Here is a 46251-nt window from a genome sequence, read left to right as displayed (position 1 = left end):
GGTGCTGCAGCACCCGCCGACTCCTCCCAACACCCGCCCACTCCCCACAACACCCGCCCACCCCGGCCACCGGCACGGAACACGGCGCCCAGAATTCGCCCCGCAGCGGAGAGCTAGCGCGGGCCGGCCAGACGCCTCGCCTCGCGCGCCGCACGCCGAACCGTCTTGCGGCGCCGATCCAGGCGCACGAGCGCGATGTTCGAGACCACGGTCACCACGAGCATCACGACGGCGATGACGATGTACAGCCGCGGCAGGGCGTCGAGCCCCACGCCCGACAGCACAAGGCCGCCGAGCAGGGCGCCGGCGCCGATGCCCGCGTTGAACGACGACGTGTAGAACGAACTCGCGATGTCGCGGATGCGGGCCGGGGCCACCTGCAACAGACGCGTCTGCAAAAGGGGCGGCAGAGCGCCGAACGTCACACCGAGGATCACGAAGACCACGAACGACGGCACCGGCTGACCCTCGAAGATGAGGAGGCCGACGACGGCGACCGCGACGAGGGCCATGACGACCGGGATGCTCAGGTCGGGGCGCCTGCCGAGCACGAGGCCGACGAGAAGGAGGCCGACAGCTCCGGCGATCCCGTAAGCGAAGAGGGTGATGCTCAGGATGTCGGGCGGGAGCTCGCTCGACCGGGTGAGGAACGGCGCGACGTAGGTGTACAGCGAGTAGTGGCCGACCATGAAGAACCCGGTGACGATGCAGGCCATGACCACGCCGAGCACGCTCGGATCGATCTCTTCGCGCGGCGGGCGACCGCCGGCGCGCGAGCCGGGCCGAATGATCGGGATCGACCCGGTCGCCAGGGCACCGGGGCCGATCGGGGTCGCGCCGGTCATCGCGTCGCTGTATTCCTGGCGAAGCGTCGCGGCATCGGACGCCCCCGAGCCGACGTCGGGCAACAGCCGCCAGACCAGAACGGCGCCGATCACCATCAGCACCGCGAGGAGGCCGAACGCCAGACGCCACCCGACCGCCTGCCCGACCGCGGTTCCGAGCGGCACGCCGAGCACGAACGCGAGCGTGCCACCGCTCGACGACACGGCGAGCGCCTTGCCCACCTGGTCGCGCGGAACGAGGTGCGCGGCGTAGGCGCCGGTGATGGCCCAGAACACCCCGTGGGCCAGGCCCCCGACGACGCGGGCGACGACCAACGTCGCGTAGCTCGGGGCGAGGGCGGTGCCGGCGGCACCGATCGCGATCACGAGGATGAGGCCGACGAGAAGGCGGTGGCGAGGGATCCGGGAGGTGAAGTGGGTGAGGATCGGCGACGTCAGCACCACGGTGAAGGCGAACACCGAGACCAGCAGCCCGACCGACGATTCGCTGACTCGGAGCTCGTCGCCCATCTCGGGGAGCAGGCCGGTCGGGAGCATCTCGCCCGAGATCGAGAGGAACGACGCGATCGCCAGCGCGATCAACCCGGCCCAGGGAAAACGGAGTGCGGTTGTCGTCGTCACCGGAAAAGCCTAGCGACCAGGGCCGACGGAGTAGAACGGAATCATGACCCTCGACGAGAAGACCTGCCGCTCCTGCGGTCGGCGTATCGAGCGGCGCGCGAAGTGGGCGAAGAACTGGGATGAAGTGGCGTACTGCAGCGACGCGTGCCGCCGCCACAAGATCAAGCCCGTCGACCGGGCGCTCGAGGCGAGCATCCAGCGCCTACTCGCGAGTCGTGCCGCCACCTCCACCATCTGCCCGTCCGATGCCGCCCGCGACGTGTACGAGGGCGACGACGACGGCTGGCGCGAGCTGATGGAGCCGGCCCGTCGCGCTGCCCGGCGGCTCGTGGCCGCGGGCGAGGTCGACATCACGCAGGGCGGCAGCGTGGTGGATCCCTCGACCGCCAAGGGCCCCATCAGGATCCGGCGCCACCGCTCCTGACTCAGCGTCACCCCGCCGCCCACCCCGACCGAGGCACCGCCGACTAGGTTTGTCGGGTGCCCGCCCTCCTCGCCCGACGCCCGTGGGTCGCGGTGCTGGTGGTCTACCTGCTGTCGCGGGTGCTCTCGACCGGACTCCTCGGATCCTTGTTCGCCCTCGCCACCTCGCAGGGTTGGTCGTTCGCGAGCGACCGGGCCGATCCGACGTTCTTCACCTTCTCCGGGTCGTGGGATGCCAGCTTCTACAAGACGATCGCCGAGCAGGGCTACCCGACGACTCTGCCGAAAGACGACGACGGGTACGTGCAGTCGAACCCGTGGGCTTTCTTGCCGGTGTTTCCGGGCATCGTCAAGGCGATCGTCGCGGTCACGGGCCTGCCGTTCTACACAGCCGGTGTTCTGGTCGCGACCGTGTTCGGATTCGGCGCCGCACTGATGCTCTACCGACTGCTGGCCCTCAGGGTGCCGCGGGAGCGTGCACTCTTCGCGGTCGCGGTGTTCTGCGTCGGGCCGATGGGGTACCTCTTGCAGTGCGCCTATGCCGAGAGCGCCTTCCTGTTCTTCTTCTTCACGGCGCTCTGGTGCCTAATGACGAGGCGCTACCTGCTGCTGATCCCCTTCGCCGTGGTCGCGGCCTTCACACGCCCCGGCATGCTGGCGTTCGCCCTCACCCTCGGCGTCCACCTCGTCGTCCGGTGGCGAGAATCGAGGATCCGAGGCGGTCGCCTCCCGGTGCGCGACACGCTCCAGATCGTCTTCGCCGGCGCAGTCGTGACTGTCGCCGGCTTGGCGTGGCCCTGGGTCGCCACCGGCGTGACCGGCGAGCGCGACGCCTACCTCGACACGGAGCTGTCGTGGTGGGTGGGTTATGTCGGCCACCAGGCCTTCCGTCCGCTGACGCCGTGGTTCACGATGGCGGCGACCTGGCTGTCGTGGCCCGGCGTCCTGCTCGTTCTCCTGGCGCTCGCCGCGGGGGCGTTCTGGCTCACTCGGCGGTCGACGCGTGAGCTCGGGCACGAGATCGTCGGTTTCACGACCTCGTACTGGCTCTATCTCGTCGCGGTCTTTTTGCCGCAGCAGAGCCTGTTCCGGTTGATGATGCCGGTCGCTCCGCTGCTCGGCAGCCGGCTGTTCTCGGAGACGCGGCGGCGGCGCGTGGTCGTGCTCGTCGTGGCGGTGGTGCTGCAGGCGGTGGCGCTGATTCCGCTGTGGTTCATCGGGTACCCCTGACCCAAACCAACATATGCAGGTAGACTGCATAAGTTCCCGATCGACGCCGCCGTCGACCAGCCCGTCGACGACCTGAGTAGGCGACCACCACGACCACCACGAACCCCCGCACCCGCAACACCCGCAGCACCCGCACCGAGACCGGCTTCGGCCCCCGCTTCGTCATCCCGATCCTGTTCGGCCCTCTGCTCAACCCGATCAACACCACGATGATCGCGGTCGCCCTCGCCCCGATCTCCCGCGACCTCGGTATCGGCAGCGACCAGGCCATCTGGCTCGTCTCGTCGCTCTACCTCGCCTCGGCGATCGCGCAGCCCACGATGGGCAAGCTCGCCGATCGGTTCGGTCCGAAGAAGATCTTCCTCTTAGGGCTGGTCGTGGTGATCGTGGCAGGGATCCTGCCCGCGGTCGTCCCCACGTTCGGCGGCGCCCTGGTCTCGCGCGTGCTCATCGGCATCGGCACGTCGTCGGCCTACCCGGCGGCGATGAGCGCGATCCGCAACCAGAGCGACCGCCTCTCGATCGCCACCCCGCCGCTCGTTCTCGGCGGCCTGTCGATCTCGTCGCTCGTCTCGGCCGCAGCCGGCCCACCCCTCGCGGGCGCGCTGATCGGCGCCTTCAGCTGGCACGCGATCTTCCTCGTCAACGTGCCTCTCGCGGGCATCGGGCTCGTGTTGGCGGCACTGTGGCTTCCGTCGGACAGGATCCGGCCGATCCGCTCGGCGCCGCTCCCGATCGTCCAGGCCATCGACCCTCTGGGCCTCGCCCTTTTCGCCGTGACCATCGGCAGCCTGCTGGTGTTCCTCCTCGACCTCGGGGCGGGCCTGTGGTGGCTGCTGATCGTGACGGCTGCGGCCCTCGTCGCACTCATCGTCTGGGAGCGTCGCGCCGTTGCCCCGTTCATCGACGTGCGCATGCTCGCCTCCAACGGTCCGTTGACCCGCACCTACCTCCGACTGTTCCTGGTCTACGGCATCGCATACACGATGACCTACGGGTTCTCGCAGTGGGTGCAGGAGGTCGCCGGCATCTCGTCTCAGACGGCCGGCCTGATCCAGCTGCCCGGCGCGATCCTCGCGGGCGTCGCCTCCTTCTGGTTCGCGCGAAAGGCCGGCGTGCGCCTGCCGCTGATCGCGGCCGCCCTGATTCCGCTGGTCGGCGGATTCGTCGTGGTGTCGCTCACCTCGGGATCCCCGGTCTGGCTGTTCGTCGTCGCCACGATCTTCTTCACGATCCCGCAGGGGCTCGCCTCGGTATCGAACCAGGCCGCGCTCTACCGCCAGGTCGACCCTGCCGGAATCGGAGCGGCCGCCGGGCTGTCGCGCACGAGCATCTACATCGGCGCGATCGCGTCGACGAGCCTCATCGGCGTCGCGTACGGCGACCGGCCGACGACCGGCGCTCTTCACGAGCTCGGCTGGGTGATCGTCGGGATAGCCGTCGTGCTCAGCGCCCTGACGATCTTCGACCGGCGACTGAAGGCCTCGCGGCCGGTGACGTCGAAGCCGGCCGATGACAGCACTGCCACGCGCGCCGACACGGAGCCCATCAGCGTCGTTTGAGCCGCCGCCGCTCCCCTCCCCTCCCCTCCTCCTTCGAATCTCCTTCCAATTCGGGAGGGGACGGGTCACCTAGGATTGACCGCGTGACCGAGACCCACTGGACCCTCACGCTCGTCTGCCAAGACAAGCCCGGCATCGTCCACGCGATCAGTGGCGCCGTCGTCGACGCGGGCGGCAACATCACCGAGTCGCAGCAGTTCTCGAGCATCGACACCGGCACCTTCTTCATGCGCCTGCAGGTCGTCTCCGACACCGGCCGCGACGCCTTCGCCGGGGCACTCGCGCCGGTCGCCGAGCGCTACGACATGGAGTGGAAGCTCGACGTCGTCGGCCGCCCCCTCCGCACGCTCGTGCTCGCGAGCAAGGCCGCGCACTGCCTCAACGACCTCCTCTTCCGCCAGCGGGCCGGGCAGCTGCCGATCGAGATCCCGCTCGTGCTGGCCAACCATGCCGATCTCGCCGAGCTGGCCGAGTTCTACGGCGTGCCGTTCGAACACCGAGCCGTGGTCGGCCCCGAGCTCAAGGCCGACTTCGAGCGCCGCGTGCTCGAGGCCGTCGAAGAGCACGACATCGAGCTGGTCGTCCTGGCCCGCTACATGCAGATTCTCAGCCCCGAGCTCTGCGCTGCTCTCGAGGGCCGTGCCATCAACATCCACCACTCGTTCCTCCCCGGATTCAAGGGCGCAAACCCCTACCGGCAGGCGCACGCCCGCGGCGTGAAGCTGATCGGCGCGACCGCCCACTTCGTCACGAGCGACCTCGACGAGGGCCCGATCATCGAGCAGAACGTGGTCCGAGTCGATCACAGCCGCACTCCGGGCGACCTGGTGGCGATCGGCCAAGACGAAGAGAGCCGCACCCTCACGCAGGCCGTCCGCTGGTTCGCCGAAGACCGCGTGCTCCTCGACGGCGCCCGCACGATCGTCTTCCGCTGACGCCTCACCCCGACACACGACCAGAGCAGACACCAGGATCTATGTTCGACACTCCCAAGAGACGCCCCGGTCGCGGAGGCGGAGACGACGGCACCGGCCACCCGATCTCGCCGAACACCGTCGTGCGCATCGTCCTCCAGGTCTTCGCGCTGTTCAGCCTGGGCTTCTGGGGCTACCTGGCCTGGCCGTTCCCCTTTCCCTCGCTGTTCTTCGTCATCGGGGCTCCGCTCTTCGCCGCCGTGGTGTGGTGGCTGTTCCGGTCGCCTCGCGGCCCGCTGAAGACCGATCCGCTCGGCCGCGCCATCGTCGAGATCGCCGTGATGGGCTCTGCGGCGTATGCGTGGTTCAGCCTCGGCTATCCCCTCGTCGCGGCGGTGTTCGCCGTGGTCGCCCTCGGGTCGGGAATCATTCACTTCCGACGCGAGCTTCGCGCCGCCGAGTGACGACGCCGCTCACCCCTGCGACGGTGCCGGGCGGGCCGCGCGCGCGTCTGACATGATCGACGGATGACAACGACGTCTCTCCTCTTCATCGGCGGCACCGGCCAGATCAGTGCGGCATGCGTCCGCGAGGCGGTCCGCAACGGCCTCGCCGTGACCGTCCTCAACCGCGGCACGACGACGGCACGGAGCATTCCCGACGGCGTCGAAGTGCTCACCGCTGATGCGCATGACGAAGCGGACGTGTCTCGGATCCTCGGCGACCGCCGCTTCGACAGCATCGCCGACTTTCTCACCTTCACTCCCGATCAGGCCGCCGCCGCGGTCCGCCTCTACGGCGATCGCACCGACCAGTATCTCTTTGTTAGCTCCGCCTCGGCGTACCAGAAGCCCCCGGCCCGGCTGCCGATCGACGAGACCGTCCCCCTCTTCAACCCCTTCTGGCAGTACAGCCGCGACAAGATCGCTTGCGAGCGGTTGCTGCGAGACGAGCATGCGGCGGGCAGGATCCGCGTCACCGTCGTTCGCCCCTCCCACACCTACGACCGCACCCAGGTGCCTCTGCTCGGCGGGTGGACCGTCATCGATCGCCTGCGTCGCGGACTGCCGATCGTGCTCCACGGCGACGGCACCTCGCCCTGGGCGATCACCCACTCGGATGACTTCGCCACCGCTTTCCAGTCGTTGCTCGGCGCCCCCGAAGCGATCGGCGAGGCGTTCAACATCATGTCGCCCGAACTGCTGACCTGGAACGCGATCGCCCTCGACCTGGCCGATGCCGCCGGGGTGGAGACGCCGCAGATCGTGCACCGTACGACTCACGACCTCGTCGTCGAGGCCCCGGAGTGGGACGAGTCGCTTCGCGGCGACCGCAGCCACCCGGCCATCTTCGACACGACCAAGATCCGGTCGCTAGCCACCGGATGGGAGACGCGCATCCCCTTCGCCGAGGGTGCCCGGCAGATCATCGCCTGGCACGACGCCGACGCCTCACGTCGTGTCGTGGATCCGGAGGTCGATGCGCTCATCGATCGGCTGACCGGTCGGGTCGCCGTCGCCTGAGGGTGTCCCCTGAAGAGACGACTGCGCGCGGAGGCGGCGCACTCTAGGGTTCGGGTATGAAGTCAGAGCGTCGTCGGATCACAGAGCGCATCGCCATCGTCTCAGGGCTGGTGGGCGGCTTCTTCCTGGTCGTCGCCTTCACGCTGATGCTCACGACCGCACCGATCGTCGCGTCGGCCATCTGCCTGCCCGTCGGCCTCGCCGGCCTCGTGCTCGGGATCGGCTTGGCCCTGCTGCTGCGCCGCGGCGTAGCGGCCGACACCTGGCCCCGGTCGGGTCGCAACGCTCCTCGCTAGGTTCCGGTCGGCGAGACCTCAAAATCGACGATGCCGCGACTCGTTTAGGCGTCGTTTTTGAGGTCTCAAAACCTCCCACCTGCTAGAAGCGAGTTCGAATAACCCCCGACACCGCGGGCAGCGCGCGCGGCTTAATCCGGCCGTCGTCGATCGTCGCGATGTCGGTCCACTTGTCGATGGTCGTGCACGGGTGCGAGATGCCGAGACGGACGAGGTCGCCGATCGCCAGCGATGACTCGGGCGGGAGCTCGACGAACGCGTGCTGGTCGTTGAGGCCCGTCACGCGAGCGGCCTCGACGGCGCCGGGCACACGCCTCACGCCCTGGGCCGAGGTGCGGTACGCCTCGATGAGAATCGGCAGCCCTTCGTCGTCGGCGGTGTCGCGTCGGCCGACGTTGAGCAGCGCCAGCGTCGCCTCCGGTTTCGAGATGACGCTCGCCCACAGGTCGAGCGCCGCCAGGAAGCGGTCGGCGTTCTCGATGCGCTCGAACGGGGTGAGTCGTCGATACAGGTCGTGGTCGTGCGTGACGTAGGCCCCCGATCGGAGGACGACGCGGGTTCGCACCCCGCGCACCCCGTCGGGGTCGTGTCGGAATCCGAGCGCCTCGACCACGCGATCGAAGTAGACGCTGCCGCCGGCCGTGAGCACGACGTCTCCGCCGAGGTCGAGCCACTGGGTGAACGATTCGCCGTCGAGCCGATCGCGGAACTCGATGAGCGTGGCCAGGTAGTCGTCGACGAGCTGGAGCGACTCGGCGTCGATACCGTGGGTCAGAGCCCCCTCGTAGCCGGCGACTCCGGCCAGCACGAGGTGGTCGGCGTCGCGGACGGCCGCGGCCACGGCGAGCGCCGCGTCGAGGGTGCGAGCCCCGGTCCGACCACCGCGCGCGCCGAGCTCGACGAGCACGGGGAGCGGCCGGGTGGCGTTCCCCCGCTCGAGCGCCGCATCGACGAGGTGGACGGTCGCGACTGAGTCGACCCACATGAGCACGTCGCTGCCGGGCTCGACCAGAAGCAGAAGCGCGTCGGTCGAGAACGTGGTGCCGGCGAAGATGATGTGGTGAACACCGGCCTGACGTGCGATCTCGGCCTGGTATGCGGTCGCGACGGTGATCCCCCAGGCCCCGGCGTCGAGTTGGCGCTGCCAGATCTCGGGGGCCATCGTGGTCTTGCCGTGCGGGGCGAGATCGACCCCGGCCTCGGAGCACCACCGGGCCATCGTGTCGATGTTGTGGTCGAGCACGGCCGTGTCAATGGTGAGCACCGGCGTCGGCAGCTCGTCGAGCGGAATCGGCCAGGGCCGCGGGGTGAATGCGACCTTCGACGAGGTCGTATGCGCTGCCGACGGGCCAGTGCGGGGAGTCATCATCGTCCTCTTTCGGGTGGTGGCCGATGCAGAAGCGCCGTCGACAGCTGCTGAGCAATCGGAGACGCGGTGAGACACAGAATGGACCCCGCAACGAGCGACGGCAAGCCCCCGTCACGACGATCGATCCCCGATCAGTGTTGGGCCGGGATCCTCGCGTTCGATTGCAACCACCGCGCGACACCGTCGTCGGCGTTCGAGTCGATGACACCCGTTGCCCGCGCCTTCACCTCGTCGCTCGCGTTGGCCATGGCATAGGCCTCGTCGGCCACGTCGAACATCGGCAGGTCGTTGAGGTTGTCGCCGAAGCAGACCACCCGATCGGCTCCCCAGGCCCTGGCCAGTTCGCGAACGCCAGCACCCTTGTCCGACCCGAGCGCGGCCACCTCGAGCCAGTGGATACCCTCGAGGTACGTCTCGGGCTGCAGCGTGACCGTCAGCCGATCGCCGTAGCGGGAGTCAAGGATCCTTCGCACCGGCTCGAGATCGGCCTCCGGTGCGAGAGCGACGATCGAGAATGTGCCGTCGCGCGTCAGCTCGCTCGGGTGCGCCACGGGCCGGAATCGCGGATCCGCGCCGCGCTCCGCGAGGTACCACTCGATGCCCGGCCCTTCGGCCCCGCGCACCCAGCCGACCGTGTCGGCGTGCGCCTCGGCTTCGGGCGACGAGTCGAGCGAGTAGACGAGCGGGGCGGCGCCGTTCTCGGCGAAGACGCCGAGGACCTCGTCGACGAGCTCAGGGTCGATGACGTGATCCACGAGGGTCTCGCCGGTCGTGAGGTCGACGATGAACGCCCCACCGTAGACGCACGCGGGCCCTTCGAGACGGAGGCCCTCGGTCACCCGTCGCAGCGAGACGACGGAGCGGGCCGTCGCGATGGCGATCGGGAGGCCCTGCGCGACGAGCGAGTTGACCGTATCGACGGTGAAGGCGCTCGGGCTCGCGTCGGGCGAGAGCAGGGTGCCGTCGAGGTCGCAGACGTAGAGGGTGGTCACGCGTTCATTCTCGCGGAGGCTGCTGGGGGCTCTCGACCCCAATGCGGGGTGGACGGCGGGTCAGACGGCCAGCTGCCCGTCGCGGGCGAGCCACTCCAGGCCCTCTTCGACGGCCTGCAGCGTCGTGTAGCGGGGTTCGTAGCCGAGGATCCGGCGCCCCTTCTCGATCGACATCGAGTGGCTGCGCGAGATGTGGGCCTCGCTCGCCTCCGCCGACTCCGCGCTCACGCCCCGCCTCCATTCGGCGAACGGCTCGAACTCGAGCTGCGCCTCCTGCCCGTACCAGCGGGCGATGCCCTCGGCGAGGCCGCGCAGGGTGACGGCCCGGTCAGAAACGACGTGGAAGCTGTTGCCGACCGCCTCGGTCGACCGCTCGATGGCCTTCACGAACGCCTGCGCGACATCGTCGGCGTGCACGTGGTGGAGCGTCTCGAGGCCGAACCCCGGGAGCGTGACGGGCCGCCCGTGCGCCAGGTCTTCCCAGACCGACAGGTCGAGGTTGCCCTGCGGGTTGATCATGGCCCAGCCCGGGCCGGTGATGTGCCCGGGGTGCAGCACGACCGAGCGAAGCCCGCCGGGCCGCTGCGATTCGCGCAGCAGAAGCTCTTCGATCTCGGCCTTGCCGGTGCCGTACTCGCCGAACGGGGTGCGGATCGCACTCTCGGTGATCGGCACCTCGGTCGCCGGGCCGTGCACCCACACCGTGCCGCAGTGCAGGAGAAGAGGCGAAGCGGGCCGGAGTGCGTCGACGAGCTGCTCGGCGGAGGAGCGGGTGAAGCACACCATGTCGATCACGACGTCGGCCTCAAGGGCCGCGATGGCCGGCGCGAAGGTGCGGTCGGCGTCGCCTTGCTCGCGGTCGAGCTGGATCCTGGTGACGTGCTCCCAGGCGCGGTCGTCGCGATAGGGAGCGCTCGTGCCCCGGCTCACCGCCACGACCTCGTGTCCGGCAGCGATGAGGCGAGGAACGAGGTAACCGCCGACGTGCCCGGTTGCTCCGATGATGACGATCTTTGACATGGGGGCGACGCTACGCTCGGGGCGGCATCGGTGGTTGGTCGCGTCTCGTGCGGCGCCGCTCAGCGCACGGCCGGCTCCCGCCCCTACTGCCGGCGAGATGGCCTCATCGACGCCCAGCCCGGCCTGTCGCCGTCGATCAGGCCACCTCGCGAGCCTCGCCTCGCCTCATTGGGGCCACCCCGCCGAGATCGCACTATTGGTCGCCTACACCCGACACCAATTGCGATCTCGGCGCCGCCGATGCCGCCCCGCGGCCCGGCAGCGCGGCAGCCCGGGTACGCGAAACACCGCCTTCCGGGGAAGACACCGCCCATGGGCGGTGCCGCGCCCGAAAGGCGGTGTTGTTACGCCGGGCGCCGCCTAGAGGGCGGCCAGCGCGGCGTTCAGCGTCGCCGACGGGCGCATCACGGCCGAGGCCTTTGCGTCGTCGGGCTGGTAGTAGCCGCCGATGTCGACCGCGTGGCCCTGCGCCCCGTTGAGCTCGCCGGTGATGGTCTCTTCGCCATCGCCGAGGGCCTTCGCGAGCGTCGCGAAGTCAGCGGCGAGAGCTGAGTCGTCGGTCTGCTCGGCGAGCTCGTTCGCCCAGTAGAGCGCCAGGTAGAAGTGGCTGCCGCGGTTGTCGATCGAGCCGATAGCGCGTGCCGGCGACTTGTTCTCGTCGAGGAAGGTGGCCGTGGCCCGGTCGAGGGTGTCGGCGAGGATCTGCGCTCGGGCATTGCCGGTCGTCGCCGCGAGGTGCTCGAAGCTGGCCGCGAGTGCGAGGAACTCGCCGAGGCTGTCCCAGCGGAGGTAGTTCTGCTGCACGAGCTGCGAGACCTGCTTCGGGGCCGAGCCGCCGGCACCGGTCTCGAAAAGACCGCCACCGTTGAGCAGCGGCACGACCGACAGCATCTTGGCCGAGGTGCCGAGCTCCATGATCGGGAACAGGTCGGTCAGGTAGTCGCGCAGCACATTGCCGGTGACCGAGATCGTGTCTTCGCCGCGACGGATACGCGCGAGCGAGAACTTCATGGCGTCGACCGGCGACATGATCTCGATCTGCAGGCCGTCGGTGTCGTGGTCGGCGAGATAGGTCGTGACCAGTGAGGCGAGCTGGGCGTCGTGCGCGCGAGTCCGGTCGAGCCAGAAGATCGCGGGGGCTCCGGTGGCACGGGCACGAGTGACCGCGAGCTTGACCCAGTCGCGGATGACGACGTCTTTGGTCTGGCACATGCGCCAGATGTCGCCCGCCTGGACGGACTGCTCGAGGAGCACCTCGCCCGATGCGGTCGACACCGTGACGGTGCCCGCGGCAGCCAGCTGGAACGTCTTGTCGTGTGAGCCGTACTCTTCGGCGGCCTGGGCCATGAGGCCGACGTTCGGCACGGACCCCATCGTGGTCGGGTCGAAGGCGCCATTGGCACGGCAGTCGTCGATCGTCGCCTGGTAGATGCCGGCGTAGCTCGAATCGGGGATGACCGCGAGGGTGTCGTGCTCGGCCCCGTCGGCGCCCCACATGTGGCCCGACGTGCGGATCATCGCGGGCATCGACGCGTCGACGATCACGTCGCTCGGCACGTGCAGGTTGGTGATGCCCTTGTCGGAGTCGACCATGGCGAGCTCGGGGCCAGCGGTGAGGCCGGCTTCGAAGGCCGCTTTGATCTCGGCGCCGTTCGCGACCGAGTCGAGGCCGTTGAGGATCGCGCCCAGGCCGTCGTTGGGGTTGAGGCCCGCGGCGGCGAGGTCGTCGCCGTACTTCGCGAACACGTCGGCGAAGAAGACGCGGATGACCTGGCCGAAGATGATCGGGTCGGAGACCTTCATCATCGTGGCCTTGAGGTGCACCGAGAACAGAACACCCTCGTCTTCGGCGCGTTGCATCTGCTCGTGGAGGAACGTGCGGAGGGCGGCGACGTGCATGACGGTCGCGTCGAGCACCTCCCCCTCGAGCACGGGCACCGACTGGCGGAGGACGCTCTTCGTTCCGCCGGCGCCAGTGAACTCGATCTTCACCGAGCCGGCGGCTGTGACGACGGTGGTCTTCTCGTTCGAGCGGAAGTCGTCGTGGCCCATGGTGGCGACGTTCGTCTTCGAGTCGGCGCTCCAGGCACCCATGCGGTGCGGGTGCTTGCGGGCGTACTGCTTGACCGAGAGCGGTGCCCGGCGGTCGGAGTTGCCCTCGCGGAGCACCGGGTTGACGGCCGACCCCTTGACCCTGTCGTAGCGCGCCCGGATGTCGCGCTGTTCGGCAGACGCGGCATCGTCGTCGCTCGACGGCTCGTCGGGGTAGTCGGGAAGGTCGTAGCCCTGCGAGCGGAGCTCGGCGATGGCCGCCTTCAGCTGCGGCACCGAGGCCGAGATGTTGGGCAGCTTGATGATGTTGGCCTCGGGCGTCTTCGCCAGGTCGCCGAGCTCGCCGAGGGTGTCGGGAACGCGCTGCGCCTCGGAGAGCCGGTCGGAGAACTGGGCGAGGATTCGGGCCGCGAGCGAGATGTCGCGCGACTCGACCTCGACGCCGGCCTTGGCCGCATAGGCCTCGACGATGGGCAAGAAGGAGAAGGTCGCCAACCGGGGTGACTCGTCGGTCAAGGTGTAGATGATCGTGCTCATGCGAGTGGCGACTCCTTCGTTGGCGGCGATGCCTCGAGCTGCGGCCCAGGTGCATCGGACTGTCTCGATATCAAGATACCTCGCCGACCCATGAGCCCGCTGGCATCTCCCTCCAGACTAGTGAGTGCCTCCGACGCCGCGCGATCAGCCCTCCACAGGCGACGACGCCACAGGCCGCCCGGTCAGTCGAAGAGTCACCGCGTCGCCGAACTCGAAGCGTTCCTCGACCGAGTGCTGCACCGAAACGATGGTGTCGTCGTCGAGGCGAACGGTCGTGCGGCGGAGCGACCCGAGGAAGCTCGTCGAGGCCACCGTCCCCGAGAAGTCGCCGGGGGCAGTCGACGACGCCGGCACGAACACGATGTCCTCCGGCCGCACGAACGCGAGCACCTCGCCGTTCGGCAGGGCCGGGTCGATCGACGGCAGTCGCGAGCCGCGCACGGTGACGACCCCCGACACCAAGGATCCGCGCATCCGGTTGCTCACCCCCACGAAGTCGGCGACGAACGGTGTTGCCGGGGTGAGGTACAGCTCCTCGGGCGTGCCGATCTGCTCGATGCCGCCGGAGCGCATCACGGCGACCCGGTCAGCGACCGCGAGGGCCTCTTCCTGGTCGTGCGTGACGAAGACGGTGGTGATGCCGAGTTCGGTCTGGATCCTTCGGATCTCTTCGCGGAGCGACACCCGCACCTTGGCGTCGAGAGCCGACAGCGGCTCGTCGAGCAGGAGCACGCGCGGCCGGGTCACGAGCGCGCGGGCGAGGGCGACGCGTTGCTGCTGGCCGCCCGACATCTGGTGCGCGTACCGCTCGGAGAGGTGGTCGAGCGAGACCATCTCGAGTGCTTCGCGAGCGCGGGTCGCCCGGTCCGATGCCGACACCCGGCGCATCTGCAGGCCGAATTCGACGTTCTGCTGCACGGTGAGGTGCGGAAACAGGGAGTACTGCTGAAACACCATGCCGATGTCGCGTCGGTTGACGGGCACGCCCGCCACGTCGACCCCGTCGATCCGGATGGCGCCGGCCGTGATCTGCTCGAGGCCCGCGAGCGCGCGGAGGGCCGTCGTCTTGCCACAGCCGGAGGGGCCGAGCAGGGCGACGAACTCGCCGGGGCGGATCGTCAGCGACAGCTCGTCGAGGGCGCGGACTCCCGAGTACTCCTTGACGACGCCGAGGAGCTCGACGGTCGCGCCCTCGCCGAGACGCTCGAGGGTGGGGGCGGGGCTGGTGGACGTCATGAGGCACTCCGGGCGGGTGTCGGTGTCGGGAGGGGGATCCTCGGCTCCGTGCCGCGAGGGCGACGGGTCTTCTTGACGCGACCGCCGGGGCGGACAGCACCGAAGCGGCCGATGATGACGAGCAGGACGAAGGCGAACACGAGGGCGGTGAGCGCGAAGATCGTCGCCACGTACGAGTCGGTCTGGCTGATCAGCAATAGGGCCGTCTGGAACGTGTTCTGGCTGAGGAACGACGCAATCGTGTATTCGCCGAGCACGACGGCCACGGTGAGGAACACCGCCGAGATGACCCCGCGCCGCATGTTCGGCAGGATCACCCGGGCGATCGCCGTCGGCCAGGAGGCTCCCAGCGAGCGCGCCGCCTCGGTCAGCGTGACGAGGTCGAAGGCCTGGATGTTCGTGGCGATCGGCCGGTAGGCGTACGGCAGCACGATGATGCCGACCGCGAACGCGAGAGTCCAGGGTGCACTGCCGAACACGGCCGCCACCCGCTGGTAGACGGGCACGTAGCCGACCACGAGCACGATCGACGGGATCGTGATGGGCAGGATGCAGACGAACTCCAGGATCCGACGGAACCGGGGATACCGCAGCTCCACCAGCAGCATGGTCGGCAGCAGCACCAGCATCACGATCGCGACGGTGATGACGCAGATCACCAGCGAGTTCTGGATGCCCTGCCAGATCGGCGAGTAGTCGGTGCCGAGGGCGGGGTCGGGATGGAAGATCGAGACGTAGTGGATGAACGAGTAGCCGCTCTTGCCCGCCAGGCGCAGCGTGAACTGGAACATCGCCGCCAGCGGCACGATGAAGACCAGCCCGACCACGATCAAGATGACGAGGCGTGCGGTGCGGCTCGGCTCGGCGCCGATGCGGGGCGCGCTCATCGCTGCCACCTCGCTGCCCGACGCTGCAGGAGCGAGTAGAAGAACATGATCACGACCATGATCACCAGCATTCCGAGGGCGAGGACGCCCGCGGAGTTCGCGACCCCGACGATCGTCTCGCTGGTGAGCTGCTGCTTGATGGCGAGCGGCACGATTCCGCCCTGGCTGAGCAGGGCCGCAGCCGTCGCGAACGACGAGAACGAGTTCGCGAAGAGGAGGAGGACGGAGCCGAAGAACGCGGGGGCGAGCACCGGCATGGCGATCTTCGTCCAGTACTGGAATCGGGTCGCGCCGAGAGTGGCCGCGGCCTCGCCCCAGGTGGCTTTGAGCCCCTCCATCGCCGGCATGAAGGTGAGCACCATGAGCGGTACCGAGAAGTAGGTATAGGGGATGATCAGGCCGGACGTCTGGTAGAGCAGCGCACCGTTCGCGTTGACGTCGAGGCCGAAGGTGTCTTTCAGCCAGAGCGTCACGACCCCATGGAAACCGATCGTCGCGATGAACGCGAAGGCGAGCATGACGCCGCCGAACTGGGCGAGCACGCTCGAGGCGGCATCGACGACGGTGCGGAGCATGCCCTCCGCCTTCGTGCCGAGGAGCGCGAAGCAGACGAGCGCGCCGATGACGGCGCCGAGCAGGGCGCTGACGATCGAGACCAGCAGCGACCCCTGGAACGCCTTGACGATCGTGGGGTCGGTGAGAGCGGAGAGGTTCGCCAGGGTGAAGGCGCCGTCGGCGGTGAAGAAGCCGCTCGCGACCGCGATCACCGCGGGGATCGCGAGGAAGAGCACGACGTAGGCAGCGAACGGGGTGAAGCCGAGCCAGGCCGCACTGCGGCGACGAGGCCGCGAGCCCCCGGTGCCGCCGCTGTCACCGGGGGCCGGGGCACGCCCGGCGGGGGTGCGCGGAGCGGGTGAACGCCGAGCACTCCCCGCACGCAGCTCCGACGACACGACCGATCCCACCGTGGGGGATGCCGTTTCGGGGATCGATCGTGTCGTCATGAGGTGTCTTTCTCCGGTGCTAGTTGACTGCCTTGGCCCAGCCGGCGGTCAGGAGCTTGGCTGCGGCCGTGGCCTGGTCGCTGGTGAGCTGGACGAAGTCGCTGGGCGCCTCGCCGACGGTCTTCAGCGTGTCCTTGTCGACGGTGCCGGCCTTCTCCATGGCGGCGAGGGTCGCGGGGTACGCACCGGCGGCCAGGTAGAGGTTCTGTACCTCGGGGCTGTAGAGGTACTCCTCCCAGAGGCGCGCCGCAGCGGGGTGCGGGGCGTCCTTGTTGATGGCCTGGTTGTAGTACGAGCCGAGGGCGGTACCCGGGAGCACGACCGTCTTCCAGTTCGGGTTGCCGGCGGATCCTCCGGCAGGGCCCCACGCGAGGTTGTTGTAGCTCCACTGGATCACGACGGGGGTCTCACCCGAGTTGACCGTGGCCTGGGTGGGCAGCGTCGAGTTGAAGTTGCCGTCGCCCTTCAGCTTCTTGAAGAAGTCGATGCCGGGCTGGATGTCGTCGGCCGAGCCGCCGTTGCCGAGGGCCGCGAGGTAGACGGCCGAGGCGGCCTCGTTGGCCTGCGTCGGGTCGCCCTTGATCGAGACCTTGTTCTTGTAGTCCGACGAGAGCAGGTCGGTGATCGACGTCGGGGCCGTCTTGATCACGCTGGAGTCGTAGCCGACCGACATGAGGCCGGTGTAGTCGTAGTACCAGGTGCCGTCGGCGTCTTTGAAGTCGGCGGGGATGTCCGACCAGTTCGAGACCTTGTACTTCGCGAGCAGGTCGGTGTTCTCGTTGAGCACGGCCGTGCCGAGGTCGAACACGTCGGGGGCGGTCGACTGGCCCTTGAGCGACTTCGCCGCGGCGACCTCGTCAGCCGACGAGCCGTTCGGGTTCGCCGAGGTGATCTTGATGTCGGGGTACTTCTTCTCGAAGCCGGCGATGATCTTGCCGTAGTTGGCCCACGACGGGGGCAGCGTGATGACGTTGAGCGCACCCTCGGCGTTGGCGGCCTTGACGAGGGCGTCCATGCCGCCCAAGTCGGCGGCGCTGGTGGCGGTGGCGGCTTTCGAGTCGCTGGCGTTTCCGCCGGCGCTCGAACCCGTCGAGCAGCCGGTCAGCACGATGGCCACGGCCGCGGAGAACGCAAGTCCGGCGACGATGCGCTTCGCCGGCTTCGAGAACGATGTCTGCACTGTGTTTCCTCCAGGACGCCTGCGGTGGTCCGTGGTGCCGGACGGGGGGAATCCGCAGGTCGATCGGGGGCCATGGTTGCCGTCCCCCGTTACGGGGACACGCTGGCTCGGTGAATGGCTTGCGAACTCTCGGCGACCAACGGCTTGACCGTCGCCCTCGGGTTTTCGGCCCCACCTACGCTCGGAGGATGATCGAATTGGCAGTCTTTGACATGGCGGGAACCACCATCGACGACGGGGGCGCCGTCTACCGTGCGCTCTCGGAGGCCGTCACCGGAGCCGGCGCGACCCTCTCGGACAGCGACCTGCAGGCGTGGATGGGCACCGACAAGGTGCAGGCGATCACCGCCCTCCTCGATCTCGGCGATATCTCCCCCACCGACGAGCTGGTCGCGAGCCGATTCGCCGCATTCAAGGTCGCCCTCGCCGAGGCCTACCGCACCGACCCGCCGACCGCCTTCGACGGCGTGCCCGAGGCTCTCGCTTCGCTGCGCACCCGCGGCATCCGGGTGGCACTCTCGACCGGGTTCGATCGGCCGGTCGTCGAGGGGCTGCTGGCGTCGCTCGGATGGACGGTGGCCGAGGATCCTGCGGCTCCGATCTCGTCCTCCACCACCGTCGACGCGGTTGTGACCACCTCGGACGTCGCCGCCGGGCGCCCGGCGCCGTACCTGATCCACCACGCGATGGAGCTCACCGGAGTGCACGACGTCGCGCGCGTGCTCGCCGCTGGCGACACTCTCGTCGACCTGCAGGCCGCGCGCAATGCCGGGGCGATCTCGGTCGGCGTGCTCACCGGGGCGCTGTCGCGGGAGTCCCTCACGGAGGGGCCGCATGACTACATCGTCGGCGGCGTGGTCGACATCCCGGCGCTGGCGGAGTGCCGGCCCGCCTGATCGGCACAGACCCGCACGACCGGCATAAACACCCCGCCTAGGACAGGTGTGGGCGCCGACCGTGCGGGTCTATGCCGCAAGCGAGGGCCTAGCCGACCTTCACCCGGAGCGTCACCACCTGGAACGGCCGCAGCTCGAGCTCGATGGCGTCGTCGGCACCCCACCTCGCGGCGGCATCGCCGACGAGCTCCCGCTCGATCAGGTCGGTCGTCCACGCCGACGCCACCGGCACGCCGAGCCCGATCGTCGCCCGCGCGCGACCGCCCTGCGCCTCGTACAGACGCACGATCAGGTCGCCCGAGCGGTCTTCGGCGAGTTTGACCGACTCGACGAGCACCGCCGGCGACGAGACAGTGAGGATGGGGGCCACGCCGTCGGATCCTGCGCCCGAAATGGTTCGCGCCGGCAGGTTCAGGCGGTAGCCGTACGCAGCCGCATCGAGAACGGTGTCGGCCACGGCGAGCGCGGTCCGCAGCACGTGTACGCCCTGGTCGGCCTCGGGGTCGGGGAACCGCGGGGCCCGCAGCAGCGACTCGCGCACCAGCGTGGTCGTGCCACCGTCGTCGCGGGTCGAGCGGGTGATGTCGTGGCCGTAGGTCGAGCCGTTCGCCACCGCGATGCCGAAGCCGGGTTCGCCGACGTGTACCCAGCGGTGCGCGATGGTCTCGAAGCGGGCGTAGTCCCACGACGTGTTGACGGCGGTCGGCCGGTTGATGTGGCCGAACTGGATCTCGGACGACGCCTGCTCGGCCCGCACATCGAGCGGGAACGCCAGCTTCAGCAGCTTCTCGGTCTCGTGCCAGTCGATCTCGGTCTCGAGCTGCACGGCCGCCTCGCCCTCGACGAGCCAGTAGCGCTGGGTGAACGTCGACTGTCCGTGCGTGTGCACGACCTCGACGACGTCGCCCGCGATCGAGACCGAGTCGGGGGTGTCGAGTTCGAACCGGTTGTTCTTGTAGTGGCGGTCGATGTCCCACGCATCCCACTGGTTCGGGGTATCGCGGAAGATCTGCAGGCGCGCGGCCACCTCGCCGGGGGCGACGAGCTCGCGGCCGGTGACCAGGTGACGGACCGACACCAAGGATCCGGCGGCGTCCAGTCGCACGCTCACCAGCCCGTTGTCGAGGGTGATCCCGTCGCTCGTCTCGACCGGGCGCACGGTGCGCGCGCGTCCGTCCGCACCGGCGCCGAGCGGCGCCACCTCCCCCGCGGCCACGGGGCTCGCGTTGAAGACGAGCTCGGCGTCGCCCGACCCGGCGAGCGCGCGCTGCGCCGCTCCGATGAGCGTCTCGAGCTCCCCCGCGATGCGGGCGTAGTTCTCTTCGGCCTGCTGGTGCACCCAGGCGATCGACGAGCCGGGCAGGATGTCGTGGAATTGCTGCAGCAGCACGGTCTGCCAGATATCGGTCAGCTCGTCGTAGGGGTAGTCGAGCAGGCCGCGGGCGGCGGCTGTCGCACTCCAGAGCTCGGCTTCGCGGAGCAGGTGCTCGCTGACCCGGTTGCCCTGCTTGGTGTTCGCCTGCGACGTGTAGGTGCCGCGGTGCAGTTCGAGGTACATCTCGCCCGACCAGACCGACGGGTGGGGCAGCGTCGCCTTGGCCTCGTCGAAGAACTGCTGGGGCGAGCCGATCGTCACCTTGGGCGATCCCTCGAGGTCGTGAGTGCGCTTGGCTGCGGCGAGCATCTCGCGGGTCGGCCCGCCGCCGCCGTCGCCCCAGCCGAAGAGGCCCATCGAGATGTTCGACGCGCCCTTCTCGGCGTACTGCCTCTGGGCGCGGGCCAGATCAGAGGCCGCGAGGTCGGAGTTGTAGGTGTCGCTCGGCGGGAAGTGCGTGAACACCTGCGACCCGTCGATTCCCTCCCAGAGGAACGAGTGGTGGGGCATCCTGTTGGTGTCGTTCCAGGAGATCTTCTGCGTGAGGAAGGAGTCGGATCCTGACGCCCTGACGATCTGGGGCAGCGCGGCCGTGTAGCCGAACGAGTCGGGCAGCCAGACCTCTTTCGGCTCGTAGCCGAACTCGCGGAGGAAGAAGCCCTTGCCGTGCACGAACTGACGCACGAGCGCCTCGCCGCCCGGCATGTTGGTGTCGCTCTCGACCCACATGCCGCCGACCGGCACGAAGCGGCCCTCGGCGACTCGCTCGCGGATGCGCTCGAAGAGCTCGGGGTAGAACTGCTTCATCCAGGAGAACTGCTGGGCACTCGAGCAGGCGAAGACGAAGTCGGGGTCGACGTCCATCAGCTGCAGCACGTTCGAGAACGTGCGCGCGCACTTGCGGACGGTTTCGCGGGTCGGCCAGAGCCAGGCCGAGTCGATGTGCGCGTGGCCGACGGCTGTGATGGCGTGCGCGCTGGCGTAGGCCGGCGAGGCGAGAACCGCCTCGAGTTCCGCTCGACCCCGGCCCGCGGTGGAGGCGACGTCATCGGGGTCGACCACATCGCAGACCCGCTCGAGGGCCCGCAGGATCTCGGCGCGCCGCGGCAGGGTGGGCTCGAGCTCGCGCATTAGACCGAGCAGGCTCCACACGTCGCGCTCCAGCTCGTATACGTCGACGTCGCGTTCGACGAGGTCGATCTGCCGCAGCGTGTAGATCGAGTCGGTGCCGGCGGTCGCCTTGTCTCCGAGGGGCGTCGGAATGTAGAAGAAGTTGCCGCCGACATCGGGGTTCGATGCCGCCTCGATGTAGAAGTCGAGACGGTCGCCGGGGGCGACGTCGAGCGGCACGTAGCCGTTGTAGGGCTCGATCGCCTTAACGATGGTTCCGTCCGGGCGGAAGACGAGGCCTTCCGCCTGGAAGCCGGGCTGCCGCGTGCTGAACCCCAGGTCGACGAGGAGCTCGAGAGCCGTTCCGGCGCTGCCCCAACCCGCGGGCACCTCGCCGGTCACGTGGAACCAGGTGGTCCCCCACGGCTTGCTCCACGGGGTTCCGACGACGAAGGGCGTGAACTCCTGCGCCACCGCCTCGGCGAACGGCACGGGTTCGTCGGGGACGTCCCACGCCTCGACGGTGAGGTGATGGGAGCGGCGGTACAGGGCCGGGATGAGCCGCTCCAAGACGAAACGATCGACGCGGACTTCGACGGAGGCAGAGTTGTCGTGCATGGGGTGGTGCTCCTTGCAGAATTCGCGGCCGCCGAGGGGCGACGCGAGGGCGAGAGGTGGAACGGGATCGAGGGGTTCTGCCTACCGGCCTACCCCTTCACGGCACCGGCCAGTGCGTTCGAGCCGCCGAGCACGCGCGAGATGAAGACGTACAGGGCGATCACCGGCACCGAGTAGACGAGCGAGAAGGCGGCGAGCTGCCCGTAGGCGACGGAGCCGTACTGCCCGAAGAAGTTGAAGATGCTCACGGCGGCCGGCTGGTTGCCCGGGCTCAGCAGCAGGATGAAGGGAACGAAGAAGTTTCCCCAGGCCTGGATGAACACGAAGATGAAGACGACCGCGATGCCGGGTCGCATCAGCGGCACGACCACCCGGGTCAGGGTGGTGAACATCGAGGCGCCGTCGGTCCAGGCGGCCTCCTCGAGTGAGATCGGCACGGAGTCCATGAAGTTCTTCGACATCCAGATCGCCATCGGCAGGCTGGAGGCGGCGAGGAAGAACACGGTGCCGGCCACGGAGTCGATCAGGTTGAGCGACACGAACAGGCTGTAGACGGGCACCATGATCGCGGTGATCGGCAGGCAGGTGCCGAACAGGATCCCGTACAGGAACGGCTTGTTGATCCGCATCCGGTAGCGCGACAGCGGGTACGCCGCGAGGATCGCCACGACGACCGTCACGATCGCGCAGCCGCCCGACAGGATGAGGCTGTTCATCAGCGGAATGAACGAGATGTCGGGCGTCAGCACCTTCTGGAAGTTCTCCAGGGTGAACTCGGTCGGGATCTTCACCGACAGCGTCGCCGAGGAGTCGAACGAGGCCAGCACGAGCCAGACGAGTGGCACGGCGAAGCAGACGGCGATGATGACGAGCACGCCGTTCGAGACGAACCGCAGGTTGCGGCCGCTGGGAGAGGTCATGGCCATGGTCAGTCGACCTCCGGCTTAAGGGCCCGGATGTAGACGATCGAGAAGATCGCGCCGATGAGCAGCATGATCGTCGCGATCGCGGTTCCGAAGCCGAGTTGGGAGAACTTGAACGCCTCCTGGTAGGCCAGGATCGGCAGGGTCGAGCTGTTGGTGCCGGGCCCGCCTCCCGTCATCACGAAGATGAGCGTGAAGACCGACAGGGTCTGCAGCGTCGTCAGCATCAGGTTGGTCGAGATGCTGCGTCGGATCACGGGCAGCGTGATGTAGATGAGGCGCTTGAACCCGCCCGCTCCGTCGACCTCGGCCGACTCGGTGATCTCGGGCGGCACCTCTTGCACGGCCGCCGCGTAGACCAGCATCGAGAAGGCCGTGCCGCGCCAGATGTTCGCCAGGATCACGGCGATCATCGGGAACGTGTAGAGCCAGTTCGCGCCCTCGATGCCGAACCACGCGAGCACCGTGTTGAGCGTGCCCGTCTGGTTGAAGAACGCGTACGCGGCGAACGCGGCGACGATCTCGGGCAGCACCCAGGCCGCGACGACGAACGTGCCGACGAGCGAGCGGACGCCGGGGTTCGCCGAACGCATCAGGAGGGCGAGGCCGAGCCCCAGGACGTTCTGGCCGATGACCGCCGATGCAAAGAGAAACACCAGGGTCAGCACGATCGACTTGGGGAAGTCGGGTGAGTTGAAGAGCTTGACGTAGTTGTCGAGCCCGATGAACGACGATTTCTGCGCCGCGGCCCCGGTGAGCGAGGCGTTGGTCAGCGAACCGTAGAACGACGAGACGATAGGCCCGAGCAGGAACAGCGCCAGGAGCACCATCGACGGCACGAGAGGAATCGTGCGACCGACGGTGCGGATGTTCCGCGCTCGCGCCGACCCCGGCCGGGGCCCCTGCGACGGTGTGCCGCTGGACCCCCGACCTCCGGCCGGATCAGTGTCTTTGCCGAGAGGGGTCGGCGCGATCGTTGCCATCAGCCCTACTTCGAGACCGTCTTGTCGGCGCCGACGATGCCGGTGAGGGCTGTGTCGTAGGCCTTCGCGGCTTCCTCGGGCGTCTGCTGGCCCGTCATGACCGCCTCCATCGCCACGGTGATCTGGTTCGAGATCTGGCTGTAGTCGGTGGTCGCGGGTCGGAAGTGCGTGTCTTTCACGAGCGACGAGAAGAACTTGAAGCTCGGGTTCGAGTCGGCGTAGTCGGGGTCGGTCGCGACGTCGCTGCGCACCGCGATCTGGCTGGCGGCGATGTCGTACGACATCGAACCGTCTTTATCGAGTGCGTCGGCGATGAAGTCGAACGCCTTGTCGGAGTTTTTGCTGGTCGCACCGACCGCAAGGGTCCAGCCGCCCGACATGCTGTTCACGCCGGGAGCCTCGCCGTTCTGGGTCGGCATTCCGACCTGGCCCATGACCTTGCTCCACTCGGGCCACGGGTTCGTGCCCGTCGAGAGCCAGGTGCCACTGAGCCACGAGCCGTCGAGGTCGATGGCGAGCTTGCCCTTGGGCAGCCACTCGCCGCCGACGACGGTCGAAATGTTGGTGTCGAGGGCCTGCTCGGGTGTCGGGCCCACTCCGCCCTGGTAGACGTCTTTGATGAAGCCGAGCGAGTCGGTGAAGTTCGACGACCCGGTGATCCACTTCTTCGACGCGTCGTCGTAGAGGGTGCCGTTCGGGGTGCCGTACAGGAGCATCTCGAAGCCCTGCATGGTCGAGCCCTCGCCCTGCGGCTTGCCCGAGTAGACGTTCAGCGGCACGACGTCGGGCAGCTTCGACTTGATCGTCTTGGCCGCACTCAGCACGTCGTCCCAGGTCTTGGGCTCCCACGGCACGGTCAGACCGGCCTTCTTGAAGAGGTCTTTGTTGTACCAGAGGGCCCTGGTGTCGGTGCCCATCGGAATCCCGTAGGTCTTGCCGTCGGTGCCGACGCCCGCCTCTTTGGCGTTGTCGTAGAACTTGCTCCAGTCGGCCCACTTCGCGGTGTACTTGTCGAGGGGCAGCAGGTAGCCGGCCTCGGCGTCCGCCTTCACCTTGAACGTGTCTTCGTAGATGACGTCGGGGGCCGTCGAGGGCGCGCGCTCCATCAGGGCGAGCTTCGTGTAGTAGTCGTCGTTCTGGGCGGCGATCGGCTCGAGCTGCACCGTCATGCCGGGGTTGGCCTTTTCGAACGACTTCTTCACCTCTTTGAGGTGGGCGTCGAGCTGCGTGAACGTGCCGAACTTTTGGTACGCGATCTTGATCGTGTTCGAATCGCCACCGCCGCCGGCGCTGCACCCGGTCGCGACCAAAGCTGTAGTCATGACGGTGGCCGCGATGGCGAGGATACGGGCGGCTCGCCGCCCCCTGCGAGAAGTGGTGGTGCCGGTGCTGCTCATCATGGTGCTCCCTTGCTCCATAAGACGCCGTCTCGGCAACTCCGCCGATCCGCTCGGCATTACTCAATCGTCTTTACTAACCTCTGTCAAGACTCATTTTTGTAACGCTCCGGTTTGGATCCTGCATTCGCTTGTGCCGTCGCCGCTCCTGCAAATTCGAAGGAAAAACCGGCGCCGGGCGACGAGAAATCAAGGATCCGACGGGGTCACCCACGCGGATCTCCTTCGAATTCGACGTCGTACCGCAAACCGCGAGCGGGTCAGACCGAGATCAGCATCCCCGACGGCCGCGGCGAGAACGCGTGGTCGAGCACCAGGCACGCAGCACCGACCGCGGCGACATCTTCGCCGATCGCCGAGCCGACGAACCCGAGCCCGCGCCGTGGGATGAGCGCGGCCGACTGCTCCACCGCCTCGGGAAGCACCTCGAGCACGACATCGCCGATCTCGTCCCAGAACGGGCCGCCGAAGACGAGCTCGTCGAGGTCCAGCAGGTTGACCAGCACGACGATGGCCCGGGCGAGGTGCAACCCGGCCCCGTGAAGGATGCGCCGAGCGGAGTCACGCTGATCGGAGGACGGCGTGGCCTGGGCATCGGCCGGGCCGGATCCTTCGATTTCGGTCACGTCGACGGGAGCACCGCCCGCGATGGCCGCGAGCCGGTGGAAGGCCCCGCTGACCGTCTCCATGTCGGCGCCGTCGTCGAGCGCGGGAAGCAGTCCCGCGTCGACCGCCTGGCACACCAGCGCGCGCGGCGTGATGAGGTCGCCCACGCAGCCGGCCCGCCCGCACACGCAGATCGCCCCCGCGGGATCGACCGTGATGTGCCCCGCGTCGCCGGCATTCGAGCTCGAGCCCCGGACGACGTCGCGCCCGACGACCAGCCCGGTGCCGAATCCGGTCCCGTAGTAGACGAACGCGAAATTGGCGCGCTCGGAGGCGGTCGAGAACCAGAGCTCGGCGACCGCGGCGGCCGTGACGTCTTTCTCGAGCAGCACCGGCAACCCCGTCGCCTCGCTGAGTGCTGCCCGAAGCGGCACATGACGCCAGAGCGGCAGCATCGGCGGGTCGAGGACGATGCCCTGCTCCGCGTCGATGGGGCCGGGCGAGGCGATTCCGACACCGATCACGAGCCGAGGATCCACGCCCGAGTCGCCGATCAACCGGTCGATCGAGCGCGCCATCAGGTCGATCAGCTGAACGGGCTCCGACGCGGAGGGCGTGCGGGTGCGGGAGTGCGACACGACGACCCCGCGCAGATCGAGGACGACGTAGGTGATGACGGCCGGGTCGATATGGACGCCGACCGCGTAGCTGCCGTGAGCTTCGAGCTGCAGGATGGTGCGCGGCTTGCCCGGGCCGTTGACGATCTTGCCCGTCTCGCGCACGAGGCCCGCCTCGAGGAGGCGCCTCGACACGTTCCCGATCGTCTGGGCGCTGAGCCCCGTCTGCACGGCCAGCTCGACCCGGCTCAGCCCCTCGGATGCGCGCCGGATCGCGTCGAGCACGACGGCCTGGTTGTAGCCGCCGATCGCCGGAAGGTTCGTGCCGGTTCGCATGGCGTCGAGAGTAGCGGTCATCCGGCTGACAGGGGGTTCTCCACAAGGGCCGAAGGGATCCTGTTGCACCCCGGAGCCGCACGCTAGCCTGGGCACATGAGTGACCTCCGCCTCGAAGAGCTGTCGGCCAAGACCATCGTCGCGGCCAATACCCTGACCCTCAAGCCGGGCCAAGAGCAGTACGTGGCGCCCGTGTCGCACTCCATCGCCGAGGCCTACGTCAACCCGACGTCGGCGTGGCCACGAGTCGTGCTCGACGGCGACGAGGTGGTCGGCTTCATCATGGGGCAGTTCGACCCCGACAACGATCACGAAGAGCTCCGCAGCTGCATCTGGCGCATCAACGTGTCGGCCGACGCGCAGGGCCAGGGGGTGGGCCGCTTCGCCGTGCACTCGCTGGCCACCGAGGCGCGCAACCGGGGCTTCGAGCGACTCACCGTCATCTACGAGCCCGGCGACGACGGCCCCGAGAGCTTCTTCACGCACGTCGGCTTCGAAGTGATTGGCGAGACCCCCTACGGCGAGCACCTGGCCGCACTGACCATCGCCCCGTCGCCGCACGACGACGAGGCCTGAGCCGCGACGACGCCTGAGCCGCAGCGTTCGATGCGCTCTTCCGAGCCCGGCGCCGACCTCGCGAGTCCGGCAGACGCCGACGACTGGGTCTCGCGCGTTGTCGCAGTCGTCGAGTCCATTCCCGCTGGGTGCGCGCTCAGCTACGGCGGGGTCGCTGCCCTGCTCGGCTCCCGCTCCTCACGCGGCGTCGGCAAGGTGATGGCGCAGGCCGGCCACGATCTGCCGTGGTGGCGGGTGATCCGCGCGTCGGGCCATCCACCCGAAGGCCACGAGCAGCGCGCCCTCGAGATGTACCGCGTCGAGGGCACGCCGCTCCGCTGGAGCCGCACGGGCACCTGGCGCGTCGATCTCGACGCTGCCGAGTGGCGCCCCTGAGCCGCGAGCGCTCGTGGCACCATGTTTCGGGCCAAGCACCGCCGAAAGACGGTGCCCTGCCCGAAACGTGGTGTCGGCGCTCAGACCAGCGACTCCCGCCACGCCGCGTGCAACTGCGCGAACCGGCCCGTCCCAGCGATGAGGTCATCGGGCGTGCCGTCTTCGACGATGCGTCCGTACTCCATCACGAGCACCCGGTCGGCGATCGCGACCGTCGAGAGCCGGTGCGCGATGATCAGCGCTGTTCGGTCGCTCAGCAGCGTCTGCAGCGCCTCTTGCACGAGCCGCTCCGACGGGATGTCGAGCGACGCCGTCGCCTCGTCGAGAATCAGCACCGCCGGGTCGGCGATGAACGCCCGCGCGAACGAGAGCAGCTGACGCTGACCCGCTGAGACACGACCGCCGCGCTTGTTCACGTCGGTGTCGTAGCCGTCCGGCAGCGCCATGATGAACTCGTGCGCGCCGACCGCCCGCGCCGACCGCTCGATCTCCTCGCGCGTCGCGTCGGGCTTGCCGAGCGCGATGTTGTCGGCGACGGATCCCGAGAAGAGATACGCCTCCTGGGTGACCATGACGATCGCCCGGCGCAGGTCTTTCGGGTGCAGGTTGCGCAGGTCGACGCCGTCGAGTCGAATGCTGCCGCGCGACGGGTCGTAGAAGCGCGCGATCAGCTTCGCGAGTGTCGACTTGCCGGCGCCGGTCGATCCGACGAGGGCGATGGTCTGGCCGGCCGGCACGTGCAGGTCGAACTCGGGAAGCACGACCGCGTCGCTGTTGTACGCGAACTCGACATCGTCGAAGTCGACGGCGCCCTTCGCGTCGTAGAGGTCGGTCGGGCGCACCGGATCGGGCACACTCGGCTCCTCCTCGAGCACGCCCGAGATCTTCTCGAGCGCGGCCGACGCCGACTGGTAGCCGTTGTAGAACATCGCCAGCTCCTCGGCCGGATCGAAGAAGCGTTTCGCGTAGAGGGCGACGGCCAGCAGCGCGCCGATCTCGAGCGAACCGTCGATGACGCGGAACCCGCCGAACAGCACGACCGCGGCGAGGGTCGCGTTGCCGATCATCACGAGGCCGGGGTCGAACGTTCCGAACAGGCGGAAGACCTTCGCGTTGGCCTGCCGGTAGCTCTCGACGTACTCGCCGTAGGTGTCTTCGTTGCGCTTCTCCTTGCGGAACGCCTGCACGGCGCGAATGCCCGTCATCGTCTCGACGAAGTGCACGATCACGCGCGCACTGGTCGTGCGGGTGGCACGGAACAGTCGCTGCGACCGCACCTGGAACCACCGGGTGAGGGCGAACAGCGGAATCAGCGCCACCCCGAGGATCAACCCCGACGGAGCATCGAGACTGACGAGCGCGATGGCCGTGAAGACCATGTACAGCAGACCCTGCACCAGCTGGTTGATACCCGAGTCGAACAGCTCGCGGATCGAGTCGAGGTCGCTCGTCTGGCGCGAGATGATCCGACCCGACGTGTAGCTCTCGTGGAACTCCAGGCTGAGTCGCTGCGTGTGCAAGAAGAGCCGCTTGCGCAGGTCGAACAGCACGCTCTGGCTGATCCGGGCGAAGAGCACCGTGTACTGCGCCATCATGACGGCGCCGATGATGCCGGTCACCAGATACAGGCCGACCACGACGAAGGTCGGAGCCCAGTTCTGATCGTCGAGCAGCGCCGGCAGCGCGTTGTCGATGCCGTATGCGATGAGGGTGGGCCCGGCGACCTGGGCAGCGGTCGAGAGCACCACGATGATCGCGGTGACGAGGATCCTGCGCTTTAAAGGGGACAACAAGGATCCGAGGAGACGCCGCGAACGCAACTGCAGTCGCCTGCTCTCGTCGCGCGTGAAGTCGTTGCGCTCTTCGCCCTTGACGCCCTGGGTGCTTGCAGTGGTGCTCACGCCAGCACGTCCTCTCGGGTGGTCCGATCGTCGTCGTCGAGCGACGAGATCACATAGCGGTAGTGGTCGTTGGTGGCGATCAGGTCGGAGTGCCGGCCGACCGCGGTGACGCGTCCGTTTTCGAGGAGCGCCACGCGATCCGCGAGGTTCACGGTCGACGGGCGGTGCGCCACGATCAGCGAGGTCGTCTCGGAGAGAACCCTCCGGAGCCCCGCCTCGACGCGGGCCTCGGTGTCGACGTCGAGCGCCGACAACGGGTCGTCGAGCACCAGCACCGACGGCCGCGCCGCGATGGCCCGGGCCAGGGCGAGCCGCTGGCGCTGGCCTCCCGAAAGGCTGAGCCCCTCTTCGCCGACAGTCGTGTCGACGCCCTCCGGCAGATCGTGCACGAACCCGGCCTGAGCGATGTCGAGGGCCTCGCGCATCACCCGATCGGCCTCGTCGCCCGACAGGTCGGGTCGTCCGAGCAGCACGTTGTCGCGCACCGTGGTGCTGAACAGCGTCGCGTCTTCGAAGGCCATGCCGATGTGGCGGCGGAGCTCTTCGCGCGTCAGATCGCGCACGTCGACACCGTCGAGCAGCACTTCGCCGCCGGTGACGTCGTACAGGCGCGGCACGAGAGCCAGGAGCGTGGTCTTGCCGGATCCTGTGAGCCCGACCAGGGCCATCGTCTCACCCGGCTGGAGCTCGAGATCGACGCCGTCGACGAGGTCGGCGAACTGCGCCGGGCTGTCTTGGTAGCGGAAGTGCGTCGCCCGGAACTCGAGGTGACCGCGGGGGTTCGTTATCGTCTTCGGCTCGACCGGGTCGGTCACCGTGTTGACGCTGTCGAGCACCTCGAAGAAGCGGTCGACCGCTGTGCGGGTATCGAACGTCATCGACAGGAGGAACCCGATCGACTCGACCGGAAAGCGCAGCACGGTCGCCGTAGCGAAGAACGCGAAGAGCTCGCCGACCGTCAACTGACCTTCGGAGGCCAGCCAGATGCCCGCCAGCAGACACAGCGCGAACGCCACGTCGGGCACGAGCAGCAGCCACAGCCACAGTTGTGCGATCGCCTTCGACTTCTCGATCTCGGTTCCGCGCAGCTCTTCGGCACGCTTCGCGAAGTCGCGCAGCGAATGCTTGCCGCGACCGAACGCCTTGAGCACCCGGATGCCGTGCACCGACTCTTCGACGCTCGTCGCGAGGTCGCCGACCTGGTCTTGGCTCCGTCGCGCGATGACCGAGTAGCGGTTCTCGAACCGCAGGCCGACGACCCAAATCGGAATCGACGCGACCACGAAGATCAGGCCGAGCAGCCAGCTGTAGAAGAACAGCACCACGAAGCCGACGACGATCGTCAAGAAGTTGACGATCAGCAGAACGATTCCGAACGCGAGCCACCGGCGGATGAGGCTGAGGTCGCTGACCGAACGGCTGAGCAACTGGCCGCTCTGCCACCGGTCGTGGAAGGCCACGGGCAGGTCTTGGAGCTTCTTGTAGAGGCCGTTGCGCATGCTCGTCTCGACGTGCGTGCTCGGCGTGAGCACCAGCCAGCGACGGCCCATGATCATGACCGCCTCGACGACGCCGAGCCCGAGGACGATCCAGAACGCCGGCCACACCTGCCGTGAATCACCGCTCGACAGCGGTCCGTCGACGAGCTGCTGGAGCACGAACGGGATCAGCAGGGCGACGACGGAGGCCAGAAGCGCGGCCACCATGCCGAGGACGATGCGGGGGAAGGCGGGCTTGACGAAGGGATAGAGGCGCTTGAGCGTGCCGAACGTCGAGAGGCGGTCGGCCGTGTCGGTGCTCGTGGTGTTGCCGGTGCTCTTGTTCGTGTTCGTTTTCGTGTTCGTGTTCGTGTTCGTGTTCGTGTTCGTGTTCGTGGGAGGGGGATGCTGAGACATGAAGGATCCAAGTCGTGGGGCAGGGTCGACGCGGCGATCCTGAAAGTTGCGATGTGATGGGCGTGACCGTGAAGGAGGTCACGTGAACGGCGCCACGCGGGCGCGGATGGTGCTGCGGAGGCGATCGCTGGTCAGGCGGCCGAGGCAGAGTGTCGGCGAGCGCGCGGGGAAGAGGCGGCGCTGATAGCCACCGTCCGGAACGAGGTGTGGGCTGTCTTCGTCATTGTGTCCTCCCGAGGCATTCGCTTCTGCATATAGTCACGTGGCTTCATGCCGCCACTTCGAAGGTGACTGCAAGCAGCCTTACAGGATAAACCGACGCCGACGTAAACCGCAATGAAAAGTTCGGTTCTCGCGCTGCCGCCGAATTCGAAGGAGAAACGCCCGGCCGACCCCGCCCGATCGGCATGAAGTCGTCGGCGCGCTCGTGTTTCTCCTTCGAATTCGGGCCCGACGCCGCGCTCCGGCAGGAGAGCCCAAAATCGGCGGAGAGGACTCGCCTAGAAGACGCCCTGCTTAGTGGAAGAAGTGACGCTCTGCGGTAAAGTACATCGAAACACCGGCGGCCTGCGCGGCGGCGATGACCTCGTTGTCGCGGATAGACCCGCCCGGCTGCACCACGGCGCGAACGCCCGCGGCGAGAAGCACCTCGAGCCCGTCGGCGAACGGGAAGAACGCGTCGGAAGCAGCTACGGAGCCCTGAGCGCGATCGCCAGCCCGCTTTACGGCGAGGTGGCACGAGTCGACCCGGTTGACCTGCCCCATGCCGACGCCGACCGAGGCGCCGCCGGACGCCAGCAGGATCGCATTCGATTTGACCGACCGCGACGCGATCCAGGCGAACTCGAGGTCGGCACGCGTGGCCTCGTCGACCTCCTCGCCCGCCACCAAGCTCCAGCCCGACGACGAGAAGCCCGTGAAACGGTCACTGTCTTGCACGAGCACGCCGCCCGAGATCTGCTTGTACTCGCGGTCGGCGAGGGCGAACCCGTCGGGCAGCTGCAGCAGGCGGATGTTCTTCTTCGCCGTCAGGATCGCCAGCGCCTCCGGCTCGAAGCCCGGTGCGACGATGACCTCGGTGAAGATGTCTTTGACCGTCTCGGCCATGGCGACGGTGACGGTGCGGTTCGCCGCGATCACTCCCCCGAAGGCCGACAGGGGGTCGCAGGCGTGCGCGCGGGCGTGCGCGTCGGCGATGGGGTCAGCCTCATCGAGACCTCCGACGGCGATCCCGCACGGGTTGGCGTGCTTGATGATGGCGACGGCCGGACGGTCGAAGTCGTATGCCGCCCGCACCGCCGCGTCGGCGTCGACGAAGTTGTTGTACGACATCTCTTTGCCGTGCAGCTGGGTCGCTTGGGCGATGCCGGTTCCGTCCGTCTCGGCGTACAGCGCGGCTGCCTGGTGCGAGTTCTCGCCGTAGCGGAGGGTGTGCTCCAGTTCGGCCGAGACGGCGAAGGTCGTTTCGAACGTGGCCGAGGATCCTGCCGCCGCCGCTGGGGCATCCGTGCCGGCATCGTGCTCGGCCCGCACCCCGACACTCGCCGCGAAATACGCCGCGACCGCGGTATCGTAGGAGGCGGTGTGGGCGAAGGCCTCGCCCGCGAGACGCTGCCTCTGGGCGAGAGTCGTGCCGCCGAGGGTGAGCGCCTTCGTGATCTGGGGGTACGACGCCGGTGAGACGGCGATCGCTACGTTGGCATGGTTCTTCGCCGCCGCCCGAACGAGCGCCGGGCCGCCGATGTCGATGTTCTCGATCACGGTCGGGGCATCAGCGCCCGACGCCACCGTCTCGACGAACGGGTAAAGGTTGACCACGACAAGCTGGAACGGCTTGATGTCGAGGTCGCGGAGCTGGTCTTCGTGCGTCTCGAGTCGCAGGTCGGCGAGCACGCCGGCGTGGATGGCCGGGTGCAGCGTCTTGACGCGGCCATCGAGGGACTCAGGGAAGTCGGTCACGGCACTCACGTCGGTGACCGCGAACCCGGCGTCGCGGATTGTCTGCGCGGTCGAACCCGTCGACACGATCTCGACGCCCGCCTTCGCGAGGGCCGTCGCGAGTTCGACCAGCCCGGTCTTGTCGCTCACGGAGATCAGCGCGCGCGCGATCTCGATGGCGTCGCGGTCGCGGTAAAGGCTGGGGTCGATTGCGTGGCCGCTCATGCGGGAGTCTTCTCCGTCAGGTCGATTGTTCCGTTGGCGATGTCGAGGATGCTCTGAACGAGCAACCGGCGCTCGACGACCTTGATGCGGTCGTGGAGCGTGTCTTCGGTGTCGCCGGGGTGCACGGGAATGCGCTCCTGCGACAGGATGGGGCCCGAGTCGACGCCGTTGTCGACGACGATGACGCTCGCCCCGGTCTGGCTCACTCCGGCCGCGATCGCATCACGGACCCCATGCGCGCCGGGAAACTCGGGCAGGTAGGCGGGGTGCGTGTTGATCAACCTCGGGCTGAACGCCTCGACGACTCGGGGCGGCACGAGCCGCATAAAACCGCTGAGCACCACGAGGTCGGGCTGCCACTGCCGAATCTGGTCGAGCAGCTCGTCGCCCCAGGCCTCACGGTCGGGAAAACTCGTGAACGGCACCGAGAACGTGGCGATGCCGAATGCCTCGGCGTGGTCGAAACCGTCGGCCGCACGGTCGGCCCCGACGGCGACGACCCGGGCCGGATATTCGACGTCGCTCGCGGCTTCGAGGAGGGCCCGGAGATTGGAGCCCCCGCCGGAGATGAGCACGACGAGCCTTAGCACCCGGCAAGCCTAGCGTGCGGTCTAGAGCTGCCCGGGCCGTTGTCCACAGGGCTATCCGGCCCGGGAAAGCTGCTCGGAAGCGGGCCCACCAGTCGGCCCGATATGCGGTCAGCACACCAAGGCCCACCATGGTGTCGAGTCTGCATCGTGGGCGTCAGCGGGTGAACCCGTCGAGGCGCTCGGTCGGAACGTCGTCGGGCGAGCGCGTGTCGGACGAGCGGCTGTCGGACGAGCGCTTGTCGCGCGGCAGCACCGTGTCGAGGCTCGGCAGCCCGTCGGCTGTCTCGGGCGCGCGAGGCCCACCAGTGTCACCGGCGTCACGGTCACCGGCACTACGCGAGCGATCAGGATCCGACACAGCTGACTCCGACTTCGGCTTGTCGCGAGCAGCGGACGCACGCTCCGGCAGCCTCTCGCCCACCACCTGCGCGAGGTCGCCGATCGCCTCGGCCCCCGACTTCACCACGAGGGCGAGAACGGCCGGGATGCCGACCTCCAGTGCAGCGAACAGCCCCACGACCCAGGCGTCGGGCCCCACCGACGCAAGCCGCCCCGGGCCGGCGGAGCCGGCCGAGACGCCGGCCACCCCGCCGATGATCAGACCGGCGACGACGCCCGTCGAGACGCCGACGACGGCGCGGAAGAGCAGGGAGTCGCGGGCGCCCAGGGCCCGCTCGATGCGGCCGCGCATCAACGTGACGACAACGAACGAGGCAACGACGGGAACGAGGAGGCCGACGAACGCGAAAGCCGGGGTCGACGTCGGCAGGGCGCCGAGGAACGGCACGGCCGGCATCGGGCCGAGGGTGGTGCCGAGCGGCGAGACCGAGGATCCTTCGCCGAGTGCGAAGCCCGGGCCGATCAGCCACGACGCGACCCAGGCGACGGCGTTGGGCACCAGGGCAATCTGGCCGATCGTGAGAGCGAGTCCGCCGAGCACCCCGGCGTGTGCGCCCTCGTACAGCGAGATGATCGACGCGTAGTTCGTGAGTAGGAGGAGTGCGAGGATCGCTCCGGCGACGGCGAAGACGATGACCGCGACGGCGGCGCCCGCGCGAAGCGACACCAGGCCGATTGATCGACCGAGTGACGGGATGGCTTCTACCCCGCGCAGAAGGAGGGCCGTGAGCGGGTCGGGTGTCGCGTCGCGGCGACGCCGGTTGACCTCGGCCGCCGCGAGCAGGGGAATGGCGAAGACGAGCGTGGGCAGGACGATGCCCTGCGCGAGGGAGACTGTCGCGCCGGGACGGCTGGCCGTGGCTGTCACGATGGCCGAGGCGAGGGCGAACGCGAGAACGGCGACGCCGGAGCCGATCGCGCGATGGCTCGTCTCGGCGATTCGCCGGCCCGCACGCGCACCGAGCAGCACGGTGGTGAGCGCAAAACCCAGAGCCGCTATCGAGATGACGATCGGAGCACCCGCGCCGCTGATGCCGGTCGCCGCCGCAGCCGATTTCGACAGCGTCAGGGTGAGATCGGCCCCGTGGCCCACCAGCCAGACGTCGACGCCGGCCTGCCAGAAGACGACCCAGTCGATCTGGAGCCCGTACTGGAAGGCCCAGAGGAAGGTGAGCGACACCACGGGGATGCCCACGCCGATGCCCACGACGAGCAGAGACTCGAGCGCGGCGAAGACGGCGGTGAGAGGGCGATTCATACGGCCATGACTGTACCGGGGGCCACCGACGCCGAAGGGCCGCCCCGCCGAAAGCGGAGCGGCCCTTCAGTAAGCAAGCAGCAGCCCGGGACACCGGAATTCGGCACCGACACCGCCGATGGGCGGTCGTGCCACCGAAATGCAGTGCCAACACCGAAATGCAGTGCCAGGCCCGAAACGCAGTGCCGGGCCCGAACAACGGCGCCAGGCCCGAAACGCGGCACCAGACCCGAAAGCGGCGTCAGAGCGAGCTGTAGACCTCGCGCAGCAGCGCAGCAGTCTCGCTGGGCGTCTTGCCGACCTTGACGCCGGCGGCCTCGAGGGCCTCCTTCTTGGCCTGCGCCGTGCCGGCCGACCCGGAGACGATGGCACCGGCGTGGCCCATGGTCTTTCCCTCGGGAGCGGTGAATCCGGCCACGTAGCCGACGACCGGCTTCGTGACGTTCGCCTTGATGTAGTCGGCAGCGCGCTCTTCGGCGTCGCCGCCGATCTCGCCGATCATCACGATCGCCTTCGTCTCGGGGTCGGCCTCGAACGCGGCGAGCGCGTCGATGTGCGTCGTGCCGATGACGGGGTCGCCGCCGATGCCGATCGCAGTCGAGAAGCCGAGATCGCGGAGCTCGAACATCATCTGGTAGGTGAGCGTGCCCGACTTCGACACGAGGCCGATCGGACCCTTGCCGGTGATGTTGTTGGGGGTGATGCCGACGAGCGACTCGCCGGGCGTGATGATGCCGGGGCAGTTCGGGCCGATGATGCGGGTCGCGCCGCCCTTCGACTTGGCGAGCGCCCAGAACTCGGCGGCGTCTTGCGCCGGGATGCCCTCGGTGATGACGACGACGAGCGGGATGCCCGCTTCGATGGCCTCGATGACGGCGTCTTTCGCGAACGCCGGCGGAACGAAGACGATCGACACGTCGGCGCCGGTCGTCTCGATTGCCTCGGTAACGGTGCCGAACACGGGCAGCGTGACGTCGCCGTGCGAGACGGTGGTGCCGGCCTTGCGGGCGTTGACGCCGCCCACGACCTGCGTGCCGGCCTTCAGCATGAGAGCGGTGTGCTTGGTGCCCTCGCCGCCGGTGATGCCCTGGACGATGACCTTGGAGTCTTTTGTGAGGAAGATCGACATTGTTCTGATCCTTTACTTCTCGTCGGCAGCGGCGAAGGCCAGCTCGGCGGCTTTGTCGGCAGCTTCGTCCATGGTCGCAACGACGGTGACGAGGGGGTGAGCGGCTTCGGCCAAGATCTTTCGGCCCTCGTCGACGTTGTTGCCGTCGAGACGCACGACCAGGGGCTTCGTCGCGGCGTCGCCCAGAATGCCGAGCGCGGCGACGATTCCGTTGGCGACGGCGTCGCACGCCGTGATGCCGCCGAAGACGTTGACGAAGACGCTCTTGACCTGCTCGTCGCCCAGGATGACGTCGAGGCCGTTCGCCATGACCTCGGCGCTCGCTCCGCCGCCGATGTCGAGGAAGTTGGCCGGCTTGACCCCGCCATGCTTCTCTCCGGCGTAGGCGACGACGTCGAGGGTCGACATGACGAGACCCGCGCCGTTGCCGATGATCCCGACCTGGCCGTCGAGTTTGACGTAGTTGAGACCAGCAGCCTTGGCCTTGGCCTCGAGCGGGTCGGCGGCCTCCGCGTCTTCGAGGGACGCGTGGCCGGGGTGACGGAAGTCGGCATTCTCGTCGATCGAGACCTTGCCGTCGAGTGCCACGATGTCGCCCTGCTCGGTGAGTACGAGCGGGTTGACCTCGACCAGAGAGGCGTCTTCGCCCTTGTAGACGTCGTAGAGCTTCACGAGCACCGGCGCGACCTTCTCGATCAGGTCGTCGGGGAATCCCCCCGCCTTGGCGATTTCGGTGGCCTTCGCCAGGTCGATGCCCGTCAGCGGGTCGACCTCGACTCGCGCGAGAGCTTCGGGACGCTCGACGGCGAGCTCCTCGATCTCCATGCCGCCCTCGACGCTGCAGAGCGAGAGGTACGAACGGTTGGCCCGGTCGAGGAGCACGGAGAAGTAGAACTCCTGCTTGATCTGGGCCCCGCCCGCGACCATGACGCGCTTGACCGTGTGGCCCTTGATGTCGAGCCCTAGAATCGCTTCAGCAGCGGCCTCGGCATCAACCGCTGTCTTCGCGACCTTGACGCCGCCGGCCTTGCCTCGGCCGCCTACCTTGACCTGGGCCTTCACCACGGTCACGCCGCCGATCTTCTCCGCCGCAGCCCGCACCTCGGCGGGAGTATCGGCGATGATGCCGGGGAGGACGGGCACGCCGTAGGCCTCGAAGAGGTCTCTGGCCTGGTACTCGAAAAGATCCACGCTGTTCTTCCAATCCGCATCACTGCGTCTCACCACACGGTGTCGTTCCTCATTCCAGCCTGGATAACCGGCGGGAAGGGCGTCTCGAACTCTCTCGACATCGAGACTATGGGCCGTCCATCAGCCTAGCGCGCACCCCCAACACGCTTCTGGCTCTGTCCACAGGTCCGTTCCCCTGGGAGCGCCCGCAGAGCGGCCCGTACCCCGCGGCGTAGACCGGAGTCATGGCTAAAGACACGAACGTCAAGACGCAAGAGAAGCTCGGCGAGATCCTCACCGCCCGTGAGGTGTCACGCCTCGGCGAGGGATTCCATGCCGACGTCGTCGACCACGACCCGGTTCCCGGTGCGCCCGCGGGCCTTGCCGGCATCCAGGAGTTCTGGTCCTCGTTCTTCGAGGCTTTTCCGGACGTCGACCTCAAGGTAGAGACGCTGGTCGCCGACGACGAGTACGTCACCGCGGTCTTCACGATCTCGGGCACCCACACCGGTCCGTTCGAGGGCAACGAGCCGACCGGCAAGAGCTTCCAGGTGCGAGGCATCCAGGTCGGTAAGTTCAACGACGAAGGCCTGATCGTCGAGCGCTGGGGCGCCACCGACCAGGCGACCCTGATGCAGCAACTCGGATTGGACTCCTGACATGAGCGACGCACCATTCACCGACGCGAGCGACCCCGACGAATCGTTCGCCGAGTCGGAGCAGATCGTCACGAACGATGCCGTGGCGGGCGAAACCGTCGAGCCCGGCATCGGTGAAGGCAACGACGGGCCGACGGGCGGCGCACCCTCCGAGGGCGAGCCGGAGTACGCCGAGAACGACCTCGCCGGCGACGACATCGACCTCAGCGACGACGCCGACAACTGATCGTCCACACCTGAAGACCCCCTCTCCACAGAGGGGGTCTTCGTGGTTTCTGGAGCACCCCTGTGGAAAGCGGCGGCGAAGCCGGCCGAGGATCCGAGAGGGTCATCGGCATGAATCGACGAACGTCTCCCCCTCTCCCACCGCCGCGCGCGGGCTCGACCCGGCCACGGCGGATCCTGCTCGCCCTCCTGGCTCTGTTGGCCACCTGTCTGCTGTTCGCTCCGCCGCCTCCCGCCTCCGCCCTCCAGTCGACCGGGCACGGTCGCGGATTCCTGTGGGACGGCGACGGGGTCTCCTGGCTCGGCACGTACCGCCTCGCCGACGGGCGGTCGGCGTTCTGCCTCGAGGTCGGCAGATCGTCGCCGGTGGGCAACGACTACGACCTGAGTTCCTCGGCGACAGGGCTGGGCCTGACCTCGACCGAGATAGCCCGCCTCGCGTACATCGCGCGCACCTGGTCGGGCACCACCGATCCGGTGACGGCGGCGGCGGCCCAGCTCTCGGTCTGGTCGATCACCGGTCTCGACGGGCACACCCTCGAGTACTACGCCGGCCGGGCCAACGAGAAGCGCGATGCGGTGCTGAAGAAGGCGGCTACGTTCAGCGCCAGGGCTGCTGCGCAGGCGACGAACGGGGTCACGGCCGATGTGAGCCTGACCCTGGATGGCACGGGGGCGGGGCGAGTGCGCGCCGATCTCAGCGCCCGGCTCGAATCGGGCGGAGGCACGACGGTGGCAGCGGGTGCATTCGCCGGCTCGATCACCCTCCGTGGAGGTGCCTTCGCCGACGGTTCGTCGACCAAGGCCCTGCGTAACGGTCGCAATCAGTCGTTCCGCGCGACCGGTACGACGCCGATCAACCACGTCAGCGCCACCGCGTCGTTCTCCGACCTTCCCTACCGCGCCGTGATCACGGTCGGCTCGAGCGCCGCCGGATCCCAGCGATTGCTCTTCGACACCGCACCCACCGGCACTGCGACCACGACCGAGACGGTCGAGGCCGTGTCGCCCCGTCCGTTCCAGCCGCGCGTCACAACGTCGACGAGCATGGCCCGGGCTGCGGCCGGCGCAGCCATCACCGACGAGCTGAAGCTGTCGGTCCGACCGGGCGCCGGTCTGCTGTCGAAGTGGGGCGTCTACCGGGTCTCCGGCACCTCGCATCCCGTCCCTGTGACGATCCGCAGCAGACTCCTCGGGCCGTTCGCGAAAAAACCGGCGACGTCGTCTGCGTGGCCGGCGAAGGCCCCCGAGGTCTGCCGCATTGCGACGGTCGTGAAAACGGGGCCGGGTACCTACCGGACGAAACCCTGCACGCTCCCGTCGGAGGGCTACTTCGTCTGGGTCGAGACCATCGACCCGAAAGACACCCCCGTCGCTCAGGGTCGCTCCCGAGTGAAGGCCTGGAAGTCGCCGTTCGCGTCCGCGACCGAGGTGACGTTCTCGCCACCGAAACCCCCGTCCCCGCTCCCGTCGATCACCACGTCGGTGGAGCACGACGAGGTCGTTCCCGGCGAATGCACGCCCGATCGTCTCGTTGCAACCGGGTTCCCCTCCGACGCGGGCGATGTCGTCGTCGAATCCGTCCTTCTCGGCCCCTTCGCCGATGCGCCAGCCGACGGCCACGACTTCGGGCCCGACAAGACCCTCGACGATTTTCCCGTCGCAGGCCGAGTCGAGACCGTCGTGATGGGGGACGGCGAGTACGAATCACCCTGCGTCGAGACCCGAAAGCCGGGGCACTACGTCTGGGTCTTCCTCTCCGAGGGGTCGAAGCCGATCGGCTCCGCGCAGGCGGTCGCCCCCTTCGCCGATCTCACCGCTCACGCGAGCGAGCGGTTCGTCGTGTCGAAACCCGACGTGCCGACCCCGACGCCGACCCCATCCGTCCCGCCCACAACCCCGCCGACGCCCCAGCAAACGACGCCACCGACCCCCTCGGCGAGCACTCCTCCGACGACTACGCCCGTGCCTCCCGCACCTGACGAGCCCCGGCCTCCGCGCCTGCTCGCCTTCACCGGGTCCGGGCCTCTCAGGCCCATCGCGATCGCCGCCGGGAGCAGCCTCGGACTCGGCCTGCTGGCAGTTCTCGCCGGTGTGGTCTCCCGCCGCCTCCGAGCTCGGCGCGAACCTGCATCGACTCCAGGATCCGCCGCGCCCCCGCTCGACGACACCGTCTAGCCGGCCCCCAACGAGAGTGCCCAAAACGGTGCTTGCCAGCTCGGTGAGTGCCGTTTTGGTCACTCTCGTGCCGCGCCTACGATCCGGCCGGACCACCCGGCAGCGCCGCTGCCTGGCAGCCGCACCCACCCGGCAGCGCTGCTACCCGGCAGCCGGACCCACCCGGCAGCCCCGCTACCCGGCAGCCGGACCCACCCGGCAGCCGGCAGCCCGGCAGCCCGCCTAGATCTTTTCGATCGGCGCGACCTTGATCAGCAGCTTCTTTCGGCCCGCGGTGTCGAACTGCACCTCGGCGATGCGTCGCGGACCGATGCCGGTGACGGCGACGACCCGGCCCTCGCCGAAGTCGACGTGGGAGATGCGGTCGTCGGCCGCGAGCTCGAGGTCGCCGTTGTCGCGCACGGTGCCGGTGACCCGGTTGGCCCATTCGGTCTTGGGCTTCGTCTTGGCCGCGGCTGCCGCCCGGTCGTAGCTGCCGCCGCCCATACCGCCGCCGCCGCGTAGTCCACCGGCTCGAGGAGCACCACCGAAACCGCGATCGGTGAAGCCGCTATCGCGGCGGGCATTGAGCGCGCGCGGTTCGGTGCCCCCGCGGCTGTTGGCCATGCCGGGCGATTGCTTCCAGTCGATCAGCTCGACGGGGATCTCCTGCAGGTAGCGCGAGGGCATCGCGACGTTGACTTCACCGAACTGCGCCCGCGTCATCGCGAGCGACAGGAACAGCTTCTGACGCGCCCGCGTGATGCCGACGTAGAACAACCGTCGTTCTTCGGCGGGCCCGCCCGGCTCCGACGCCGACATGCGGTGCGGCAGTAGGTCTTCTTCGACGCCGGTGAGGAACACCGCCTCGTATTCCAGCCCCTTCGCCGTGTGGAGCGTCATCAGCGACACCGTGCCGCTGGTGTCGTCGAGGTCGTCGGCCGCTGCGACGAGCGTGACCTCGGTGAGGAAGTCGAGGAGGACCCCGTCGGGGTTGTTCTTCTGGAACTCGCGGGTGACGGCGACGAGCTCATCGATGTTCTCGGCGCGGGCCTCGTCTTGAGGATCGCGCGACGCGCGGAGAGCGGCCACGAGCCCGCTGCCCTCGATCAGCGCCGTGAGGATCTCTGAGACCAGAGCGGTCGCCGCGGTGGCTGTCACGTCGTCGAGCAGCTGAGCCAGGCCGGTGATCGCACCGGTCACCTTTGGCCCCAGGCCGAGAGCCGCGGCGTTGCGCATTGCGCCGCGCAGGCCCACCTCGTTGGTGTCGGCATACCGCTGCAACGCCGTCTCGGTCGCCGGACCGATGCCGCGCTTCGGCGTGTTCATGATCCGCCGGAGTGCCATAGGGTCTGCCGGGTTCGCCACGGCGATCAGGTATGCCATCGCGTCTTTGATCTCGGCGCGCTCGTAGAACTTCGTGCCGCCGAGCACGCGGTACGGGATGGCGGAGCGGATGAAGATCTCTTCGAGGGCTCGCGTCTGCGAGTTGGTGCGGTAGAAGACGGCCACGTCTTTGTACGCCATGCCGGCCTCGTGCAGGGACGCGATCTCGTCGGCGACGAACTGCGCCTCGTCGTGCCCGGTGTAGCCCGTGAACCCGACGATCTTGTCGCCCGACCCCACTGTCGTGAAGAGGCTCTTCGCCTGGCGGTCGAAGTTGTTCGAGATGACGGCGTTCGCCGCGTCGAGGATGTTCTGCGTCGAGCGGTAATTCTGCTCGAGCAGAATCACCTTCGAGTTCGGGAAGTCGTGCTCGAACTCGGTGATGTTGCGGATATCGGCGCCACGGAACGCGTAGATCGACTGGTCGGAGTCGCCGACGACCGTGAGCGATGCGCCCGGGATCCGCCCGCTGCCGTCTTTCAGCGAGGCGACGTATTGGCCGCCGCGCTCGAGCTCTTCGACGAGGGGTGTCTCGACCGGGCGCGTGAGCTCTCGGATCAGGGCATACTGCGCGTGGTTGGTGTCTTGGTACTCGTCGACCAGGATGTGCCGGAACCGTCGCTGATAGACCGCCGCCACGTGCGGGAACGCGCGGAACAGGTAGACCGTCTGGGCAATGAGGTCGTCGAAGTCGAAGGCGTTGGCGCGCTGGAGCTCGCGGGTGTACTGCCGGAAGATCTCGAGGAACATGACCTCCTGCGGGTCGCCCATGTTGATCTGGCGGGAGTAGGTCTCGACGTCGCTGAGCTCGTTCTTGAGCTTGGAGATCTTGCCGGAGGCCTGGCTCACCGTGAACCCGAGTGAGTCGGCGTCGAGCTCTTTCAGGATTCGCTTGAGCAGCGCCCTCGAATCGGCGCTGTCGTAGATCGTGAAGCTCTTGGTGAAGCCGAACTGTTCGGCCTCGCGCCGCAGAATGCGCACGCACGCCGAGTGGAACGTCGAGATCCACATCCCCTCGGCCGACTGCCCGACGAGCTGAGCGACGCGCTCACGCATCTCGGCGGCTGCCTTGTTGGTGAAGGTGATGGCGAGGATCTGGCTGGGCCAGGCCTCACGTGAGTCGAGGAACCCCGCGATGCGTCGGGTGAGCACGCTCGTCTTGCCGGAGCCGGCGCCCGCCACGATCAGCAGCGACTGGCCGCGGTATTCAACCGCTTCTTTCTGCTGCGGATTCAGGCCGGCGGTCAGCCGATCGTTCGGCATGCCGCCGGTGCTGTCGAAGGGCTCGAGGACGATCGTCATGATCCCCCAAGCCTACGGCCGCCCACCGACACCGCCACCCGCGGCGTGCGTCTCAGCTGTTGGCCGACACCCTCGGAAGAACCTCCAGCAGCAGCTCGGGAAAGTCGGTGAAGACCCCGTCGACGCCGGTCGCGGCGATCTCGTGGAATTCGGTGCGCCAATCGCCGTGATCGGCCTTTGTCGACCCAATGCGGTTCGGCTTCGCGAGGAACGCGTTCTCGGGTCGCAGGGTCCAGGTGAAAGCCTCAAGCCCGAGCCCGTGCGCTCGCTCGACCAGGGTCGCGTCGCCACGACCGCCCTCACCGAGCAGCAGGCCCTTGGGCACGCTGACCCCGTCGAGACCTTCGTCGCGGTTCAGGGCGGCCATGCCCTCCGCAGTCAGCTGTTCGGCGTACGTCGTCGCCGCCGCTCCATCGCGCGCCACCAGGTCGAACGCCGCGCCCGCCGCCTCGAGCAGGTAGACGAAGCGCCCTCCGACACCGCGCCCGCGCAAGTCGTCGAGGACGCCCCGCTCGAAGCTCTCCACCGTCAGCCGGGGGTCGTCGATCCAGCCGGTCTCGGCCAGTTCCGTCGCAACCAGCTCGCCGAGTGGAAGCCCGATCGAGGTGAAGTAGGTGGCGTGCTTCACCTCGGCGACGAGCGAGACGGCGGCCTCGACGGCCTCGTCTGCGTCGAGGAGGTCGAGCAGATCGCGGAACCGCAGGATCCTGCCCTCGCCGTCGTGGCCCGCACTCTCGGGTCGCAGCAGCGGCAATCGCTCCCGGATGCGCAGGCGCTGCAGCTCGGGCCAGGTGAAGTCTTCAGTGAACCAGCCGGTGACCTGCTGGCCGTCGACCTCTTTGGTCGTGCGGCGATCTTCGAAGTCGGGGTGCTCGGCGACGTCGGTCGTTCCCGAGATCTCGTTCTCGTGCCGCAGCACCAGCACGCCGTCTTTCGACGCGACGATATCGGGCTCGATGGCGTCGGCTCCGAGCTCGATGGCCAGCTGATACGCGTCGGCGCCGTGCTCGGGGCGGTGGCCGCTGGCTCCGCGATGGGCGATGACGAGGGGTTCGAGGGTCACGAGAACACGGTAACCGCAGGATCCGACAGCCTGGCTCACGACCCTCTCCCCACCCCGCTCTCAGTCGGGTGCAAACGTGCACGCCCTGCACGTTCTCCCGTGGCGAAACCGCCTCTCATCAGGTGAATTCTCAGCACGTGCCGTACAGCAGACACGTAGACTCGAGTTCAACAAAAGCAGTGTCGGCCGACCCCACCAACCATCGCCGACGCGGATCCCCTGGAGGACCAATTGGCTCACTCGAATCCCGGCTTCAGTCAGTCGCCGGCCTTTTCGAACAACAGCAACGACCTGGTGAACTGGCAGGCCGCGCAGTCGGCTCAGGGCAAGGCTGGTCAGCAGCCGGTCGTGAACGGCGGCATGACTGCCGAGCAGCTCAACGACCTGTACAGCAAGCCGAGCGCCACGCCGGTCGACACCGACCGGATGACGTACGAAGACGTCGTCGCCAAGACCGTCGGCGCCTTCGCTGTGCTCCTCGTCGGTGCCGCGATCGGCTGGTTCGTTCCCGCTCTCGCCGTCGTCGGCGGAATCGTCGGATTGGTCCTCGCCTTCGTCAACATCTTCAAGAAGCGCCCGTCGGGCGCGCTCGTCCTGGCTTACGCCGGCTTCGAGGGTCTTCTCGTCGGTGGGCTCTCGAGCTATTTCGAAGCCGCTTACGACGGCATCGTCGTCCAGGCCATCCTTGGCACGCTCGGTGTGTTCGCGGTGACGCTGGCCCTCTTCAAGTCGGGCAGGGTCCGTGAGTCGAAGCGCGCTACCCAGATCTTCCTCGTCGCCATGCTCGGCTACCTGGCCTTCTCGTTGATCAGCTTCGTTCTGCAGCTCACCGGCGTGACCTCGGGTCAGTTCGGCCTCCGCAGCATCGAGTTCCTCGGCATTCCGCTCGGCTTCTGGATCGGCATCATCGTCGTGCTCCTCGCCGCCTACTCGCTCGTGATGGACTTCACGCAGATCAAGGTTGGCGTCGAGCGGGGTGTCCCGCGCGTCTTCGGATGGCAGGCCGCTTTCGGCCTCGTCGTCACGATCGTGTGGCTGTACACCGAGATCCTGCGCATGCTCGCGATCCTGCGCGGCAACAACTAGCTTCTGCCTCAGCACACGGGCCGCTCTCCTCACGGAGGGCGGCCCGTTTTGCGTCCGCCCTGGTGCGGGCCGGGCATGAGCTCGGCCCCGGTCGGTGGGCTGCCGAGGCCGCCGAGATCGCACTTGGGGTCGCCCTCACCCGACCATTACTGCGATCTCGGCGCCCGGGCGTCGTCACCCGGCCCGCGAGATGGCCCGATCTCCCGCCAGCCGTCGGTAATCCCGGAGGTCGGGGCATCTCGCGACCGCTGCCTTGGCGCCCCGGCCGGCACCACCGCAGTGCGGCACTCCCACCGCGCGACGCTTCACGCCCGCGCCGAGATCGCACTAGTTGTCGCCACCACCCGACCGCTACTGCGATCTCG

The 46251-nt window shown here is 68.3% G+C and carries 37 protein-coding genes; 14 read left to right on the top strand and 23 right to left on the bottom strand.

Going from position 1 to position 46251, the window contains the following annotated elements:
- Positions 1-113: 113 nt before the first annotated feature.
- Positions 114-1466: an MFS transporter gene (locus ASF54_RS15660; protein ID WP_084816349.1), complete on the bottom strand. Its 1353-nt coding sequence runs from the start codon at positions 1464-1466 to the stop codon at positions 114-116.
- Between the two features lie 43 nt (positions 1467-1509).
- On the opposite strand from ASF54_RS15660, the gene ASF54_RS15655 reads away from it, so the two are divergent.
- The 7 genes from ASF54_RS15655 (at position 1510) to ASF54_RS15625 (ending at position 7414) form a co-directional block, all read left to right on the top strand.
- The gene (locus tag ASF54_RS15655) at positions 1510-1890 is read left to right on the top strand and encodes a DUF3253 domain-containing protein (RefSeq protein WP_055965190.1); all 381 of its coding nucleotides are present in this window, start codon (positions 1510-1512) and stop codon (positions 1888-1890) included.
- A gap of 56 nt (positions 1891-1946) precedes the next feature.
- Positions 1947-3119, top strand: coding sequence for a hypothetical protein (locus ASF54_RS15650; protein ID WP_055965187.1), 1173 nt, complete (start codon positions 1947-1949; stop codon positions 3117-3119).
- A gap of 164 nt (positions 3120-3283) precedes the next feature.
- Complete coding sequence (locus ASF54_RS15645; protein ID WP_326934345.1) at positions 3284-4681, top strand: MFS transporter; 1398 nt, start codon at positions 3284-3286, stop codon at positions 4679-4681.
- Positions 4682-4764: 83 nt separating this feature from the next.
- Complete coding sequence (gene purU / locus ASF54_RS15640) at positions 4765-5616, top strand: formyltetrahydrofolate deformylase (RefSeq protein ID WP_055965181.1); 852 nt, start codon at positions 4765-4767, stop codon at positions 5614-5616.
- A gap of 41 nt (positions 5617-5657) precedes the next feature.
- Positions 5658-6059 (top strand): YrdB family protein, encoded by a 402-nt coding sequence (locus tag ASF54_RS15635; protein ID WP_084816348.1) that lies wholly within the window; start codon positions 5658-5660, stop codon positions 6057-6059.
- A gap of 63 nt (positions 6060-6122) precedes the next feature.
- Positions 6123-7118: an NAD-dependent epimerase/dehydratase family protein gene (locus ASF54_RS15630; protein WP_055965178.1), complete on the top strand. Its 996-nt coding sequence runs from the start codon at positions 6123-6125 to the stop codon at positions 7116-7118.
- Positions 7119-7174: 56 nt separating this feature from the next.
- A complete protein-coding gene (locus ASF54_RS15625) occupies positions 7175-7414 on the top strand; it encodes a hypothetical protein (RefSeq protein WP_055965175.1) in 240 nt (79 codons plus the stop codon).
- A gap of 82 nt (positions 7415-7496) precedes the next feature.
- Here ASF54_RS15625 and ASF54_RS15620 read toward each other — a convergent pair whose 3' ends face one another.
- The 8 genes from ASF54_RS15620 to ASF54_RS15585 form a co-directional block, all read right to left on the bottom strand.
- A complete protein-coding gene (locus ASF54_RS15620; protein ID WP_162237150.1) occupies positions 7497-8780 on the bottom strand; it encodes an alanine racemase in 1284 nt (427 codons plus the stop codon).
- Positions 8781-8914: 134 nt separating this feature from the next.
- Positions 8915-9775, bottom strand: coding sequence for an HAD family hydrolase (locus ASF54_RS15615; RefSeq protein ID WP_055965169.1), 861 nt, complete (start codon positions 9773-9775; stop codon positions 8915-8917).
- Positions 9776-9835: 60 nt separating this feature from the next.
- Complete coding sequence (locus ASF54_RS15610) at positions 9836-10795, bottom strand: NAD-dependent epimerase/dehydratase family protein (protein WP_055965167.1); 960 nt, start codon at positions 10793-10795, stop codon at positions 9836-9838.
- Positions 10796-11155: 360 nt separating this feature from the next.
- Positions 11156-13384: an NADP-dependent isocitrate dehydrogenase gene (locus ASF54_RS15605; RefSeq protein ID WP_055965163.1), complete on the bottom strand. Its 2229-nt coding sequence runs from the start codon at positions 13382-13384 to the stop codon at positions 11156-11158.
- Between the two features lie 144 nt (positions 13385-13528).
- Positions 13529-14620, bottom strand: coding sequence for an ABC transporter ATP-binding protein (locus ASF54_RS15600; protein ID WP_055965160.1), 1092 nt, complete (start codon positions 14618-14620; stop codon positions 13529-13531).
- Entirely contained in the window at positions 14617-15507 is an 891-nt protein-coding gene (locus ASF54_RS15595) for an ABC transporter permease (protein ID WP_084816346.1), read from the bottom strand. The genes ASF54_RS15600 and ASF54_RS15595 overlap by 4 nt, the downstream gene beginning before the upstream one ends.
- Positions 15504-16511 carry an ABC transporter permease gene (locus ASF54_RS15590; protein ID WP_055965157.1) on the bottom strand — a complete coding sequence of 336 codons (1008 nt, stop codon included), beginning with the start codon at positions 16509-16511 and terminating at the stop codon, positions 15504-15506. The genes ASF54_RS15595 and ASF54_RS15590 overlap by 4 nt, the downstream gene beginning before the upstream one ends.
- A gap of 19 nt (positions 16512-16530) precedes the next feature.
- Positions 16531-17691: an ABC transporter substrate-binding protein gene (locus ASF54_RS15585; protein ID WP_055965154.1), complete on the bottom strand. Its 1161-nt coding sequence runs from the start codon at positions 17689-17691 to the stop codon at positions 16531-16533.
- A 188-nt stretch (positions 17692-17879) separates the two neighbouring features.
- Here ASF54_RS15585 and ASF54_RS15580 point away from each other — a divergent pair, with 188 nt between their 5' ends.
- Positions 17880-18587: a phosphonatase-like hydrolase gene (locus tag ASF54_RS15580; RefSeq protein WP_055965152.1), complete on the top strand. Its 708-nt coding sequence runs from the start codon at positions 17880-17882 to the stop codon at positions 18585-18587.
- An 88-nt stretch (positions 18588-18675) separates the two neighbouring features.
- Here ASF54_RS15580 and ASF54_RS15575 read toward each other — a convergent pair whose 3' ends face one another.
- The 5 genes from ASF54_RS15575 to ASF54_RS15555 form a co-directional block, all read right to left on the bottom strand.
- A complete protein-coding gene (locus tag ASF54_RS15575; RefSeq protein WP_055965149.1) occupies positions 18676-21690 on the bottom strand; it encodes an alpha-mannosidase in 3015 nt (1004 codons plus the stop codon).
- An 89-nt stretch (positions 21691-21779) separates the two neighbouring features.
- Positions 21780-22616 (bottom strand): carbohydrate ABC transporter permease, encoded by an 837-nt coding sequence (locus ASF54_RS15570; RefSeq protein WP_055965146.1) that lies wholly within the window; start codon positions 22614-22616, stop codon positions 21780-21782.
- Between the two features lie 2 nt (positions 22617-22618).
- A complete protein-coding gene (locus ASF54_RS15565) occupies positions 22619-23596 on the bottom strand; it encodes a carbohydrate ABC transporter permease (protein ID WP_055965144.1) in 978 nt (325 codons plus the stop codon).
- A 5-nt stretch (positions 23597-23601) separates the two neighbouring features.
- Positions 23602-24993, bottom strand: a complete 1392-nt coding sequence (locus ASF54_RS15560; protein ID WP_055965490.1) for an extracellular solute-binding protein — start codon at positions 24991-24993, stop codon at positions 23602-23604.
- A 260-nt stretch (positions 24994-25253) separates the two neighbouring features.
- Positions 25254-26552: an ROK family transcriptional regulator gene (locus tag ASF54_RS15555; protein ID WP_055965487.1), complete on the bottom strand. Its 1299-nt coding sequence runs from the start codon at positions 26550-26552 to the stop codon at positions 25254-25256.
- A 96-nt stretch (positions 26553-26648) separates the two neighbouring features.
- Between ASF54_RS15555 and ASF54_RS15550 the strand changes: the two genes are divergently transcribed.
- Together ASF54_RS15550 and ASF54_RS15545 are read left to right on the top strand one after the other, a co-directional pair.
- Entirely contained in the window at positions 26649-27128 is a 480-nt protein-coding gene (locus ASF54_RS15550) for a GNAT family N-acetyltransferase (protein WP_055965141.1), read from the top strand.
- Between the two features lie 30 nt (positions 27129-27158).
- Entirely contained in the window at positions 27159-27503 is a 345-nt protein-coding gene (locus ASF54_RS15545) for an MGMT family protein (RefSeq protein ID WP_055965136.1), read from the top strand.
- A gap of 80 nt (positions 27504-27583) precedes the next feature.
- Here the strand turns inward: ASF54_RS15545 and ASF54_RS15540 are convergent, their stop codons facing one another.
- From ASF54_RS15540 to sucC, 7 genes are all read right to left on the bottom strand, one after another.
- A complete protein-coding gene (locus ASF54_RS15540) occupies positions 27584-29404 on the bottom strand; it encodes an ABC transporter ATP-binding protein (protein ID WP_055965133.1) in 1821 nt (606 codons plus the stop codon).
- The gene (locus tag ASF54_RS15535) at positions 29401-31299 is read right to left on the bottom strand and encodes an ABC transporter ATP-binding protein (RefSeq protein WP_055965130.1); all 1899 of its coding nucleotides are present in this window, start codon (positions 31297-31299) and stop codon (positions 29401-29403) included. Before ASF54_RS15535 ends, ASF54_RS15540 begins: the two co-directional genes overlap by 4 nt.
- 516 nt (positions 31300-31815) lie before the next feature.
- Positions 31816-33462 carry a bifunctional phosphoribosylaminoimidazolecarboxamide formyltransferase/IMP cyclohydrolase gene (gene purH, locus ASF54_RS15530; protein WP_055965127.1) on the bottom strand — a complete coding sequence of 549 codons (1647 nt, stop codon included), beginning with the start codon at positions 33460-33462 and terminating at the stop codon, positions 31816-31818.
- Positions 33459-34052 carry a phosphoribosylglycinamide formyltransferase gene (purN, locus tag ASF54_RS15525; RefSeq protein WP_055965123.1) on the bottom strand — a complete coding sequence of 198 codons (594 nt, stop codon included), beginning with the start codon at positions 34050-34052 and terminating at the stop codon, positions 33459-33461. Before purN ends, purH begins: the two co-directional genes overlap by 4 nt.
- Positions 34053-34206: 154 nt before the next feature.
- On the bottom strand, positions 34207-35709 hold the full coding sequence (locus ASF54_RS15520; protein ID WP_200919635.1) for a cell division protein PerM: 1503 nt from the start codon (positions 35707-35709) through the stop codon (positions 34207-34209).
- Positions 35710-35950: 241 nt separating this feature from the next.
- Positions 35951-36838 (bottom strand): succinate--CoA ligase subunit alpha, encoded by an 888-nt coding sequence (gene sucD / locus ASF54_RS15515; protein WP_055965120.1) that lies wholly within the window; start codon positions 36836-36838, stop codon positions 35951-35953.
- A gap of 12 nt (positions 36839-36850) precedes the next feature.
- Positions 36851-38029, bottom strand: a complete 1179-nt coding sequence (sucC, locus tag ASF54_RS15510; RefSeq protein WP_055965118.1) for an ADP-forming succinate--CoA ligase subunit beta — start codon at positions 38027-38029, stop codon at positions 36851-36853.
- 224 nt (positions 38030-38253) lie between these two features.
- Here sucC and ASF54_RS15505 point away from each other — a divergent pair, with 224 nt between their 5' ends.
- From ASF54_RS15505 to ASF54_RS15495, 3 genes are all read left to right on the top strand, one after another.
- Complete coding sequence (locus ASF54_RS15505; protein WP_055965115.1) at positions 38254-38667, top strand: ester cyclase; 414 nt, start codon at positions 38254-38256, stop codon at positions 38665-38667.
- A 1-nt stretch (position 38668) separates the two neighbouring features.
- Entirely contained in the window at positions 38669-38893 is a 225-nt protein-coding gene (locus tag ASF54_RS15500) for a hypothetical protein (protein ID WP_055965113.1), read from the top strand.
- A gap of 110 nt (positions 38894-39003) precedes the next feature.
- Complete coding sequence (locus tag ASF54_RS15495; protein WP_157510228.1) at positions 39004-41070, top strand: hypothetical protein; 2067 nt, start codon at positions 39004-39006, stop codon at positions 41068-41070.
- A gap of 222 nt (positions 41071-41292) precedes the next feature.
- Here ASF54_RS15495 and ASF54_RS15490 read toward each other — a convergent pair whose 3' ends face one another.
- Together ASF54_RS15490 and ASF54_RS15485 are read right to left on the bottom strand one after the other, a co-directional pair.
- The gene (locus tag ASF54_RS15490) at positions 41293-43737 is read right to left on the bottom strand and encodes an ATP-dependent helicase (protein WP_055965106.1); all 2445 of its coding nucleotides are present in this window, start codon (positions 43735-43737) and stop codon (positions 41293-41295) included.
- 52 nt (positions 43738-43789) lie between these two features.
- On the bottom strand, positions 43790-44800 hold the full coding sequence (locus ASF54_RS15485) for a glycerophosphodiester phosphodiesterase family protein (RefSeq protein ID WP_055965484.1): 1011 nt from the start codon (positions 44798-44800) through the stop codon (positions 43790-43792).
- 231 nt (positions 44801-45031) lie between these two features.
- Between ASF54_RS15485 and ASF54_RS15480 the strand changes: the two genes are divergently transcribed.
- A complete protein-coding gene (locus ASF54_RS15480) occupies positions 45032-45886 on the top strand; it encodes a Bax inhibitor-1/YccA family protein (RefSeq protein WP_055965103.1) in 855 nt (284 codons plus the stop codon).
- Positions 45887-46251 lie beyond the last annotated feature (365 nt).

Origin of the sequence: Frondihabitans sp. Leaf304 (assembly GCF_001423105.1) — a bacterium.
In the GTDB taxonomy this organism is placed as follows: Bacteria; Actinomycetota; Actinomycetes; order Actinomycetales; family Microbacteriaceae; genus Frondihabitans.
The sequence above is the reverse complement of the archived record's forward strand: the minus strand, read 5'-3'. Positions and strand labels throughout refer to the sequence as shown.

Bases quoted from the DNA above. Each gene is read 5' to 3' on its own strand.
- ASF54_RS15655 (WP_055965190.1), top strand. From the start codon at position 1,510: ATGACCCTCGACGAGAAGACCTGCCGCTCCTGCGGTCGGCGTATCGAG.
- ASF54_RS15635 (WP_084816348.1), top strand. From the start codon at position 5,658: ATGTTCGACACTCCCAAGAGACGCCCCGGTCGCGGAGGCGGAGACGAC.
- ASF54_RS15630 (WP_055965178.1), top strand. From the start codon at position 6,123: ATGACAACGACGTCTCTCCTCTTCATCGGCGGCACCGGCCAGATCAGT.
- ASF54_RS15625 (WP_055965175.1), top strand. From the start codon at position 7,175: ATGAAGTCAGAGCGTCGTCGGATCACAGAGCGCATCGCCATCGTCTCA.
- ASF54_RS15620 (WP_162237150.1), bottom strand. From the start codon at position 8,780: ATGACTCCCCGCACTGGCCCGTCGGCAGCGCATACGACCTCGTCGAAG.
- ASF54_RS15610 (WP_055965167.1), bottom strand. From the start codon at position 10,795: ATGTCAAAGATCGTCATCATCGGAGCAACCGGGCACGTCGGCGGTTAC.
- ASF54_RS15605 (WP_055965163.1), bottom strand. From the start codon at position 13,384: ATGAGCACGATCATCTACACCTTGACCGACGAGTCACCCCGGTTGGCG.
- ASF54_RS15600 (WP_055965160.1), bottom strand. From the start codon at position 14,620: ATGACGTCCACCAGCCCCGCCCCCACCCTCGAGCGTCTCGGCGAGGGC.
- ASF54_RS15595 (WP_084816346.1), bottom strand. From the start codon at position 15,507: ATGAGCGCGCCCCGCATCGGCGCCGAGCCGAGCCGCACCGCACGCCTC.
- ASF54_RS15590 (WP_055965157.1), bottom strand. From the start codon at position 16,511: ATGACGACACGATCGATCCCCGAAACGGCATCCCCCACGGTGGGATCG.
- ASF54_RS15580 (WP_055965152.1), top strand. From the start codon at position 17,880: ATGATCGAATTGGCAGTCTTTGACATGGCGGGAACCACCATCGACGAC.
- ASF54_RS15575 (WP_055965149.1), bottom strand. From the start codon at position 21,690: ATGCACGACAACTCTGCCTCCGTCGAAGTCCGCGTCGATCGTTTCGTC.
- ASF54_RS15570 (WP_055965146.1), bottom strand. From the start codon at position 22,616: ATGGCCATGACCTCTCCCAGCGGCCGCAACCTGCGGTTCGTCTCGAAC.
- ASF54_RS15565 (WP_055965144.1), bottom strand. From the start codon at position 23,596: ATGGCAACGATCGCGCCGACCCCTCTCGGCAAAGACACTGATCCGGCC.
- ASF54_RS15560 (WP_055965490.1), bottom strand. From the start codon at position 24,993: ATGAGCAGCACCGGCACCACCACTTCTCGCAGGGGGCGGCGAGCCGCC.
- ASF54_RS15555 (WP_055965487.1), bottom strand. From the start codon at position 26,552: ATGCGAACCGGCACGAACCTTCCGGCGATCGGCGGCTACAACCAGGCC.
- ASF54_RS15550 (WP_055965141.1), top strand. From the start codon at position 26,649: ATGAGTGACCTCCGCCTCGAAGAGCTGTCGGCCAAGACCATCGTCGCG.
- ASF54_RS15545 (WP_055965136.1), top strand. From the start codon at position 27,159: ATGCGCTCTTCCGAGCCCGGCGCCGACCTCGCGAGTCCGGCAGACGCC.
- ASF54_RS15535 (WP_055965130.1), bottom strand. From the start codon at position 31,299: ATGTCTCAGCATCCCCCTCCCACGAACACGAACACGAACACGAACACG.
- purH (WP_055965127.1), bottom strand. From the start codon at position 33,462: ATGAGCGGCCACGCAATCGACCCCAGCCTTTACCGCGACCGCGACGCC.
- ASF54_RS15520 (WP_200919635.1), bottom strand. From the start codon at position 35,709: ATGAATCGCCCTCTCACCGCCGTCTTCGCCGCGCTCGAGTCTCTGCTC.
- sucD (WP_055965120.1), bottom strand. From the start codon at position 36,838: ATGTCGATCTTCCTCACAAAAGACTCCAAGGTCATCGTCCAGGGCATC.
- ASF54_RS15505 (WP_055965115.1), top strand. From the start codon at position 38,254: ATGGCTAAAGACACGAACGTCAAGACGCAAGAGAAGCTCGGCGAGATC.
- ASF54_RS15500 (WP_055965113.1), top strand. From the start codon at position 38,669: ATGAGCGACGCACCATTCACCGACGCGAGCGACCCCGACGAATCGTTC.
- ASF54_RS15495 (WP_157510228.1), top strand. From the start codon at position 39,004: ATGAATCGACGAACGTCTCCCCCTCTCCCACCGCCGCGCGCGGGCTCG.
- ASF54_RS15490 (WP_055965106.1), bottom strand. From the start codon at position 43,737: ATGACGATCGTCCTCGAGCCCTTCGACAGCACCGGCGGCATGCCGAAC.